Source organism: Arthrobacter sp. SE2 (genome assembly GCF_058244265.1).
Map to the genome: position 1 here is coordinate 111177 of NZ_JBZAYA010000011.1, position 56381 is coordinate 167557.

54 protein-coding genes and 1 tRNA gene (2 of these 55 cut by a window edge) are annotated in these 56381 nt (G+C 64.6%); 21 read left to right on the plus strand and 34 right to left on the minus strand.

All coding sequences use genetic code 11. The annotated features are described in order from the left end of the window. The 3 genes from AC4CS3_RS15965 to AC4CS3_RS15975 form a co-directional block, all read right to left on the minus strand. Window positions 1-95: the beginning of an acyltransferase family protein gene (locus AC4CS3_RS15965; protein ID WP_490784294.1), read on the minus strand. Its footprint begins 1252 nt before the window's first position; only the first 95 of its 1347 coding nucleotides appear in the window; the start codon lies at window positions 93-95; its stop codon lies off the left edge, out of view. Between the two features lie 143 nt (window positions 96-238). Further along, complete coding sequence (locus AC4CS3_RS15970; protein ID WP_490784295.1) at window positions 239-1450, minus strand: amidohydrolase; 1212 nt, start codon at window positions 1448-1450, stop codon at window positions 239-241. Further along, on the minus strand, window positions 1447-2877 hold the full coding sequence (locus tag AC4CS3_RS15975; protein WP_490784296.1) for an MFS transporter: 1431 nt from the start codon (window positions 2875-2877) through the stop codon (window positions 1447-1449). Before AC4CS3_RS15975 ends, AC4CS3_RS15970 begins: the two co-directional genes overlap by 4 nt. Before the next feature lie 147 nt (window positions 2878-3024). Here AC4CS3_RS15975 and AC4CS3_RS15980 point away from each other — a divergent pair, with 147 nt between their 5' ends. Continuing rightward, the gene (locus AC4CS3_RS15980) at window positions 3025-4026 is read left to right on the plus strand and encodes an Lrp/AsnC family transcriptional regulator (RefSeq protein WP_490784297.1); all 1002 of its coding nucleotides are present in this window, start codon (window positions 3025-3027) and stop codon (window positions 4024-4026) included. 263 nt (window positions 4027-4289) lie between these two features. Beyond that, entirely contained in the window at window positions 4290-7088 is a 2799-nt protein-coding gene (locus AC4CS3_RS15985) for an aminotransferase class I/II-fold pyridoxal phosphate-dependent enzyme (RefSeq protein WP_490784338.1), read from the plus strand. 50 nt (window positions 7089-7138) lie between these two features. Here AC4CS3_RS15985 and AC4CS3_RS15990 read toward each other — a convergent pair whose 3' ends face one another. The 5 genes from AC4CS3_RS15990 to AC4CS3_RS16010 all read right to left on the minus strand — a co-directional run bounded on the left by AC4CS3_RS15990 (window position 7139) and on the right by AC4CS3_RS16010 (window position 12440). Beyond that, a complete protein-coding gene (locus AC4CS3_RS15990) occupies window positions 7139-7531 on the minus strand; it encodes a DUF1304 domain-containing protein (protein ID WP_490784298.1) in 393 nt (130 codons plus the stop codon). Window positions 7532-7577: 46 nt separating this feature from the next. Further along, window positions 7578-8438, minus strand: a complete 861-nt coding sequence (locus tag AC4CS3_RS15995; RefSeq protein ID WP_490784299.1) for a class II fructose-bisphosphate aldolase — start codon at window positions 8436-8438, stop codon at window positions 7578-7580. Then, on the minus strand, window positions 8438-9904 hold the full coding sequence (locus tag AC4CS3_RS16000) for a GntP family transporter (RefSeq protein WP_490784300.1): 1467 nt from the start codon (window positions 9902-9904) through the stop codon (window positions 8438-8440). Before AC4CS3_RS16000 ends, AC4CS3_RS15995 begins: the two co-directional genes overlap by 1 nt. A gap of 101 nt (window positions 9905-10005) precedes the next feature. Then, window positions 10006-10905, minus strand: a complete 900-nt coding sequence (locus tag AC4CS3_RS16005; protein ID WP_490784301.1) for an NAD(P)-dependent oxidoreductase — start codon at window positions 10903-10905, stop codon at window positions 10006-10008. 32 nt (window positions 10906-10937) lie between these two features. Then, window positions 10938-12440: a four-carbon acid sugar kinase family protein gene (locus tag AC4CS3_RS16010; protein ID WP_490784302.1), complete on the minus strand. Its 1503-nt coding sequence runs from the start codon at window positions 12438-12440 to the stop codon at window positions 10938-10940. A 119-nt stretch (window positions 12441-12559) separates the two neighbouring features. On the opposite strand from AC4CS3_RS16010, the gene AC4CS3_RS16015 reads away from it, so the two are divergent. The 3 genes from AC4CS3_RS16015 (at window position 12560) to AC4CS3_RS16025 (ending at window position 14569) form a co-directional block, all read left to right on the plus strand. After that, window positions 12560-13384: an alpha/beta fold hydrolase gene (locus AC4CS3_RS16015; protein WP_490784303.1), complete on the plus strand. Its 825-nt coding sequence runs from the start codon at window positions 12560-12562 to the stop codon at window positions 13382-13384. Between the two features lie 28 nt (window positions 13385-13412). Next, complete coding sequence (locus AC4CS3_RS16020) at window positions 13413-14114, plus strand: FadR/GntR family transcriptional regulator (RefSeq protein WP_441414720.1); 702 nt, start codon at window positions 13413-13415, stop codon at window positions 14112-14114. A gap of 245 nt (window positions 14115-14359) precedes the next feature. Continuing rightward, window positions 14360-14569, plus strand: a complete 210-nt coding sequence (locus AC4CS3_RS16025) for a dodecin (RefSeq protein WP_059388369.1) — start codon at window positions 14360-14362, stop codon at window positions 14567-14569. A gap of 202 nt (window positions 14570-14771) precedes the next feature. Here AC4CS3_RS16025 and AC4CS3_RS16030 read toward each other — a convergent pair whose 3' ends face one another. From AC4CS3_RS16030 to AC4CS3_RS16045, 4 genes are all read right to left on the minus strand, one after another. Beyond that, window positions 14772-16193, minus strand: coding sequence for an FAD-binding oxidoreductase (locus AC4CS3_RS16030; RefSeq protein ID WP_490784304.1), 1422 nt, complete (start codon window positions 16191-16193; stop codon window positions 14772-14774). A gap of 171 nt (window positions 16194-16364) precedes the next feature. After that, window positions 16365-16637, minus strand: a complete 273-nt coding sequence (locus tag AC4CS3_RS16035; RefSeq protein WP_490784305.1) for a hypothetical protein — start codon at window positions 16635-16637, stop codon at window positions 16365-16367. Beyond that, the gene (locus AC4CS3_RS16040; RefSeq protein WP_490784306.1) at window positions 16634-16840 is read right to left on the minus strand and encodes a hypothetical protein; all 207 of its coding nucleotides are present in this window, start codon (window positions 16838-16840) and stop codon (window positions 16634-16636) included. The genes AC4CS3_RS16035 and AC4CS3_RS16040 overlap by 4 nt, the downstream gene beginning before the upstream one ends. A gap of 145 nt (window positions 16841-16985) precedes the next feature. Further along, window positions 16986-17942, minus strand: coding sequence for a helix-turn-helix transcriptional regulator (locus AC4CS3_RS16045; protein WP_490784307.1), 957 nt, complete (start codon window positions 17940-17942; stop codon window positions 16986-16988). A 164-nt stretch (window positions 17943-18106) separates the two neighbouring features. Here AC4CS3_RS16045 and AC4CS3_RS16050 point away from each other — a divergent pair, with 164 nt between their 5' ends. The 5 genes from AC4CS3_RS16050 to AC4CS3_RS16070 are packed head-to-tail and all read left to right on the plus strand — an operon-like array spanning window position 18107 to window position 22910. Further along, entirely contained in the window at window positions 18107-18952 is an 846-nt protein-coding gene (locus tag AC4CS3_RS16050) for an aldo/keto reductase (RefSeq protein WP_490784308.1), read from the plus strand. 32 nt (window positions 18953-18984) lie between these two features. Then, on the plus strand, window positions 18985-19956 hold the full coding sequence (locus AC4CS3_RS16055) for an aldo/keto reductase (RefSeq protein ID WP_490784309.1): 972 nt from the start codon (window positions 18985-18987) through the stop codon (window positions 19954-19956). After that, window positions 19950-20957: an NAD-dependent epimerase/dehydratase family protein gene (locus AC4CS3_RS16060; protein ID WP_490784310.1), complete on the plus strand. Its 1008-nt coding sequence runs from the start codon at window positions 19950-19952 to the stop codon at window positions 20955-20957. The genes AC4CS3_RS16055 and AC4CS3_RS16060 overlap by 7 nt, the downstream gene beginning before the upstream one ends. Window positions 20958-20976: 19 nt before the next feature. After that, window positions 20977-21807 (plus strand): aldo/keto reductase, encoded by an 831-nt coding sequence (locus AC4CS3_RS16065; protein WP_490784311.1) that lies wholly within the window; start codon window positions 20977-20979, stop codon window positions 21805-21807. Between the two features lie 32 nt (window positions 21808-21839). Further along, a complete protein-coding gene (locus AC4CS3_RS16070) occupies window positions 21840-22910 on the plus strand; it encodes a lactonase family protein (protein ID WP_490784312.1) in 1071 nt (356 codons plus the stop codon). 75 nt (window positions 22911-22985) lie between these two features. On the opposite strand, the gene malQ is transcribed toward AC4CS3_RS16070, so the two are convergent. Continuing rightward, window positions 22986-25178, minus strand: a complete 2193-nt coding sequence (malQ, locus tag AC4CS3_RS16075) for a 4-alpha-glucanotransferase (protein ID WP_490784313.1) — start codon at window positions 25176-25178, stop codon at window positions 22986-22988. 324 nt (window positions 25179-25502) lie between these two features. Here malQ and AC4CS3_RS16080 point away from each other — a divergent pair, with 324 nt between their 5' ends. Beyond that, window positions 25503-26531 carry a PHP domain-containing protein gene (locus AC4CS3_RS16080; protein ID WP_490784314.1) on the plus strand — a complete coding sequence of 343 codons (1029 nt, stop codon included), beginning with the start codon at window positions 25503-25505 and terminating at the stop codon, window positions 26529-26531. A gap of 206 nt (window positions 26532-26737) precedes the next feature. On the opposite strand, the gene AC4CS3_RS16085 is transcribed toward AC4CS3_RS16080, so the two are convergent. From AC4CS3_RS16085 to AC4CS3_RS16125, 9 genes are all read right to left on the minus strand, one after another. Then, window positions 26738-27781 (minus strand): HoxN/HupN/NixA family nickel/cobalt transporter, encoded by a 1044-nt coding sequence (locus tag AC4CS3_RS16085; protein WP_490784315.1) that lies wholly within the window; start codon window positions 27779-27781, stop codon window positions 26738-26740. After that, entirely contained in the window at window positions 27781-28602 is an 822-nt protein-coding gene (locus AC4CS3_RS16090) for an urease accessory protein UreD (RefSeq protein ID WP_490784339.1), read from the minus strand. The genes AC4CS3_RS16085 and AC4CS3_RS16090 overlap by 1 nt, the downstream gene beginning before the upstream one ends. Window positions 28603-28766: 164 nt before the next feature. After that, entirely contained in the window at window positions 28767-29384 is a 618-nt protein-coding gene (gene ureG / locus AC4CS3_RS16095) for an urease accessory protein UreG (protein WP_078106937.1), read from the minus strand. A gap of 16 nt (window positions 29385-29400) precedes the next feature. Continuing rightward, the gene (locus AC4CS3_RS16100; RefSeq protein ID WP_490784316.1) at window positions 29401-30072 is read right to left on the minus strand and encodes an urease accessory protein UreF; all 672 of its coding nucleotides are present in this window, start codon (window positions 30070-30072) and stop codon (window positions 29401-29403) included. A gap of 213 nt (window positions 30073-30285) precedes the next feature. Continuing rightward, window positions 30286-30765, minus strand: coding sequence for an urease accessory protein UreE (gene ureE, locus AC4CS3_RS16105; RefSeq protein WP_490784317.1), 480 nt, complete (start codon window positions 30763-30765; stop codon window positions 30286-30288). A gap of 19 nt (window positions 30766-30784) precedes the next feature. Continuing rightward, window positions 30785-32530 carry an urease subunit alpha gene (ureC, locus tag AC4CS3_RS16110; RefSeq protein ID WP_490784318.1) on the minus strand — a complete coding sequence of 582 codons (1746 nt, stop codon included), beginning with the start codon at window positions 32528-32530 and terminating at the stop codon, window positions 30785-30787. After that, on the minus strand, window positions 32527-32967 hold the full coding sequence (locus tag AC4CS3_RS16115; RefSeq protein WP_490784319.1) for an urease subunit beta: 441 nt from the start codon (window positions 32965-32967) through the stop codon (window positions 32527-32529). The genes ureC and AC4CS3_RS16115 overlap by 4 nt, the downstream gene beginning before the upstream one ends. A gap of 9 nt (window positions 32968-32976) precedes the next feature. Then, window positions 32977-33279 carry an urease subunit gamma gene (locus tag AC4CS3_RS16120; protein ID WP_078106942.1) on the minus strand — a complete coding sequence of 101 codons (303 nt, stop codon included), beginning with the start codon at window positions 33277-33279 and terminating at the stop codon, window positions 32977-32979. A gap of 204 nt (window positions 33280-33483) precedes the next feature. Next, the gene (locus AC4CS3_RS16125; protein ID WP_490784320.1) at window positions 33484-34092 is read right to left on the minus strand and encodes a DedA family protein; all 609 of its coding nucleotides are present in this window, start codon (window positions 34090-34092) and stop codon (window positions 33484-33486) included. A 96-nt stretch (window positions 34093-34188) separates the two neighbouring features. Here AC4CS3_RS16125 and AC4CS3_RS16130 point away from each other — a divergent pair, with 96 nt between their 5' ends. Further along, window positions 34189-35580, plus strand: a complete 1392-nt coding sequence (locus AC4CS3_RS16130; protein WP_490784321.1) for a CoA transferase — start codon at window positions 34189-34191, stop codon at window positions 35578-35580. Between the two features lie 55 nt (window positions 35581-35635). On the opposite strand, the gene AC4CS3_RS16135 is transcribed toward AC4CS3_RS16130, so the two are convergent. After that, window positions 35636-35708 (minus strand) — tRNA-Lys (locus tag AC4CS3_RS16135). Between the two features lie 231 nt (window positions 35709-35939). Between AC4CS3_RS16135 and AC4CS3_RS16140 the strand changes: the two genes are divergently transcribed. The 3 genes from AC4CS3_RS16140 (at window position 35940) to AC4CS3_RS16150 (ending at window position 38470) form a co-directional block, all read left to right on the plus strand. Continuing rightward, window positions 35940-36599, plus strand: coding sequence for a hypothetical protein (locus tag AC4CS3_RS16140; protein ID WP_078106945.1), 660 nt, complete (start codon window positions 35940-35942; stop codon window positions 36597-36599). Window positions 36600-36837: 238 nt separating this feature from the next. Further along, entirely contained in the window at window positions 36838-37455 is a 618-nt protein-coding gene (locus AC4CS3_RS16145; RefSeq protein ID WP_490784322.1) for a DUF47 domain-containing protein, read from the plus strand. A gap of 1 nt (window position 37456) precedes the next feature. Continuing rightward, the gene (locus AC4CS3_RS16150) at window positions 37457-38470 is read left to right on the plus strand and encodes an inorganic phosphate transporter (protein ID WP_437772058.1); all 1014 of its coding nucleotides are present in this window, start codon (window positions 37457-37459) and stop codon (window positions 38468-38470) included. 210 nt (window positions 38471-38680) lie between these two features. Here the strand turns inward: AC4CS3_RS16150 and pstB are convergent, their stop codons facing one another. The 4 genes from pstB to pstS form a co-directional block, all read right to left on the minus strand. Beyond that, on the minus strand, window positions 38681-39460 hold the full coding sequence (pstB, locus tag AC4CS3_RS16155; RefSeq protein ID WP_441415308.1) for a phosphate ABC transporter ATP-binding protein PstB: 780 nt from the start codon (window positions 39458-39460) through the stop codon (window positions 38681-38683). 48 nt (window positions 39461-39508) lie between these two features. Then, window positions 39509-40618, minus strand: coding sequence for a phosphate ABC transporter permease PstA (gene pstA / locus AC4CS3_RS16160; protein WP_490784323.1), 1110 nt, complete (start codon window positions 40616-40618; stop codon window positions 39509-39511). Beyond that, window positions 40618-41550 carry a phosphate ABC transporter permease subunit PstC gene (gene pstC, locus AC4CS3_RS16165; protein WP_490784324.1) on the minus strand — a complete coding sequence of 311 codons (933 nt, stop codon included), beginning with the start codon at window positions 41548-41550 and terminating at the stop codon, window positions 40618-40620. The genes pstA and pstC overlap by 1 nt, the downstream gene beginning before the upstream one ends. 140 nt (window positions 41551-41690) lie before the next feature. Continuing rightward, window positions 41691-42812: a phosphate ABC transporter substrate-binding protein PstS gene (gene pstS, locus AC4CS3_RS16170; protein ID WP_490784325.1), complete on the minus strand. Its 1122-nt coding sequence runs from the start codon at window positions 42810-42812 to the stop codon at window positions 41691-41693. A 281-nt stretch (window positions 42813-43093) separates the two neighbouring features. On the opposite strand from pstS, the gene AC4CS3_RS16175 reads away from it, so the two are divergent. From AC4CS3_RS16175 to AC4CS3_RS16185, 3 genes are all read left to right on the plus strand, one after another. Further along, window positions 43094-44224, plus strand: coding sequence for an FUSC family protein (locus AC4CS3_RS16175; RefSeq protein WP_490784326.1), 1131 nt, complete (start codon window positions 43094-43096; stop codon window positions 44222-44224). A gap of 41 nt (window positions 44225-44265) precedes the next feature. Continuing rightward, entirely contained in the window at window positions 44266-45639 is a 1374-nt protein-coding gene (gene radA / locus AC4CS3_RS16180) for a DNA repair protein RadA (RefSeq protein WP_490784327.1), read from the plus strand. Between the two features lie 64 nt (window positions 45640-45703). Further along, the gene (locus AC4CS3_RS16185; RefSeq protein ID WP_490784328.1) at window positions 45704-46327 is read left to right on the plus strand and encodes a Pr6Pr family membrane protein; all 624 of its coding nucleotides are present in this window, start codon (window positions 45704-45706) and stop codon (window positions 46325-46327) included. A gap of 116 nt (window positions 46328-46443) precedes the next feature. Here AC4CS3_RS16185 and AC4CS3_RS16190 read toward each other — a convergent pair whose 3' ends face one another. After that, window positions 46444-48057: a peptide chain release factor 3 gene (locus tag AC4CS3_RS16190; RefSeq protein ID WP_490784329.1), complete on the minus strand. Its 1614-nt coding sequence runs from the start codon at window positions 48055-48057 to the stop codon at window positions 46444-46446. 829 nt (window positions 48058-48886) lie between these two features. On the opposite strand from AC4CS3_RS16190, the gene disA reads away from it, so the two are divergent. Next, on the plus strand, window positions 48887-49963 hold the full coding sequence (gene disA / locus AC4CS3_RS16195; protein WP_059388344.1) for a DNA integrity scanning diadenylate cyclase DisA: 1077 nt from the start codon (window positions 48887-48889) through the stop codon (window positions 49961-49963). A gap of 150 nt (window positions 49964-50113) precedes the next feature. On the opposite strand, the gene AC4CS3_RS16200 is transcribed toward disA, so the two are convergent. Then, complete coding sequence (locus tag AC4CS3_RS16200; protein ID WP_490784330.1) at window positions 50114-50833, minus strand: hypothetical protein; 720 nt, start codon at window positions 50831-50833, stop codon at window positions 50114-50116. Between the two features lie 162 nt (window positions 50834-50995). Here AC4CS3_RS16200 and AC4CS3_RS16205 point away from each other — a divergent pair, with 162 nt between their 5' ends. Continuing rightward, entirely contained in the window at window positions 50996-51964 is a 969-nt protein-coding gene (locus tag AC4CS3_RS16205) for an HhH-GPD family protein (RefSeq protein ID WP_490784331.1), read from the plus strand. A gap of 35 nt (window positions 51965-51999) precedes the next feature. On the opposite strand, the gene AC4CS3_RS16210 is transcribed toward AC4CS3_RS16205, so the two are convergent. Beyond that, on the minus strand, window positions 52000-52668 hold the full coding sequence (locus AC4CS3_RS16210; RefSeq protein ID WP_490784332.1) for a class I SAM-dependent methyltransferase: 669 nt from the start codon (window positions 52666-52668) through the stop codon (window positions 52000-52002). 487 nt (window positions 52669-53155) lie between these two features. Here AC4CS3_RS16210 and AC4CS3_RS16215 point away from each other — a divergent pair, with 487 nt between their 5' ends. After that, window positions 53156-53338 (plus strand): hypothetical protein, encoded by a 183-nt coding sequence (locus AC4CS3_RS16215; protein ID WP_490784333.1) that lies wholly within the window; start codon window positions 53156-53158, stop codon window positions 53336-53338. A gap of 66 nt (window positions 53339-53404) precedes the next feature. Here the strand turns inward: AC4CS3_RS16215 and dhaM are convergent, their stop codons facing one another. The 4 genes from dhaM to AC4CS3_RS16235 form a co-directional block, all read right to left on the minus strand. After that, window positions 53405-54100: a dihydroxyacetone kinase phosphoryl donor subunit DhaM gene (dhaM, locus tag AC4CS3_RS16220; protein WP_490784334.1), complete on the minus strand. Its 696-nt coding sequence runs from the start codon at window positions 54098-54100 to the stop codon at window positions 53405-53407. Next, a complete protein-coding gene (dhaL, locus tag AC4CS3_RS16225) occupies window positions 54097-54747 on the minus strand; it encodes a dihydroxyacetone kinase subunit DhaL (protein WP_234753990.1) in 651 nt (216 codons plus the stop codon). The genes dhaM and dhaL overlap by 4 nt, the downstream gene beginning before the upstream one ends. Before the next feature lie 2 nt (window positions 54748-54749). Then, window positions 54750-55751 (minus strand): dihydroxyacetone kinase subunit DhaK, encoded by a 1002-nt coding sequence (dhaK, locus tag AC4CS3_RS16230; protein ID WP_490784335.1) that lies wholly within the window; start codon window positions 55749-55751, stop codon window positions 54750-54752. A gap of 503 nt (window positions 55752-56254) precedes the next feature. Further along, window positions 56255-56381, minus strand: partial view of an amino-acid N-acetyltransferase gene (locus tag AC4CS3_RS16235; RefSeq protein WP_059388339.1) — the 3' portion only. The gene runs 383 nt beyond the window's last position; the window shows 127 of its 510 coding nt (coding positions 384-510); its start codon lies off the right edge, out of view; the stop codon is at window positions 56255-56257.

Below are 56381 nucleotides of genomic sequence, written 5' to 3' on the forward strand. Positions count from 1 at the left end.
AGGCAGAAGAACCGGGCGAGATCGATCACGGGATCACGAGAGCGGCCAAATGCGGCCATGCCCGCCGACGTCTTTTGTTGCCTCGATAATCCCATTGCACTCCTTCGCGAACTGCTGAGACCATTGTCCGCCCGCTCGACGGTGGGAACCAGAGCGTGCGACGGCGTGAATTCGTGGGCGCGGCCCACGAGCTGCGTTCCGGAACGCAGCTGTGGAACCGCACCCACGGTCGCGGCGTTTAGCGACGGACGTTTAGCAGCCGTTCCCGTTGCCGCGGATCCCTGGCCGCCGCGCACGCCGCCAGGGCCAGACCGAAGGCCCCGTCCAGGACCGCCCGGTCCGCGGAGGCGGAGGAGCCGTGGGCTGCAAACTCGGCGGTGTGGTGGGCGGCCCCGCCGACGTCGTAGCCGAGCAGCGGATGGATGCTTGGGACCAGTTGCGAGACGTTGCCCATGTCTGTGGAAGCCACTGGATCTTCGTTTAACGCAACAGCCCTCCCTCGGGCGGACATCGCTTCCCGGTAGGCCTCGGAAAGGTACCGGTCCTGCCTGAGCTCAGCGTAGGCATTGCCCGTGGGCGTGACCTTGAGTGTGCTCCCGCTTGCAAGGGCGCCCGCTTCCAGGCAGCGCCTCACGCGGTCCTGTATGGTTCGCAGGTTCTTGAGGCTCGGTGAACGCATTTCCACGCTCGCCCGGGCCCGCTCCGGTATGACGTTGACGGCGCTCCCGCCTTCCGTCACGATCAACGAAACAACCGAGCCGGGCGGAAGCTGCTGCCGCGCCAACGCAATGGCGGTCTGTGCAATCACGAGCGCGTCGAGGGCATTGACCCCCTCAGATGGAGCGGCCGCGGCATGCGCGGGGCGCCCTTCGTAAAGCACGTCCCACATACCCATGGCCAGGGATGAGCCACCGATGACGTCTTCGGCGCCGGCATGGGCCATCATCGCCAGGGATACATCCTCGAAGAAACCCTCGCCAATGAGATCGACCTTGCCCCCGCTTGTCTCTTCCGCGGGAGTGCCAAGAACTTTGACCGTGATCCCGAGCTCGTCGGCGACAGAAGCGAGCGCGAGTGCCGCCCCCACAGCGCAAGCCGCGTTCACGTTATGTCCGCAGGCATGCCCGATGGTCGGCAATGCGTCGTACTCAACGCACAGCGCGGCCACCAGCTCACCCGTCCCGAACCTCGCGCTGAAGGAAGCAGGGAGCAGCGGCTGCGGACCGTCAAAGCTGAAGCCCGCGCTCCGGAGCAGCCGGCTAACCCGCTTTGCGGCCCGGAACTCCTGCCCGCTGAGCTCGGGATCGGCGTGGATCGCGTGACTCAGTCCAAGGATTTCCGGCTCCCAGCGCTCCAGAGCGGCTGAGACGGAGCGCTCGACGGCGGTCGAAGAGGTCGTAGCGGGCGTTGCGGTTTCCAGGGAAGCGGCTTTCGCGGCAGCAGCTTTCATGCGGCGACCCCTGCGGCTGTCGCCGCTGGGTGGCGCTTCGGGTAACGGGCGGCTGCTGCCGCAGCAATCAGGGCCGCGATCGCCAGGACAATCCAGATGGAAAGGAGCCCGCCCTCGCTGATGTGCCCGGCCTGGACTGATGACGAGGAGATGAGCTTCACGACGGCGGCGCCCACCGCGATGCCAACGGACAGTGCCAGTTCGTTGAGGCCGGCCGCCGTCGAAGTTTCCTCGAGCGGAACGCCCTCCACGGACAATGACCGGGTCCCCGCCTGATACATGCCAAGGCTCAGGTTGAACATGGCGAATCCGGTGCAGTAGCCGGCCAGGGAGCCGTGCGCAGCTGCCATGACCAGGAAGCCGCCCGCCAGCAGGAGACCGGCGAAAACCAGGGTGGCCCGTTCGCCGAACAGGTTGAGAGCCTTCGAGGTCAGAAGTGAAGAGAGCAGGGAGAGCACCGATGCGGAAGCCAGGACAATAGCGATCATGAGCGGACTCAGCGCGAAGCCGTACCCGGTCTTGCCCGGGTTTGAATACAGGAAGATCCCGTTGGTGCCGAAGTAGCTGATGGAGGCAAAACCGAAGAAGAAGGTGGCCAACGAGACCGTCCGGATGCGCGGGATGGCAAGCATCCGCAGGTCCATGAAGCGCTTCCCGTTGACGTTGCGAGAGTCCAGGACCACCCAGTAGGCCAACAGCGCGAGGCCGATGATTCCGGATCCAAGGGTCTTTGCATCAAGCCAACCCCAGTCCGGGGCCATCGAAAGAGCCACCACGAAGCCGATCAGTCCGAGGGAACATGCCAGGAGCGGCATCAAGGCGAGTCCTTCGCGGGTGTGGGTCCCGGCGTCGGGCAGGACGAAGGAACAAAGCAGCCCCACAACCGCGAACGGCACCGCTACCCAGAAACCGAGGGTGGGATCGTCGACGCCGATGATCCCGGCAAGCAGGCCGCCTGCGCCAACCATGATCATGAGCATCCCGATCATCACGCTGACTCCGGTGCGGGTCTGCGCCGGGCTGCTCACCCGCAGGATGCCCATCATCAGCGGGATGAAGCCGACCACGCACGTGAGCATGACGACGCCGATTGTCACCGTCCACAGCGACGGCCAGAACGCCATCATGAGGACGCCGACCGCGACTACCGCCGTCGACCAGCGGAGTACGAGCCTGTAGCCATAGCTGTCGCCGAGCCGCGAGATGATCGGCGTGAGCACGGCAAAGCTCACGTTTGAGATCAAGAAGATGCCGTTGATGGTGGGGTCGTCGATCGAAAAGGCCGGCCCCAAGGCAGGGAGGATGGGGTTCAGGTAACCCTGGGTGACTCCACTGAGAGATTCGATCAGGGCCATCGCCACGATCATTCCGGTGATGGTCCGGCGGGCGACGGCCGCCGTCGCCGGAGGTGCTGTCTTGCTTGCCATGTGCTTCCTTTGAGTGTTGGGGGCGTCGTTGCCTGGGTCTTCGGATGCGAGCGGGTGATGCGAGTCACAACGTTAGATCCGCCGTCTACACTGGCTAGAAATTTGTTTGAAACCATCTGAGAATCGTGAATTTTGAAGGAATCAGCCATGATCTCCGAAACTGACCTCGAAATCGTCAATGCCCTGCAGATCAATCCACGTGCCGATTGGAGCCGCGTCGGGGATGTCCTGGGCTTGTCCGGGCCTACTGTCGCGCGCCGCTGGAACTCCCTTGCCGAGCAGGGACTGGCGTGGATCACCCCGGCTCCGGGTCCGCGCTACCTGAGTGCGGGCTGGTCGGCGTTCATCAGTCTTTCGTCACTGCCGAGCGAGAACGAAGCCCTGGTCCGCAAGCTGTGCGCGGAGCCGGCCTTCGGCACCGTTTCGCTGGTGTCCGGCTCGCACGATCTCTTCATCGACTGCTTCGCCTCAAGCCACGAAGAGCTCATGGAGATCATTACCGGCTCCTTCGCAGGCCTCCCCGGAGTGACCCACCGGGAGGTCGTTTTCGTCACCAAGCTGTACCGGCAGGCCTCCGACTGGCGCAGCGGCACCCTCGAACCCGCGCGGGCCCGGCTCATGTCGGCGGAACCCCTGCCCGCCCCGGCGGCCTACGCTCCCGACCGGCTCGACGCGTTCCTCTTGGGGGAACTGGCAAAGGACGGGCGGGCCAGTTGGGCGGAACTGGGAGCCGCCTGCGGCGTCTCTCCCCAAACGGCACGACGGCGTGTGGAGCGGTTCCTCGCGTCCGGCTACATGACGCTGAGGTGCGATACGTCCGTTTCCGCCCAACAAGGACTAAGGGAAGTGAGCCTGATCCTCAACGTGCCCACCCACCACGTTGACGCCGTCGGGCGCTACTTCGCTGCCCTGCCGAACTGCAGGCTCAGCGCCCAGGTTCTGGGTGCCCAGAACCTCCTCGTGACACTTTGGGTCCGCGATTACCTGGAGGTCCAGGGCCACGAGCGCGGAGTGGCGGAGCGCGCGCCAGGGAGCGCCGTGATCTCCCGGCAAGCCGTGGTCCGCAACTACAAACGCCTCGGGCACGTGTTGGACCCGTCCGGACGCAGCCGGAGCGTCGTCCCCTTGCCGCTGTGGCGTGAAGGGTAGCCTCCAACCCTCGCTCACCTATGACGGTAATTTCTCCAACGCTCGCTCACCTATGACCGGAAAGGCCGCATCCCATCTGGACACCCAGACGGCAACACGAACATTTGCCGTGCGCCGAGACGAGCCGCGGCGTTTAGTAGAGAGTGCTATCAATCCATGACAAAGGAGTCATCGTGGCACGCGCCGATTTCGCGACAGTGCAGTCAGCCCCAATTCCTCTCGCTCCGGCTGCCCTTGCCGGCGGCGCATCGCTTGGCCTCGGTTTGGCGGCAAGGCCAAACCCCGACGACGATTCCGGGTCCGGCGGCGAGGTTCCCAGCAGCGCCTGGCGGGTGCGCGCCGACGCCTGGGAATTCCTTGGCTACGCCGTCAAACAGCTCTCTGCCGCCGCCCGGCCCCTCGCGGGCGCCCGCCAGCCGCGGGAACTGCCGCGGGATGTCCGAAGGCTACTGCCGCTGCTGGAATCCCTCGAAATGTATTGGGCGTCTCCTGGGCAGCAATTTGTCATGGAATTGCGGCGAATCCTGGAAGCCGGAGAATACCTTGAGGCGCTGAGCCTCATCGAACCGGTCGCGCGACGCGTTGCCGGCCACAACCAACACGCCCAGGAACCCGCACAGGATCCCGAACGCGAAGCCGACCGGGTTGAAGAACCCCCCGAATCGCGCAAGCGTTTCGAGGTCCTCGTGATCGATGACGTCTCCAGCGCCGACCGTGAAGCACTTCAAACGGAACTGCTCAGCCAGCGCCGCCCCGCCGACGCCTTCAACTACGAGCTCGTGTTCGTGCCGAGCTTCGAGGACGCCGTCGTGGCCATCCTGCTCAACCCCGACATCCAGGCGTGTGTGTTGCGGCCGGGATTCGTCCCCAAGAGCAAGCAGCGCCTGAGCCGGGATGTGCGCAGCTTCCTAGACCGGTTCTTGGGAAAGTCGCTCCCCCAGCGCCCCTTGGACCGCATTCTGAGCTTGGCGGAGAAACTGGGCGAACTCCGCCCCGAACTTGATCTCTACCTTGTGGCGGGAGTGGGAATCGAAGAACTCGCCGGTTCCTTGACTCGCCGATTCCGACGGATATTCCGCCGGCAGGATGGGCTGGAGCTCCATTTGTCCTTGCTGGCCGGCATCGCGGAACGATATGAGGCGCCGTTCTTCCACGCGGTCCAGCAATACAGCCGCAAGCCCGCCGGCGTTTTCCATGCCCTGCCGGTGTCCCGGGGCGGATCGGTCATCCATTCCAAGTGGATCAACGATCTTGGCGAGTTCTACGGCCTCAACCTGCTCCTTGCTGAAACCTCCGCCACATCCGGCGGGCTCGATTCGCTCCTGGATCCGCATGGCTCCCTCAAGCAGGCACAGAAGCTGGCGGCCAGGGCATTCGGTGCCCAGAAATCGCTCTTTGTCACCAACGGAACGTCAACTGCCAACAAGATCGTTCACCAATCGATCTTGGCACCCGGCGATGTGGTCCTGGTGGACCGGAACTGCCACAAATCGCACCACTACGCCCTCATGCTGGCCGGCGCGCAGGTCTCATATTTGGACGCGTACCCCTTGAACGATTTCTCCTTCTATGGCGCGGTTCCCTTGGAGAGCATCAAACGGATGCTCCTGGATTACCGCAGGGCAGGCAGGCTCCACGAGGTCAAGATGCTTGCCCTCACCAACTGCACATTCGACGGCATCGTGTACGACGTCGAACGGGTGATGGAGGAGTGCCTCGCCATCAAACCTGACCTGGTTTTCCTGTGGGACGAGGCCTGGTTCGCGTTCGCGAGCTTCCACCACATCTATCGCCGTCGCACGGCCATGGCTTCGGCCCGGTCACTCGAGGCAAAGTTCGCGGATCCAGCTTATGCGGCCCGCTACGCCGAGCAATTGCGGGACCTTGCTTCGGCGGGCGGGGCGGCCGAGGGCGCGGCGGGCGGCGGCGAGCCCGACGACGGCGGCCCGGGTTCCGGCGTCGGGCCCGTCAGCGATGAGCTGCTCCTGAAGACGCGGCTGCTGCCCGATCCGGCGAAGGCCCGCGTGAGGGTCTACTCAACGCAGTCGACCCACAAGACCCTGACGTCGCTCCGGCAGGGGTCCATGATCCACATCCACGACCAGGACTTCGGCCAGTTGAACGAGGAGAGCTTCCGGGAGGCGTACATGACGCATACCTCCACGTCGCCCAACTACCAGATCCTGGCTTCCTTGGACATGGGACGGCGGCAGGTCGAGTTCGAAGGCTACGAGCTCGTGCAACGGCAGGCAGATCTCGCGGTCAGCATCGCCCACGCGGTGGCGAGGCATCCCTTGCTGAGGAAGTACTTCCGCGTCCTCGGCACCCGGGACCTTATTCCTGAGCAGTACCGCGAAACGAGCCGGCAAATGCCGCTCCGCGACGGGCTGGCGGCCATGTCGGAAGCCTGGGAGCGCGACGAATTCGTTGTTGATCCGAGCCGTTTGACCCTGCACATCGGCCTCACCGGCGTGGACGGCGATACCTTCAAGCACGACTACCTGATGGACAAGTACGGGATCCAGGTCAACAAGACGTCAAGGAACAGCGTTCTCTTCATGACCAACATCGGCACCTCGCGGAGCGCCGTTGCCTACCTCGTCGAGGTCCTGGTCAAGCTGGCCGAGACCTTCGAAGACGAGCAATCCGGCCTGAGCGGCCTTGGCCAGCGGGCACGCCGTGCGCGCGTCGCGGCGCTGACCAGCACGCCGCCGCCCTTGCCGGACTTCAGCCGCTTCGCCGAACGATTCCGCAAGGACGCGGAAACCCCTGACGGCAACATGCGCGCGGCCTACTTCGAGAGCTACAAAGCCGGTTCCTGCGAATACTTCAGCGCGGCCGAACTCGCACGAAGGGTCGCCGCGGGCGAGGAAATGGTGTCTGCATCCTTCGTCACCCCTTACCCGCCGGGCTTCCCTGTCTTGGTTCCCGGGCAGGTGATCACGGAGGAAATCCTGGCCTTCATGTCGGCTCTGGACACACGGGAAATCCACGGCTTCAACCCGGAACTGGGGTTCAGGGTGTTGACGGGTGAGCTAGCGTCGCCCCAAAAGCCCGCATAAGTGAGCGAGCGACGGGCTTGGAGGGCCCATACGTGAGCGAGGGTTCCGCTTTAGCCGAGCGTGACGGCCAGGATGCCGAGCACCACGGCGAGTAGCGGCGTCGTGCCCTGAAGAACCGCGGGGCGGAGGTACTTTTTGCCGCTCAAGGCAAGCACGATTGCCGCCAGCAGCATGGAGCCGCACGAACTGAAGACGAGGGTCCAGCCCACCTGCGGATGACCAAGCGCGAAGAAGACGATCCCGGCGAGCGCCCCGATGGCAAGGAAGAGGTTGTAGAAACCCTGGTTGTACGCGAGGGGCTTGGTGGTTTCGGCGTCGGACTGGGAAGCGACGCTGAAGCGCTTCCACGTGGCCGGGCGGGTCCAGGTGATGGACTCCATGCTGAAGATGTAAACGTGCAACAAGCCGGCAAGGAGGGCGAAAATCAGGGAGGCTACGATCATGTGCTGATCGTAGCCTCCCTGCGTTACGTGGGTTCGCCAGCCGCCCCTAATTACTGAGCATGTCCAGCGTTGCTCCGGCGAACGTCGAGGCGGAGGAACTCCAGCGCCCCAGCAGCCCCTGGAGGTTCTCGCCATCGGCCCGGTGCGTGGCGGTCTCGGCTTCGAGGGTGGCAAGAATGCCGGTGCGGAGTTCGGTGTTGAAGTTCACCTTGCCCACGCGCATGGACGTCGCCTTGACCAGGTCCGCAGCGGGGATGCCCGACGCGCCGTGGAGCACGAGCGGAAGCTCCGTGCGCGAGGCAATGTCCTCCAGCACGTCCCAGTGCAGCTTGGGCTCGCCGGCGTAGCGGCCGTGCGCATTTCCGACCGCCACGGCCAGGAGCTGGGCGCCTATGCGGGAGACGAATTCCTGCACTTGGCCGGGATCGGTCAGGCCTGCGTGATGGACTCCCGCCGAGGCACCGAAAGCCTTGTCTTCGTCACCGGCAAGTCCGCCAAGTTCGGCCTCAATCACGACGTCGGAGGCGCCTTGAGCGTCCAGCGCGGCACGGACTTCGCGGACCAGGGCGATGTTCTCCTCGAACGGGAGGGACGACCCGTCGGCCAGGACGGCGTCGGCGCCGGCAGCTACGGAGTCACGGATGACGCCAAGGTCCGAGGCGTGGTCCAACTGCACCGAGACCGGAACGCTGGCGTCGTCGGCCAGGGCGCGCAGCGCCGTGATCAGCCGCAGTCCGCTCAGAGTGCCGGCCGTTTTCGGCGCGACCAGCAGGATGATCCCGCGGCCTGACTCCTCAGCTGCTGCCACCACGGCCAGCGCAGTGGTGAAGTCGTAGCAGGTGAAGGCCGGGACCGCTGCCCCTCGCTCCAGTGCCGAGCCTACAAGATCGTCAAGGCGTACACGCATCAGTGGGCCAAGCCTCCCACCAGGATCCAGGCGACATAGCTGAGCAGGAAGCCGGCGATGCCCAGGATGGTCGTGAGCACGGTCCAGGTCTTGAGCCCGTCGGACACCGTGAGGCCGTAGTAGCGCACCACCACCCAGAAGCCGGCGTCGGTCACGTGGGACAGGCCCAGTCCGCCGAAGCCGATCGCGATCACGATCACGGCGATCTGCGCCGGCGTGTAACCGCCGTGCGCCACGGCAGCCGAGAGCAGGCCAGTGGTGGTGACGATCGCAACCGTGGCCGAACCCTGTGCGGCACGCAATGCCAGGGAAATGATGAAGCCGAGCAGGATGATCGGCACGCCCAGGGAGTCCAGCGTCTGCGACAGGGCCGCGCCGATGCCGGAGACCTGCAGGACACCGCCGAACACGCCGCCGGCGGCCACAACCATGAGGATCGAGGCGATGGGAGGAAGTGCGCCTTCAAAGATCTCGCCGGTTTCCTTGAGCGACCATTGGCGGCGGACTGCCAGCAGGAAGAAAGCGAGCGCAACGGCCACCAGCAAGGCGAAGAAGGGATTGCCCACGAAGGAGGCGACGCCGTACCAGTAGTCCTTTTTGTTGATCAGGAGGGTACCGGCCGTGCCAAGCAGGATCTGGACGATCGGGGCGGCGATGAGGAACATGATCAGGCCCGGACGCGGCGGGGCGACTGCGCTGGCACCGGGACCGTCGTGGCCGACGCGCACTAGGGAATCGGAGCCGAATTCTTCAATCTGGTCACGGACGCCCGGAAGGAGCTCGTAGTCCTTGCGGTTCATGATGCTGGCGACCCAGTAGGACAGGAAACCCAGCGGCACGCAGATAATCAGCGAAATCATCGCGATGAGTCCGATGTCGGCACCCATGACGCCTGCCCCGGCAACAATGCCCGGGTGGGGAGGAACCGCGACGTGGATGGAGAGCATGATGCCGGCCATGGGAAGGCCGAACTTGATGGGGTGCAGCTTGGCGATCTTCGCAAAGGCGTAGACGATCGGCACCAGGACGATGATCCCCACTTCGAAGAACACGGGAATCGCAACGAGGAAGCCGACGGCGGTTAGCGCCATGGCGACTCGCTTGGCACCGAGCTTCGCTGTGAAGTGGTTGGCAAGCGACTGTACGCCACCGGACACTTCGATCATCCGGCCCAGCACGGCGCCGAGGGCAATCAGCAGTGCGACCTTGCCCATGGTTCCGCCCACGCCGTTGGCCACAACAGTGAAGACGTCCGCCAAGGGGATCTGCGCGGCGACGGCAACCAGGATGCTCACGGCCAGCAATGCCACGAAGGCCTGGATCTTGAAGCGGATGATCATCAGCAGCAAGAGTGCGACGCCGGCAACGGCGATGGTCAGCAGCAGCGGGGTCCCAAGGTCCACGGCCGGCTTGATGGCAGGGGCATCAGCTGCCCGGACCGCCAAGGCATTGATGAGGGGATTCATCGGGGGTGTCTCCTTTGACAGAGCCGGCCTCGACTCGAGGCCGACAAGAGAGGCGACGACGGCGGAGGGGGGACCGCCGTCGTCGCACGTTGTGCGAGGGGTTAGTTGGTACGCCTGGTGGGCGCGACGACCTTGATGACGGCGGAGTCGTCGGCGGCGGCGAGGCCCTGGGCCTGGCCGAGGAGGTAGAGCTGTTCGGCAGCAGCGGCAACCGGTGCGGCCAGGCCGGCGGCGCGCGTGGCCTTGCCGACGATGCCCATGTCCTTGACGAAGATGTCCAAACGGCTCAGGACCTCGGCGCCTTCCTCGTTGTATGCCTCGAGGATTCGGGGGCCGCGGTTGGACAGCATGAACGAGCCGGCGGCACCTGCCTCCAGGGCCGCGAGGGTCTTCGCCTGGTCGAGTCCGAGGGCGTCCGCGAGTGCCATGGCCTCGGCGGCAGCGGCGATGTGCACGCCGCACAGCAGCTGGTTGACAGTCTTGAGTGCCTGGCCGTCGCCGGGCTTGTCGCCCACGATGCTTAGCGTGGAGGCCAGCAGTTCCAGGGCGGGTCGGGCCTTTTCCTGGGCAGCCGGCGTCGCGCCCACCACGATCAGAAGATCGCCTTCGCCGGCACGCTTGGGGCCTCCGGAAAGGGGTGCGTCCACGAGTTCGACGCCGTACTCGGCCAGGTGCGCCACGGTGGCCGGAATGGCTTCGGTACCGACCGTGCTGCCGAGGATCACGACGGCGCCCGCCTTGAGTACCGAGGCAACACCGTTCTCGCCGAAGAGGACCTCGTCGAGCTGTTCGCCGTTGCGCACGGCAAGGAGCAGGGCGTCGGCGCCTTCGGAGGCTTCACGCGCCGAAGCGAAGGTGCGAATCCCGGCGTCGGCAGCGAGCTTCAGCCGCGGTTCGGCGATGTCGAAGCCGTGGACGGTGAGCTGGGTTGCCAAGCGGGTGGCCATCGGCAGGCCCATGGCGCCCAGGCCGAGGACGGCGACGGTGTAGTTGCTGGTCATGGTGTTCTCCGTTGAATTCAGTGCGGGGTCGGCTAGAAAGTGTTGCTGAGCTTGCGCGTGACTTGCGCCAGGGATTCGTCGTCACCCACGTTGCCGGCGAAGACGATGTACGGGATGCCCTTCGCAGGTCCGTCCACCGGCTCCCACAGCGAGACGATGCCGGGCAGCATCGGGCCGCGGACGATCGCGTGGCGGATTTCCAGGCCGTGCGCGGCCACGTCCGAGGACGTGATGCCGCCCTTGGCGATGACGAAGCGCGGCGGGAAGGTCTTGAGCGTCCGGTTCACGACCGCGACGACGGCGGCAGAGACGGTGCGGGCAATCTTCAGGCTCGCCGCGGCGTCGTCGGTCTTGATGAGCAGGCGGCTCGTGTGGACGATGACGTCTCCGTTGTGGAGGGCGTCGACGACGGCGGCGACCACTTCGTCGAGGTAGGCCTCCGCGCCGCTAGCGAGAAGCTTCTCGACGTCGATCTCGATGATGCGGGCAGCGCTGTGCTGCGCGGTCAGGACGTTGAGCTGGCGCGTGGTGAGGCCGACGTGCGAGCCAACGACGATCAAGCCACCGGCTGTCGAGGGAGTGTTGCCTTCGTAGGCCTCCTCGCCGCTAAGTGCCTCGCGGATTTCCTGGCCGATGCGGCCGCGGACGAACGGCGGGCCCACGCGGTAGAGCAGCTTCTTGCCGCGGCGTTCGGCTTCTTCCAGGCCGAGGGCCAGCGCGCGGAGGTCGTTCTCGGTGACGATGTCCGCGACGATGGGCGTGGAGTTCGTCGCAGGTTCGATGGCATCGGCGATGGCCTTGGCTGAGAGCTCGGAGTCCCCGGCGGATCCGTTGGCAGCAGCCGCGCCGGCGCGGATAATGTTCAGGTCGAGGAGGATCACGTCGCTGGCCGGGAAGCGGCCCTGCGACTTCTCGTCTACATATTTGGCCAGCTCGGAATTGGCGAAGCCGAAGCTCGCATCCTTGGCGAACTCGGTCTCGGCAACCGGGGTGAGCTTGCCGGCGTCGTCCCCGGTACCGCGCATGTAGTGCACGCCGCCGATGGTGACGCGACCGGCGTCGGGAAACGCCGGGACCATCACGACGCCGTCTGTCGCTTCGCCGGTCACGTCGGCAATCGTGGCTGCAATGACGTCCGGTTCCAGCGGGTAGTGGCCGCGGAGGGTGGAGTCGGAGCGGCTGACGAATCCCAGGCGTAGCTTGGAGCCGGCGGCGGCGAGCGCGTTCCGCACGATTTCCTCGTTACGGGCGGCGGCCTCAACCGGGTCGAGGCTGCGCGTGTTGGTCAGCACGTAGACCGCGGGCTGGGACTGGCTTTCTGCGATGTGGGCGAAGGCCCATGTGAAATCGGCGACCTCCCAGCGGGTGAGCACCGGCAGGTTGGCGACTGATTGGGTGCCCGTGGGGTCGTCGTCGAGGACTACCAGGACGCGGGGCGAGGCTGCGGAAGACGCCGCTACGGCGTCGGCAACCAGCTGAGCGGGGATCTGGACTTCAGCCGGGAAGGCGGCCAGAACATCGGCTTCAAGGGTCACTTTGCACTCCATCGTGGTTTTGAAAGTAAATGTAAGATGTCAGACATCTAATATTTGAGTGCTAGTGTGACACACCTGCTTTCGGCTGTGCAAGTGTCAGTCGTCACTATGCTTGGCGCATGCTTCAAGAGCCTCCCGCCGTCGCGGCATTACACGTGGACATGCGCCTTCCAACGGCTGCCGCAAGCACGACGCCGGGACAAACGTCCCAGCCTCCCGTCCTGTTGCTGCACGGTTGGGCCTCGACATCCGCCTATTGGGAGCCACTCGCCACCGAATTGCTCGACGCCGGACGAACCGTCTGGATCGTCGATTTGCCTGGGTATCACCGCCGGGATGTATTGCCTCCGGACTTCCACTGGACCCTGGAGTCAGCGGCCGATTCCGTCGCTGCTGTTGCTGCCCGGAACGCAGCACCGGTCCACATTGCGGGCCACTCGATGGGCGGCAGCGTCGCGCTGACACTGGCCGCGCGGCATCCGGGGCTCGTGGCCAGCGTGGCCTTGATCGGCATGGTTCCGGCTCCGCCGAACGAAGGCTTCAAATCGATGCTCGAATCCCAGCTGCGGCAAGGCTTCGTTGACGACGCGACGCGCGCCAAGTGTATGAAGGCCTGGTTCGGGGCGTTGACTGTGGAAGACGAACGGCTCCTCAACCAGGGCTTTGAACTGCCTTTCGAGGTTCTTGGCCCCAGCGGCCTCGCAGCCATGGCGGGGGTAACGGCGGATGTCCCCGAAAAGGTGACGGCACCGACGCTGGTGATTGCCGGCGTCGGGGACCGACTACGTTCGCCGGAGCAGGCGCAAGCCTTCGTGGCAGCCAGTCCGCTGCGGAGGCTCGTGGCAATCCCCGACGCCGGGCATAGCGTCCATTGGGAGCAACCACATGCTTGCGCCCTCGCGCTCGGCGCGTTTTGGAACGAAAGCCGGCAACCGCCAGCGTAAGATGTCAGACATCTAAGAACGGAGCACCATGGCACGCAAGTCGCTGGTCGGCGTCGTCGCTGACGAGCTGCTGGACCGCATCGTCGCGGGCGAATTTCCGCCTGGCACAGTGGTTCCCGGCGAACTCGAGTTGAGCGCAAAGCACGAAGTCAGCCGCATGACCGTCCGCGAGGCCATGAAGACCCTCGAGGCTCAGCGAATCCTCAGCGTGGAGCGCGGCCGGGGAACGTTCGTCAACCCTCTGAACCGCTGGGCATCCCTCGAAGCTGTGTTGCGTGCGGCTTCCGAAGGAAAGAACGACGCAGCAGCGTCCGTCCAACTCATCGAGCTGCGCCGCATGCTCGAGACCGGCGCCTGCGAACTCGCCGCTTCACGGATCTCCCCCGAAGAAATCGACCAGCTTCAGGTTCATGTGTCCGCCATGCAGAAGGCCCACGATTCGAATGATGTGGGTGCGTTCGTCGAGGCGGACCTGGGCTTCCACGATGTCATCCTGCATGCCTCCGGCAACGTCTTCGTCGCCGTGCTCTTCGAACCCCTGCACCGCGTCCTGGAAACCCGGCGCACCCAGACCTCGAAAATCCCCGATATCCAGCGGCACGCGATCGGACATCACCGGGCCATCCTGAAAGCCCTCGAAGCCGGCGACTCCCCCCGTGCCCGCGAGGCCATGGACGCACACATGCAGCAGACCCTCGACGATCTCAGGACGTACGTCCTGGAGGCCTAGGTCGGCGCTCTCCCCCGGACGCCCGCTCACATATACGGGCCATTTCCCGGACGCCCGCTCACATATGTGGGCCAATTCCCGGACGCCCGCTCATCGCGCGCGAGCGTTCCGCCATTTGGCCTCATAGGTGAGCGGGCGTCGGCACGGACCAGACCCCTAGTCCGCCGGCCCTGCGTCGGCTAGTCTGCTTTCACGGCCTGCCAGGCCCGCAGTTCAGGCATCAAGGACGATCATGAGGAGCAAGAATGGCTGACCACACATATAGCGTTTCCGAAATTGTTGGAACCTCGTCCGAGGGCGTCGACGCCGCCATCAGGAACGGGATTGCGGCTGCGAGCCAGACCCTCCGGAACCTCGACTGGTTCGAGGTCAAGGAAATCCGCGGCCATCTCAGCGAGGGCGCCGTTGCCGACTGGCAGGTAACCATCAAGCTTGGCTTCCGCCTGGAGCGTTAGAAAAGACGACTGGCAGACAGCCTGCAGCTACGCCTCTGGAGGAATTTAATCTTCCAACGCCTTGGAGCAGCGAGAGTCCCATCGGCTACGGCCTTTGGGACTCTCTTGTTTCTTAGGCTCGGAATCCGGGGGTGTTGTCCGGGGATTTTGGGCATGAAGACGCACAGCAGGACGCCGCTGCGCGCGGGGTGGGCAATGGTTCTTAAGCCTCCGGGGCTCCGGCTGTCCCAGGGTCCGGGACGATGTTGGCATTCCGGTGGAATACGTTGCCGGGGTCCCATTCGGCCTTGATCCGGGCGAGCCGATCGTATTTTTCCGCCCCGTAGGAGGCCCTGACCCGGTCGCCGTCGCCGTCGGATAGGAAATTCACATACGTCCCCACCCCGTTTGAATGGGGCCGCATCGCCGCCCAGAAATCCCTGACCCAAGCCCGCTCCGCGTCAAACATCTCGGGCGTGGGGCACGCTGCGGAGATGTTGAAAACCCACCTGGTTCCCCGGCTGCCGCCAAAAGCAGTGTCCGCATCCGCGATTCGGGCGAACGCGCCGCTCAAGGGGAAAACCGGGACGAACGACAACGGGGATGCCTTGCGGGGCAGGAAGTCGGCGAAGACGTCGATGGCATCGTCGCTCAGATCGTCCAGGTACAGGGCCTTTTCATAGGCCTGGATGCCCCACGGGGCACTATCGTTGAACATTTGCTGCAGTTGGACGTAAGCGATCGGAGTGAGCATCTGCCACTGGGGCTGCGGCGTCATCTGCCGGACCGGCTGCAGGGCGAGTTCGTGCTCCTCCGCGGTGCCCCATCCGGCGACCGCCAGCACAAAACCAGGGTGTCCCTGGAACTCCTGGGGAACGAACGGAGCGGGTGGTGCGCTCATGCCGGCGATCAGGGAGCCCATGTTGTCGGGCAGAGTCGCTAGGAAATCGCGGCTGAACCGCAGGCCTTCCTTGCCGTGCTCGGGATCCCAGAAGAACAGGGCCAGCTGTGCCAGCGGGGGAACGTCATGAAGGGCAAATTCAAAGCTGGTGACCACCCCGAAGTTGCCCCCTCCGCCCCGCAGGGCCCAGAAGAGATCCGGATTCTCCTCTGCCGAGGCGGTGACAATGCGTCCGTCTGCGGCCACCAACTCCGCGGCGACAAGGCTGTCGCAGCTCAACCCGGCCCGGGCTGTTAGCCAACCCATTCCGCCGCCCAAGGTCAAGCCCGCCACTCCTGTATGGCTGATGAATCCGCCGGTCATTCCGAGCCCGTGCTCCTGGGTCGCCGCGTCAAGCTCCAGCCAGGTGGTACCGCCGCCGCAACGGGCCCGGCGGGACTGCGGGTCAACGCTCACAGCGTTCATGGCGCTAAGATCGACCATCAGCCCGTCGTCGCAGACAGAGTGGCCCGCGTAACTGTGCCCGCCGCCCCGGACAGACAGTTCGACCCCTTCCGTCCGCGCATAGCCGATCGCTGCTGCCACGTGTGAAGCGTTCGTCGGCCGGACGATCAGCGCCGGGCGTCGGTCAATTTCGCCGTTCCACACAGAGCGGGCCGCGTCATAGCCGTCCTCCCCGGGAGTCAGGACTTCACCCCCGAAGGAGTCTCGAAACGCGGCCAATGATTGCTCCGAAATAGGCATTGTTTTCTCCCGGTTCGACGACGGTACCGGGATCGTACACCCGGGCGTCCCGTCCGAAACAGAGGTTGCGCAGCTAGCGGGTATTGAAGATTCTTTGGCAGTGCGCGCAAACGACGATGGCCGCCAGCCCTTCTGTGGAAAGGCTGGCGGCCATCAGTTGCGAGGCTGGACTCACCCGCGGGTCCAGACTTGGACGGGGTCACCGCCACAGAGGAGTCGCCGGCCACGGCCGGCAAAATCGATCCACAGGAATTCGTGGTCGGAAGAAACTTCGTCCACAAGGCCGGCGTCGAAACCCCATTTTTCCTCGTGGATCCAGACGGATTCGCCGCGGCTGAGTTCCGACCATTTCGACGGCGGCAGGCGAAGTGCTGCGCCAGCGGGCCGTTGCGCCGACGTCGTGAAGTGGCGTGGGCCCCAAGCGCCCAAGGTTTCGGGGCTCATCGGGACTCGGCGAGCAGGTACTGACGGTGCCAGACGGTTGCCGCACCGTTGTGGGTCGGGAAGACGTGGCCTTCGAAGAACGTGTGAACCACGTGGGGTTCGCCTTCAGGGCTCCACTGACCGGATGCCGGGCAATGCGAGCCCGTGGATCCCGCGGACCCGGCGGTGGTTGCCCGCTCCCTCAGCAGCGCGATGCGTTTCATCGTTGAATTCCATCCTTGATATGCGAAAAGGTCTGGATTCAGCGTAAACGCGATTCAAAAGCCGCCCAATGGGCACATAGACAAACTCACGCCGATTCACTATGCAGCAGCACAGTGACGTGGAGCACTTTTGGCTGAAACTGGTTCAGCTTTCGCCCATTGCATGACGCTCGGACAGCTCCGGGTCCGTCGTCGTTCCCGCACCAAACGCCGCTCCCGCACCAAACGCCGTCCCCGCACCAAACGCCGTCCCCGCACCAAACGCCGTCCCCGCACCAAAGCTGCCCAGCAACTTCAGGGCATCGTCCGACGGCGAACCCGCCTTCGCGGAATAGACCCGCAAGACCTGGTCCGGGTCCTCCGGCAGGGACAGGTTCTCGAAGTTCAGTTCCACGTCCCCCACCGTGGGGTGGTGCAGGCGGACAGTGCCGGCTGAACGCGCTGCCACTCGATGCCCTGCCCACCACTGGCGGAAATGTTCGCTGTTCACGGCGAGTTCGCCCACGAGCTGGTTGGCTTGGGGATCGTCGGGGTGCCGCCCGGTATCCGCACGCAGGGAGCCGGCGGCTTCCGCGGCAACCGTCTTCCAGTCCCGGAACAGTTCGCGTGCCTGGGGGTCCAGGATCAGCCAGCGCGTGAGGTTTCGCTCGGCGGGAGGCATGGCCGGGAAGTCGGCGAACAGCAGGACCGCCATCCGATTGGCTCCCAGCACGTCGCTGCGCCGGCCAAGCAGGAGCGCCGGAACGTCGCCTACAGCGTCCAGAAGTTGGCGCAAGGCCGGCCGCACCCGTGGTGCGGGAGTCGGCGCCTTGGCGCTCGACGCGCAGTGCTCAAGCAGGTCCATCATGTGGGTGTGCTCGCTTGAGTCCAGGCGAAGCGCCCTCGACACCGATTCAAGGACTGCCCGGGACGGATGGATATGGCGGCCCTGTTCGAGGCGCGTGTAGTAGTCCGTGCTGACATCGGCCAAACGGGCAATCTCTTCCCTGCGCAGCCCCGGAACCCGGCGCGCGCCGGACGCGTCCGGCAACCCTGCATCCTCCGGCGACATCCGGGCACGCATGGCTTTGAGGAATTTTCCGAACTCGGCGCTTTGACCCATGTCCCCATTCTTCCTTTCCTGGGGGCTTGTTTCTACGGCCAAGGTAGGACTGCGAGTCCTAGGAAAAACAGGGGGCGTCAAAACTACTGCTTGTTGTGCCGAAAGTGCATAGGCTCGAAAAAGCCAGTCAGGCAATCCACCCACCAGCGACGAAAGGGCCGGACATGTCCAACGCTCAGAATTCAACCGTTCCCGGGCTCGTCCTGAACAACTCGGTCACCATCCCCCAGCTCGGCTTCGGCGTCTTCCAGGTCCCGCCTGCCGAGACCCAGAAAGCCGTCGAGGACGCACTTGAAGCCGGGTACCGTCACATCGACACCGCCGCGGCGTACCGGAACGAGTCCGGCGTCGGCGCCGCAATCAAGGCTTCCGGCATCGCCCGGGAGGAACTCTTCATCACCACCAAACTCCGCAACGGCGAACAGGGCCGGGCCGCGGCGGCATTCAACCACAGCCGCCGCAAACTCGGCCTCGACGTCATCGATCTCTACCTGATCCACTGGCCCGTGCCGTCCCAGGGCCTGTTCGTGGATGCGTGGAAGGCCCTGGAAAAGATCCATGCCGACGGCGGCGCCCGGGCAATCGGCGTCTCCAACTTCTTGCCCGAACACCTCGACACGCTCCTGGAGTTCGCCGACGTCGTTCCCGCGGTCAACCAGATCGAACTGCACCCGACCTTCCAACAGCGGGAACTGGCGGCGAAGAGCCGCTCGCACGGGATCGCCGTCGAGGCCTACAGCCCGCTGGGGCAGGGAGCGGACCTGGGGTCGGCAACGGTCACCGAGCTTGCCGAGACGCACGATGCCACCCCGGCGCAGATCGTGCTGGCCTGGCACCTCGGAACCGGCAACATCGTCATCCCCAAGTCCATCCACCCTGAGCGGATCCGCCAAAACCTCGCGGCGGCGTCGTTGCAGCTCGTCCCGGAGGAACTGGCAGCCATCAGCGCGCTCGACGCCGGCGCCCGCCTCGGCGCCGACCCCGCCGTCGCGTCCTTCAGCCAGATGTAGAAACCCCACCACAGCGTAAGGAAACCGAAACCATGCAGTACACCCACTTGGGCCGCTCAGGCCTCAGCGTCTCCCGCTTGTGCCTCGGAACCATGAACTTCGGACCGCAGACGGAGGAATCCGCAGCGCACTCCATCATGGATTCCGCGCTGGACTCCGGCATCAACTTTTTCGACACCGCCAACGTCTATGGCGGCACGCAGCACCGGGGATGGACCGAGGAAATCCTGGGCCGCTGGTTCGCCAAGGGCGGCGAGCGCCGCGAACGCGTCGTCCTCGCCACCAAGCTCTACGGAACCATGACGGACCGCCCCAACGAGTCCAAGCTCTCCGTCCTCAACATCCGGCGCGCCTTGGACGCCAGCCTCAAGCGACTGCAGACCGACTACATCGACGTCTACCAGTTCCACCACGTGGATCGGAACACGCCGTGGGACGAGATCTGGCAGGCCATCGAGGTAGCGGTCCAGCAGGGCAAGATCCTGTATTCCGGAAGCAGCAACTTCGCCGGCTGGCACATCGCCCAAGCCCAGGAGGCGGCGGCGCGGCGCAGCTACAACGGTCTCGTGAGCGAGCAGTCCATCTACAACCTGCTCACCCGCAACGTCGAATTGGAAGTCATCCCGTCGGCCCAGCAGTACGGCCTCGGGCTCATCCCGTGGTCGCCGCTTCACGGCGGGCTTCTGGGCGGGGTGCTCAAGAAAGAGCGCGACGGCGTCCGTCGCCTTGAGGGCCGCGCGGCCGAGACCCTGAAGAAGCACGAAGACCAGATCCGCCAGTACGAGGACCTCGCCGACGACCTTGGCCACGAGCCCGGCGACGTGGGCTTGGCCTGGTTGCTGCACCAGCCGGCCGTGACCGCACCGATCGTGGGTCCGCGCACGCAGGAGCAGTTGGACGCTGCCATCAGGGCTTTGGATGTCACTCTCGACGCCGATGCCCTCAAGCGGCTCGACGATATCTTCCCGGGCCACAGGACCGCGCCGGAGGACTACGCGTGGTGACGTCGGCACCTCTGCGCCTGCTGTTCATCGGCGGGACCGGTACCATCAGCGCGGCGGCGGCCGAGCGCGCCGTCGCGCTGGGTCACCGGCTCACCATGCTCAATCGCGGACTGAGCTCGGAAAGGCCGGTCCCTCCGGGCACGGAACTGCTCCAGGCAGATATCCGCAACCCCGCCGAGGTGGCGGAGGTACTGAACGGCCGCGAGTTCGACGCCGTCGCGGACTTCATCTCTTTCACGCCGGAGCACGTTTCCGCCGCCGTGAAGTTGTTCCGCGGCCGGACCGGTCAGTACGTGTTCATCAGCTCGGCTTCGGCCTACCAGAAGCCGCCCGCACACTTGCCGATCCTCGAGTCGACGCCGTTAAGGAACCCGTTCTGGAAGTACTCGCAGGACAAGATCGCGTGCGAAGACCTTCTCGTCCGGGCCTACCGCGACGAGGGATTCCCCGTGACCATCGTTCGGCCTTCGCACACCTATGACCGCACGCGGATCGCCCTTCTGGGCGGTTGGACGGACATCCATCGGATGCGGGAAGGCCTGCCTGTGGTAGTCCACGGCGACGGTACCTCGCTGTGGACGCTCACCCATACGGATGACTTTGCGGTGGCCTTCGTCGGCCTCCTCAGCCGGCCGCAGGCCGTTGGTGAAAGCTACACCATCACCTCTGACGAAGCGCTCCCGTGGGACCAGGTCTACCGGCTCTTCGCGACGGCCGCAGGGGCCCCGGAACCCGAACTGGTGCACATCGCCTCGGAAACCATTGCCGCGCACTCTCCGGAGCTTGGTCCCGGGCTTCTCGGGGACAGATCCCACTCCGTGGTCTTCGACAACACCAAAATCAAGACTCTGGTGCCCTGGTATCGGGCAGAAATTCCGTTCGCGGCAGGCGCACGGGAGATCGTCCGGTGGCATGATGAACATCCGGGCATCAAGCACGTGGACCAGGTCTTCATGAAACTCAGCGATCAACTGGTCCAATGGGCACGGAGGCCGATCTAGCAACCGAAAGGACAGGACCATGGCACTTGCTCCGACCGTCAGGCTCAATGACGGTAATGCCATTCCGCAGATCGGCCTTGGAACCTGGCCGCTCGACGACGCCCAGGTCGCCACGGCGGTAGTGTCCGCCGTCGAGCTCGGCTACCGGCACGTCGACACGGCCTACCGCTACGGTAACGAGGCCGGCGTCGGGCAAGGCGTGCGGGACTGCGGGATCCCGCGCGAGGAACTGTTCATCACCACCAAACTGGACGGCACGCACCAAGGCCGCGATCGCGCCGTCGACGGGCTCGAGGGCTCCCTCAGACGTCTCGGGCTGGACTACGTGGACCTCTTGTTGATCCATTGGCCTCTCCCCCAACGGAATGAATTCGTGTCCACTTGGGAGACTTTCGAGCGACTCCAAGCTGAGGGGAAGGTGCGCTCAATCGGCGTGTCCAACTTCAAGCCATCGCACCTTGAACGGCTTCTGGAGGAAACCTCGGTGGTGCCGGCCGTCAACCAAATCCAGATCTCGCCGTCCATCACGCGGATCGATGAGCGTGCCTTCAACGGCAACCATGGCATCGCCACGGAATCGTATAGTCCGTTGGGGGCTGGTCGCGATCTCCTGAACGCCCCGGTGTTGGCCGCGATCGGGAAGAAACACGGAAAGACTCCGGGTCAGATTGTGCTGCGCTGGCACGTCCAGGAGGGGCTCGTGGCCATCCCGAAGTCCGCCAATCCGTTGCGCATGAAGGAAAACCTGGACGTCTTCGACTTCGCTTTGGACCACGACGATCTGTCCGCGATCGCCACTTTGGACGCGGGTGCCGACGCCGGGGTCGACTCGGATGTACAGGGCCACTGAGGCCGCACTCCATCACCAACACTAAGGACGGCATGGCGGAGAACATCGACGGAACGCTCATCTGGGCAGGCGCTTACACCGCGGACAGCGACGGGAACGGAACGGGCATTGGGGCAGTTTCCGCCCGTGAAGATGGCAGCCTCAGTTGGCTGGGCACGGCTGTCGAAGCGCCCTCGCCGTCGTTCCTTGCCGTGCACCCGACGCTTCCGGTGGTCTACGCGGTAGCCGAGGCCGCCCAGACGGTCCGGGCGTACCGACGGACCGGGCCGTTCGGCCTTGAACCTTTGGGGGAGGTCTGGCCGGCTGGAGCTGCGGCCTGCCACGTCGCCGTCGACCCTTCCGGCCGCTTCATCGTGGTCAACTGTTGGGGCGACGGCAATGTGCTGCTCTACGGGCTCGACGACGACGGCGGCATCACATCGCGCTTTGCGGCGCCGCCGGCGAAGGATCCGCACGCCGGCGTCGACGGCGGGATCGACATCGCCACGGGCGGCGCCCGGGTGAGCCGCGCCCACGCAAGCATCATGCTCGAGGACGGCCGGATCATGACCACCGACCTCGGCTTCGACCTCGTGCGGGTCTGGAACTATTTCCCCGACACCGGCCTGCTTCCTGACCACCAAGTCGCACTCCCGATGGGCAGCGGTCCGCGGCACTTGGTCCAGCACCCCTCCGCCGATGCCGTCTTCGTCGTGACCGAATATTCGATCGCAGTGGTGGTGCTCCTGCCCGGCGCCGACGGCCGATTTGTGCTCCACCGTCGCGGTCCCGCGACGGCAGGTGGGGCCGCCGACGGCGACGCAGCCGCCGAAATCGCGCTGTCTCCGGACAATCGCTTCGTGTACACGGGCATCCGCGGCTCCAACCGGATCTCGGTACTGGCCGTCGAAGGCAGCGGAACCCGGCTCCGACCCGTCGCTGACGTGCCCAGCGGAGGAGACTGGCCGCGCCACCACCTGGTCCGCGACGGCTGGCTCCACGTGGCCCACGAGCGTTCCAACCAAGTCACCACGTTCGCATTGGACCCTTCCACCGGCATCCCGGGCGAAGTCCTCGACCAGCTGAACGCGGGCTCCCCCACGGCCTTGGTCGTAGCTCCCTGAGCCGTTGATCGAGGCGTGAGATCTCGCCCCTTTCGCGACCCGAAAGAGGTGAGATCTCACGTCTCGATGCGGCGCCTAACCCCGTACGGCCTCGTCAACCGCCGCCAGCAGGGAGTTGAACCGCGGGTTCGCGTCGAGGTCATCAATGAGGACTGCCCTTCCTCGTTCGTCGGCTAGTGGCACTTGCCAGTTGGGGTAGACCTCCGACGTCGTTCCGGGCTGGTTCTGCACCCTCCGCTCCCCCACGGCATCGACTAGGGCAACACCGAGCAGGACCGACGGAGCAAGGGCCAGCAAGCGATGGAGCGCCTCAATGACTTGCTCCTCGCCGAGCGCTTTTCCGTTGACCGGCAGCAGGCCCCGTTCCCGGAGCAACCCCATCATCTTGTCCAAGCTGGCCTCGTGCTCGGCCCGTTCCTCGGCCACGCTTCGTTCGAGCAAGCCCAGTTGGCTCCGGAGTTCCACGTGATCGCCGGCAAGGTACCCGGCAGTCGGCGGGAGGTCGTGGGTGTTGACGCTGGCGAGGGCCTGCACTCGGTAACGTTCGGGCGGGAGGGGCGAGTCGCCGTCGTACTCAAACCAGAGGATCGACGTGCCAAGGATGCCGCGGGCCGCAAGGTAGTCCCGCACCCAAGGCTCGAAGACGCCCAGGTCTTCGCCGATGACCACCGCGCCCGCGCGGTGCGCTTCCAAGGCGAGGATGCCGATGAGGGCCTCGTGGTCGTACCGGACGTAGGCGCCGTCGCGGGCGGAATTCCCGGCGGGCACCCACCACAAGCGGAACAGCCCCAAGATGTGGTCCACGCGGATTCCGCCGGCATGGCGAAGGACGGTGGAGAGCATCGCCCGCAACGGCGCGTAGCCTGCCTCGGCCAAACGGACCGGGTGCCACGGCGGCTGGTTCCAGTTCTGGCCAAGCTGGTTGTACATGTCCGGTGGTGCGCCCACGCTGACACCTGGCGCGAAGCTGCTGCGCAGGGTCCAGGCGTCGGCGCTGCTCAAGTCCGCCCCGACCGCGAGATCGTGCACTACTCCCAGCCGCATGCCGGATCGCCTTGCCGCGGCCTGGGCCGACTCGAGCTGCTCATCGCAGATCCACTGAAGCCAACGGTGGAAACCGATCCGGTCGGCCAATGCCTGGCGCATCGACTCAACCTTGGGCGAACCGAGGGTGGCCGCGGGGTCCTGCCAGAAGGGGTCGTCCGGCGAGCGGTCCTCGCGGATGGCGCACCAAAGGGCGAAATCGTCCAGGCCCGGGCCGGACTCGCGGCAGAATTCCTCGAAGGCACGTTGCCGGGCCGGAGAAAGCTTCACTGTATGAAGGAGTTCCAGGGCAGCAAGCTTGGCGGCGAAGATCTGGTCCCGGTCCAGCCGTTCCGCGTCCTTGTTGAGGGCATGGACATGATCCAACAGCCGGTCCACCGTGGCGCGCTTCCGCGGCTTCACATATGCCAATTCGGGAATGGATTCGACCCGGATATAGAGGGGGTTGAAGAATCGCCTGGTGGACGGAGAATACGGCGACGCTTGAACCGGAGGCACAGGATCTGCGGCATGCAAGGGGTTGACCAGGACGTAGTCTGCACCGCGTGCGCCGGCCAACGCCGCCAAATCGGCCAAGTCCGCGAAATCCCCGATACCCCATGAGCGCTTCGAGCGTACCGAATACAGCTGCGTTGCGAGTCCCCACCCGCGCCGTTCCTCCAGCTGCGCTGCCGTCTGCAATTTGGCTGGAACCACGGCGAGCACCGCGGTGGCTGTCACGCCGTCGGACTCGGCCGTGAGCGAGTGCCAGCCGAGGGGCAAACCGGCCGGCACCTCAAAGGTGCCACGGCCTGTGGGCACTCCATCCACGTCGCGCGGCGGCGCCCAGTCTTCCTGTTGGGTGGCGGCGAGTTCCGTTCCGTCCTCGAGCAAGATCGTCAGGCGGGCCGGCGAACCGTCGCGGACGTGGACGTGCACAGCCGCCGTCGTTCCCTCTTGGACGACGACGGCGGGTGGCAGCATCCGCCGCCACGGCGCCACTTCCGCGTCAGCCAGGGCCGCTTCGATCTGCTCGTTGGAATGGGCGGGGACTCCCAGTGCGTCCAGCACTTGGATCAGCGTGGTGGGTAAAACATCGTGTTGCAACCCATCCCAGCCGTGGAACGACGTCCCGACGCCATGAGCGTCCGCGAGCCGGTGAAGCAGATCCTCGTCGATGGCGATGTTCGGGGCGGGTGGCATCGCCGTGGTGTCGGTGTCCTGCTGGATGGGAGTGTTGGTCATGTCCGCCTCGTCTGCGATGTGATTCGTCCGAAGGTGCATACCGCCCCGCGTGCAACTCGAGCGAGGCAACTGGTTCCGATTATTGCAGGGCGGTGGGGGCCGTCCCAGTTATTCCGACAGCATGACGCCCCCAACCCGAAACCCTCGCTCACAAACAACCGCCCAACCGGAAACGCTCGCTCACATGAGGTGAGCGAGGGTCGGTCGTAGAACCCACATATCCGAGCGAGCGTCGGAAAACCCGAAGCCTCGCTCACATATAAGCCCCAAACCGGAAACCCTCGCTCACATACGCCTGGGCGCGGCGTGGTACATGATTGAGCTATGGACGCCGTGGATGCGCTCAACGAAACCGCCTTCTGGCTGGAACGGGAACTCGCGGACAGCTTCAAGGTCCAGGCGTTCCGCCGTGCTGCGGGCATCATCGCCGGACTCAGCCAAGAGGAACTGACTGCGCGGCTCAAGGATGGCCGCCTCAAGCGGACCAAGGGAATCGGCAGCCGTACCTTCGAAGTGATCAGCCAGGCCTTGAGCGGCGCTGTTCCGGACTACCTTGAAAACCTCCGCCGTCGCGGCGCCGAACCCTTGGTCAACGGCGGTCACAAGCTGCACGCCAAGCTCCGGGGCGATCTGCACAGCCACAGCAACTGGTCGGACGGCGGCTCACCGATCGAGGTCATGGTCACCGCTGCGAATATTCTCGGACGGGAATATCTCGCTTTGACTGACCACTCCCCCAACCTCACCATCGCCAACGGGCTGAGCCCGGAGCGGTTAATGGAGCAGCTCATGATTGTGGATGGGATCAACGAGCGAAACGGCCAGGAGCCCGGCTTGCGTCTGTTGGCCGGCATCGAAGTGGACATTCTTGAAAACGGCGGGTTGGACCAATCCGCGGAGCTGCTGAGCCAACTCGACGTCGTGGTGGCCAGTGTCCACTCGAAGCTCCGATCCGACAAACGGTCCATGACCCGGCGCATGCTCGCGGCCATCGAAAACCCGCACACGAACGTCCTCGGCCATTGCACCGGCCGCCTAGTCAAGGGATCACGAGGAACAAGGCCCCCATCGGAGTTCGACGCCGAGAAGGTGTTCGCGTCGTGCACGGAACACTCAGTCGCCGTCGAAATCAATTCGAGGCCTGAACGCCAAGATCCGCCGGACGAATTGATTCGGATTGCCCTCGACGCCGGCTGTCTTTTCAGCATCGACAGTGACGCCCATGCCCCCGGCCAGCTCGACTTCCTGCAATACGGAGCGGAGCGGGCAGAAGACAACGGTGTACCCGCCGATCGGATCATCACGACGTGGCAATTGGATCGCCTACTGGAGTGGCTCCAGCCCAAGCAATAGTCCGCCGTCGTCGCCAACTGTTTAATGCCCGACGGCGACTTCCGCACCAAATGCCGACCCCAGCCGTCGAATACTGGCGATGCAACCGCAGGAGGGTTCGCCGAAATCGCTTCAAAACTGAGCGAGCGTCGCCGATTTTCGCGATTTAGGTGAGCGAGCGTCGCCGATTTTCCCGGCATAAGTGAGCGAGGGTCGTCAGGGCTTCCCTAGCGGCGCCGCGCCACCCGCAACCGCACGGCCGCACCCACCCATACGACGGCGAATAGCGCAATCAGCACCAGCCCGGCGTCGCCGAGGTCTACTTCACCCAGCCAGCTGGTGACTGGATCGCTCAGGCCGAAGGCCACGTTGAGGAAACCGCCCAGCGTGATGACCGGGGTGAAGAGCGCCGAGAAGGCCGAGATACCGGTGATGATGGCGTTGAATCCAAGCTTGCGACGGGGATCATGGATGGCGGACTTGTACATGCGCATCATGGCCACGCCGTTGACGGAATCGCAGAGCGTCATCGCCGCAGTGAAGGCCAGCGGCAACGCCAGGAGGGCGAGAACAGACACGCCCGCAAGCGACGCCGCCGTCGTGAGCACCAGCAGCCCGATGGTGGTGGCGGTGTCGAAGCCGAGCCCGAACAAGAACCCGATCACGTAGATATTTCGCGGACGCTGGACCTTGGATAGCGGCTTAGCCAAAAGCCGCGAGATGAGCCCTTTGGTTTCGAGGTCGTCGACGGCGATCGCACCACCAGCCTGGGCGGCGCGGTACAGCTGCATCGTGCGGAGGAACGCAGACCCGTTGAAGACGCCCATGGCCAGGAGGAAGAGGCTGGAAACGCCGCTGCCGATCAGCCCCAGCACTAGGTGTCCGGTGGTGCCGTCCTCCATGAGCTGGCCAACCAGGCTGGCGCCGCCGATCACCATGACACCGGCCAGGATTACCACGGAGCTGTGGCCCAGGCTGAAGGCGAATCCGACGCTCACGGGGTCCTTGCGCTGTGCCACGAATTTTCGTGTGGAATTGTCGATCGCGGCGATGTGGTCCCAGTCGTAGCTGTGCTTGATGCCGGCCACATAGGCCGTCAGCACCAGGCCCAGCGCCAGGGGCTGCCCGCCACCGGCGCCACCCACCAGCAGGAGTACGACGGCGGCGAGGTGCAAGAGGACGACGGAACCGAACATGAACGCGAGGCGCGACCTCATCGGGAGATGCTCGCGCCGGCGGTACATCGAGGCGAACTCCGCGAGTGAGGTCATCAGTACTTCCTTAGGTTCAGCGGCGCCCGGCCGTACCAGCGTTCGCGCAAAAGGCCGGTGCAGGCACCAAGCAATCGATTCAGTTCCTCGGTGCTGTTCGAGAGGGACCGCAGGACCAGGCCCGTTGTGCCCGCAAGGGTTCGGGTCAGCGACAAGCCCGAGTACGCGTCATACCCCGCCGTCAGCCGGTGCAGTTCATCGGCGAGCGCCTGGTTAACCCGAGAATCCACAACAATGAGCGAACCCAAGTGGCTGTAGCCCTCCATGAAGCCCATTCCGGTTACATCGCCCAGGGGCGGCCGGATCAGGAGGTTGTCGAGCGCGAGCAGCGCTGCGCCGTCGTCGCCCTCCACCTGGATCTCGTTCCGGAGCCGCAGTTCCCGGTACTGGAAGGAGGCGCCGTCCGGCGACCAGCCGGGAGTGATGACTTCCGCCATGATGAGGCTCGACGTCGGATGCACAGTGATATGCGTATTCTGCCGATAGCTGGCCTCCCGGTAGGCGATGAGCTGGTCGGGAGCCAACTCCAGTTCCGCCCCCTCCCCCAGGCGGATGGTCATCCGCTGCTCCGCAAACGACCCCGGAGTCCGATAGATCTTCGTAGCCGACTGCGTCGTCAAAAGCAACGAAGCCCCGGCCTCGACTTCCACGTCCACAACATAGAGATCCGCCCCCAAATACGCCCCGCCCGGATTGACCACGACATAACAAACCTGCCCGGACCCATCCAAGTAGTGCGGCCTCAAAACCCGCAAGGCACCCTGATGAAACTGCTGCACGGCCACGGAACGCTGAGCACGCACGGCGACAACAAGGTCCAGGCGACCCCGCTCGGGCCGATCAGCGGACGCGCCGGGTCCGTCGGCTCCGCCGGATTTGGGGCCGTGCCCGCTCCGCGGTGCCCGCCACGCCGCGGCCCCCAAATCCGGCTTCGCCGCCTCAGCCGTCAGGTCACCGACCGGACTCCCCTGGACCGCCGTCGTGCTCATTGCGCCAGGTCGAGCATCAGGACGTCGTGCCGCATCCATGCGATGACCTTGTCCAGCCCTTCGTCGGTTTTGAGGTTCGTGAAGCAGAAGGGCTTGTCGCCACGGAATTCCTTGGAGTCCCGCTCCATCACTGACAGGTCTGCGCCGACGAACGGGGCGAGGTCGGTCTTGTTGATGATGAAGAGGTCCGACTTGATCATGCCTTGGCCGGCTTTGCGGGGGATTTTCTCTCCTTGGGCGACGTCGATGATGTAGATCGAGAAGTCCACGAGTTCCGGGCTGAACGTGGCCGAGAGGTTGTCGCCGCCGGATTCCACGAAGATGACCTGCAGGTCGGGGTGCCGTTTCTTGAGTTCCTCGATGGCCGCCGTGTTCATGGAGGTGTCTTCGCGGATGGCGGTGTGCGGGCAGCCGCCGGTTTCGACGCCGATGATGCGGTCCTCGGGCAGGATGCCGTTGGCCGCGAGGATTTTGGCGTCTTCGATCGTGTAGATGTCGTTGGTGATGGCGGCCATGGAGATTTCCCGGCTCATGTGGCGGGTCAGGCGCTCCACAAGCTGCGTTTTGCCGGCACCTACCGGGCCGCCGATGCCGATCTTGATGGGTTCAGACATGTGTCCTCCTATGGTTCTAGCTCATAAACATGCGCGCGCGTTGCCATTCGTGCCGCATCTGCGAAATTTCCAGCCCGGGGCTGACGGCTCCGAAGTCGTCCCAGCTGAGGTGCCGGACATGTTCGACGGCGGCAGCGACGTCGTCGTGCGCTTTGCGCAGCAGCCGCTGCCCGGAGTTCTGGCCGAGCGGGATGGCGCGCACGGCGTTCTGCGTCAGGGAGGTGACCGCCGCGAAAAGGTACCCGGCCAGCGCTTCTTCGAACGGCACGCCTAGCGAGCGCGCGACGACGGCGAACGCCAGCGGCTGGTGGCCGGCAGCCCGGCCCGTGGTCACGAGAGTCCGGTACGCCTCCAGCTCGGCCGACGGAAAAACCTCGATCCCGATCTCGATCAACCGCCCGCCCATTTTGGTACTGGCCTCCCGCAATTGCCGAGGCAAGAGTTGAGCACTGAGATGCTCATCCAACTCCCCGACAGACACTCCCTCGTAAAGGAACCGAATGCCCAAGCCATCGGAATAGGTCAACTGCTGCCCGACAAACGCCGACAACCAAGTGCCGAATGACGCTTCATCGTGAACCAACCCGCGCTCAATGTACGTCTCAAACCCCAAAGAATGAGCAAACGCCCCTGTAGGTAACGCGGAGTCAGTGAGCTGCTGCAGCGCCAGCTGATACGCCGCGCTCATGAGGTGCCTCGCAAGGTGACGTACAAGGCGAAGGCGGGTGATAGGGGCCGCGGTGTGGAGGGCACCGCGGGGGGCCCACTGCCGCGAGGGCCCCGACCCGAGCTTGCGAGGGTTGGGAGCGGCTGGGGACGGGCACGGCCCCTATCACCCGCCGAAGCTGCGGCGACCGAAGGGCTGGAGCCCCAACCCGACCGCCCGCCGCGGCCAACGAGCCTAGTGCGTGTGTTCAGCATGGCGGAAAGGCACCGGCATTACGCGTTCCTGGCGGTCGTAAGGCACACCGACGTGTTTGAGGTAGTCCTCGACCGTGTGGTCGTACTGGCACACCATGACTTCGGCCCCGTACTCGGACGCAGCGTCGAAGAACTGCGCCTGTAGGTGCCGGTTGCCGAGGGAGTGCGCCACGACACCCATTTCGTAGATGCTTCGGGCGGCGATGACCAGGACGTCGCTCGGCAGCACGGACACCACGATCAGGTTCGCATTCTCGACGGCGAGGATGTCGCCGTCGCGCAGGTCTCCGGAGCCGGCCGGGAGGCGGATGCCGAGTTCCTTCCCGTGGTCCGTGGTGACGCGCTGGATGCGTTTGACCAGTTGAGCGCTGGGCAGCACGACTTTCTCCTTGTGGAGGCCGGCGTATTGTTCGGGATCGGGCAGTTCGTGCAGGTTGCCGAGAATCTTTTCGATGATCATGTGGTTCTCCTCCGGCGGTCTAGAAAAGGAAGTAGCGCTGGGCCATGGGCAGCACGTCGGAAGGCTCACAAGTGACGTCTTCGCCGTCGACCGTCACCCTGTAGGTTTCGGGGTCGACGGCGATATCGGGCGTTTCGCCGTTGAACTTGAGGTCCGCCTTGCTCAGGTTCCGGATGCCGGACACCGGCCGGATGACGCGTTCCAGGCCAAGCTCTTCCGGGACACCCGCGTCGATGGCTGCCTTGGACAGGAAGGTGATGGAGGACTGCTGCAACGCCTTTCCGTGGGTGGCGAACATCGGGCGCATGGTGCGTGGTTGCGGGGTGGGGATGGAGCCGTTGGAATCGCCCATGAGTGCGTAGGCAATCTGGCCGCCCTTGAGGACCAGTTCCGGCTTCACACCGAAGAAGGCCGGATTCCAGAGGACGAGGTCGGCGAATTTGCCCACTTCAACCGAGCCGATGGAGTCCGCCATGCCCTGCGCGATCGCCGGGTTGATGGTGTATTTGGAGATGTAGCGCTTGATCCTGAAGTTATCGCTTTCCGCGCCCAAGCCGTTCGGAGCGCCGTGGCTCGCACCTGACGCGTCCTTGAGGACGCCTCGCTGCCGCTTCATGGCGTCGGCCACTTGCCAGGTGCGGATGACAACTTCGCCCACACGGCCCATGGCCTGGGAATCCGAGGAGGTCATGGAGAAGATGCCCAGGTCCTGGAGCACGTCTTCGGCCGCGATGGTTTCGGCCCGGATGCGGGAATCTGCGAACGCCACGTCTTCCGGGATGTCGGGGTTGAGGTGGTGGCACACCATGAGCATGTCCAGGTGCTCTTCGATGGTGTTCCGCGTGTACGGGAGCGTCGGATTGGTGGATGCCGGGAGCACATTGGGCAATCCGGCGATCTTGATGATGTCCGGAGCGTGCCCGCCGCCGGCGCCTTCGGTATGGAAGGTGTGGATCACGCGGCCATCGATGGCCTTGATGGTGTCCTCCACGAATCCGCACTCGTTGAGGGTGTCCGTGTGGATGGCTACCTGCACGTCGTATTCATCGGCTACGCGAAGGGACATGTCGATGGAAGACGTCGTGGCGCCCCAGTCTTCATGGACTTTGAGGCCGACCGCTCCTGCGCGGATCTGTTCGGCGAGCGGCTCGAGGGCAGAGGCGTGGCCTTTGCCGAGGAGGCCGATATTGATCGGGAGCCCCTCCGCCGCTTGGAGCATCCGCGAAATGTGCCATTTGCCGGGGGTGATGGTGGTGGCCTTGGTACCTTCGGCCGGTCCCGTGCCACCGCCGACCATGGTGGTGATGCCGCTGCACAGGGCCGTGGGGACTTGGTCCGGGGAAATGTAGTGGATGTGGGTGTCGACGCCGCCTGCGGTGAGGATCTTGCCCTCCCCGGCAATCATCTCGGTGCTGGCCCCGATCACGATGTCCACGCCGTCAGCGATCTGCGGGTTTCCGGCCTTGCCGATCTTGAAGATGTGGCCGTCTTTGAGCGCCACATCGGCCTTGTAAATTCCGGTGTAGTCGAGGACCAGCACGTTTGAAATGACGGTGTCCGGGACGCCCTCATCCCGGATCACTTGGCCGTTCTGCCCCATGCCGTCGCGGACCACCTTGCCGCCGCCGAACATGACCTCTTCGCCGTAGACCGTGTAGTCCTTCTCGATCTCAAGGAAAAGTTCAGTGTCCGCCAAGCGGATCGAGTCGCCCGTCGTCGGGCCGTAGAGGTCTGCGTATTCTTTGCGCGAAATTTCAAAGCTCACTGGGCTGTCCCTTCCTTGCCTGCTCCGGGCCATTCGGTGGCTCCGGGCCATTCGGTGGCTCCGGGCCCTTCGGTGGCTCCGGGCCCTTCGGTGGCAGCGGCAGCGCCGCCGTCGTGCTTTCCGGCGTCAACATCAAGGGGCCCGTTGACGCCGTTCCGTAGGCCGTAGACTTCGCGGCTGCCTGCAAGCGCAATGAGCTTGACGGTCTTGGAATCGCCGGGTTCGAAGCGCGCGGCCGTTCCGGCAGGGATGTCGAGGCGGCGGCCGTAAGCGGCTTCGCGGTCGAAATCGAGCGCGGGATTCGATTCGGCAAAGTGGTAATGCGAGCCCACCTGGACCGGGCGGTCGCCACGGTTGACGACGTCGACGGCGATTGCCTCGCGTCCGGTGTTGCAGGCAATGGGCTCTGTTTGGAGACGGTATTCACCGGGAATCATGTTGGCCTCCTAGCGGATCGGGTCGTGGACGGTGACGAGCTTGGTCCCGTCGGGGAATGTGGCCTCGATCTGAACGTCGTGGATCATCTCGGGCACGCCTTCCATGACATCCTCACGGCGAAGCAGGGTGGTCCCGTAGCTCATGAGTTCAGCGACGGTTTTCCCGTCACGGGCCCCCTCAATCAGTTCGTAGCTGATGATCGCCACGGCTTCGGGGAAGTTGAGCTTCAGACCGCGGGATTGCCGACGGCGGGCGAGGTCGGCCGCGACCACGATCATGAGCTTTTCCTGCTCACGGGGCAAAAGATGCATCGGTTCTCCTTAAAGTTCTGTGCTGCAGAAAGCGGACATCAGATCACTCGAGGCTCAGATTAGCCGAGGACGTCGGGGCAGCTACTACGGTTATAACGCCAAACATCAGACATATCCAGTTCGACCCTTCACCGCCCCTCCCGAACGAATTGTGACCAGCCTAAAGCCTTAAGGTTTCCGCCGGATTTCCGTGCTCCCTCGGCATCAGGCCTTCTTGGCGCGGTGCTTCCTGACCTGCCACACGAGCACAATCGCCACCACAATTACTGCCACCAGAGCCGCTGCCCCCCGACCCACCAGGCGGGCCACTTCTTCGTACGAATTTCCGGCCACAAAACCGAGCGTCACGAACAGGGACCCCCAGATAATGCCGCCGCTGAAATTCCAGAACGCGAAGCGCCGGTAAGGCATGCGGCTGAGTCCGGCGAGCGCGGGCATGACGGCACGAAAGAAGGCCGTAAACCGGCCCAAGAGTACCGCGACGCCGCCTTTGTCTTTGAGGAAGTCTTCGGCCTTCTGCAATTGGGCGCGCCTTTTGTCCAGGATTTTCAAGGCCATCACCCGTGGGCCGAAATGCTTGCCTATTTCGTAGCCCACGGTGTCTCCCGTGATCGCAGCAATCACCACAATGGCGATCATGACCCACAATTCGAAGAGCCCGCGGCTCGCAATCACCCCGCCGACCACCGCTGCCGTTTCACCGGGAATCACAAACCCCACAAAGATCGCATCCTCAGCGAACACCAGGGCGAAAACGATGCACGCGATCACGAGCGGGCTGGTATTCAGGAGTCCGTCCAAAAGCGCATGCATGAGGAACAGTCTGTCAGGAGAAGCTGCACTTGGGCAGGAGGCGTTAGATCCCGCTACCGTTGCTCGTTCAGTGCAGGCCCGTTGAGAATGGTGAGTGTGAACAACAGCTTCGCTGATGCGACCTCCCGCGTATGGCACGCAATCGGCGCCGATGATGCGGATTTGGCGGCCGCTCAGCTAACGATGACCGGGCCACGGGCGGTCCTCCCTGCCGCTTTCGACGTGACAGGACTTGCGACCGGGGCGGTCGCCGCCGCAACGGTGGCCGCAGCGCAGTTTCTCGCAGCCCGCCGCCAGTCACGGCAGCCAGCCGTGACGGTAGACAGCCTGCAGTCGTGCGCCGCGTTCGCGTCAGAGAGGCTGTTCACCCCGGTTGGCTGGAACCGGCCACCGCTCTGGGACCCCATCGCCGGCAATTATCGTGCGGCCGACGCCTGGATCAGGCTGCACACCAATTACGCCAGCCACCGCGCCGCCGTCGAGCGGGTGGTTGGAGCCCATGACCGCGAAACAGTTCAGGCCGCAGTGGCCGGGTTGCGTGCCGAGGAATTGGAGACGGCCATCGTGGAGGCGGGCGGATGCGCCGCCGTCATGCACAACCGCGTCCAGTGGCTGGCCTCGGCCGCAGGGGCGGCGACCGCGGACGCGCCGCCCCTGACCGTCGTCGAGCGCCGCTCATCCGGTGCCCGCACGCCGGACGCCGTCGGGAAACTGCCCTTCGACGGCGTGCGCGTGCTCGACCTGACTCGGGTAATTGCTGGACCGGTCTGCACCAAGTTCCTTGCCGGCTACGGTGCGGAGGTGCTACGGATCGATCCGCCCGGCTTTGACGAGGTGCCGTCGCTACTGCCTGAGACGACGCTCGGCAAACGTACCGCCGCTTTGGATCTCACTGCCTCAAGCGACCGCGCGATTTTCGAGGCACTGCTCGCGGGTGCCGATGTGCTCGTGTCGGGACTGCGAGGCGACGCGCTGAAACGCCTGGGTTACGACGACGAGGCCCTGACCGCCGTGAACCCTGGCCTGATCATCGCGAGCCTGGACGCCTACGGCTGGGATGGCCCTTGGCGCAACCGCCGCGGGTTCGACAGCCTGGTCCAGATGAGCTGCGGGATCGCCGACGACGGCGCTACCGCCGCGGGCCAAGCGGAGCCGGCCCCGCTTCCTGTTCAAGCCCTCGACCACGCGACCGGCTGGCTATTGGCCGCGGCCGTCGCCCGTGCCTTGACCCGGAGCCTCACCAACTCGGTGACGGCCCGCATCCAGGGCTCACTCATCGGGACGGCCAACCTGCTGTACTCGATGACCCCGCCGAACGACCACTTATCCGTAGCTGCACCGAAAGACTTCACTCTCGTGGAAACCACCACCGACTGGGGGCCGGCGCGACGCGTGCCTCTTCCCGGGCGAATCGACGGGGTCCAAGCGCATTGGTCGCAGCAAGCCGGACCGCTCGGCCGCCACCCGGCCGTGTGGGCCACGGCCTAGTTTTCGCTTGGCACAAGTAAACCCCCGGAACCGTGCGGTTCCGGGGGTTTTAGAGTGGGCCCTGTGGGGATCGAACCCACGACCCACGGATTAAAAGTCCGATGCTCTACCAACTGAGCTAAAGGCCCCTTCCGACTGTAGAAACAGCCATAGATACTGTACCTCAAGCTCAGGGCCGTTTTGACACGCGGACCACCCGCGCCGTCCTGACCTCCTTTGGGCCCAACCGCGACGACGACGCGCGGCAACAACGGCGTGTCGGGGTCCCGGCGGAATCAAACAAGGTCAGGAAGGGAACGCGCCCGCACCAGGCCCCAGTCAAGAGTGCACGAGCGAAAACACAGGAGTAGCGTTGGGGCATGAGCGAACAATCGGGACCTCCTGTGTACGGCGGAGCAAATAGGCACCACAAGCCGAAACCCTTTGCGCCGGTTGACTTCGAGCCGTTTGCCGGCGGGGCGGACCCCGCGCGCGTGTCCGAAGCCGCGCACCTTGCCGCTCAGGCCCTCGTGCGGCGAGGTCGAGATAGCGATGATCCCAAGATCACCAGGCGCCTCGTGAAGCTCGCTGATGAGCAAGGCCTGGAGGCCATCGCCGAAATGTGGGCCGAGAGCCCCGCCCGGTCCTTGCCGGGTGCCTTGTGGCGGCTCTATGCATTGCGCGCGGCCACCATGCAGAACTCGGAGCGTATCTCCGTGTACTTCAAGGCCGGCCGGGACACCGCCCAGGTTTCCCACGTTGTGGCGGGCGCTGCCGAGCCGCCGGGAGCCGACGAAATGAAGCAAATGGCCGACGCCATTCTTTCGGGAGCGTTCGACGGCGATTTCGACGTCGCGCTGGAACGCTCAGCCGCGTTTTGCCGCGTCGTCGCGCTGGGCCAAGCCACCCTGGCGGACAGTGCGGAGCATTCCAACGAAGGCCACGCAAGCAAGCTGACCCGGAACTCTCACCAGCTCGTAAAGACCGCGGAAGATCTCGAGCACGCGGCCAATGCGTGGCGCCTGGGAGAGCTGGACTGACATGAAATATAGGGGCGAGGGGCAGTCACAACCACCCCGGGCGCCAGCTGTCAAGATTGACTTAGCTCGGGCGACGTAGAAAACTGAAACTGGTGTCGAACCGCGAAACCCCCGGGCTTCAACTTATAGCCGCTTCGAGCGGCCTACCGCCGAGAGGCGTATCCGGTTCGGCACCATTTTTATGCCCCTCGGCGAAGACGCCGCCCCACCCCTATCCCTCCCGCCTACCGGAAGCCAAATGAAGCTGCGTCTCTTCCCCCAAGAACCCGCCGGGTTGCAATTGTTGTCGCAAATGGCCCGCCAGATTCTTGAGGCAACCGGGACGCTTTCTGAGATCTTCGGAGCTCCTGTCACGGAGCACGAACGGCTTGTGGAGGAGATGCACGAACACGAGGCGAAATCCACGGATCTGCATTTCGCCCTCCTGACCCACATGCGCACGAGCTTCGTGAACCCGCTCCCCCGCGAGGACATGTACGCCCTCTCCCGTTTCCTCAACGAGGCGATGGAAAAGCTGGATGCCGCAGGTGAGCTCGTTGCCCTCTACAAACTGGACCGGGTGCCCAAGCGCGCGGCGGACCAGTTGGAGATCATCAGCCGCCAGGCGGAACTCACGGTTGATGCAATGCGCCAGCTCGACGATCTAGACGAACTCGAGGATTACTGGATCGAGGTCTTGCGGCTGGCCAAGCGTGCGGAGCGCAGCCATCGGACTTGGGTGGCCGAGATGCTCCGCGACATGAAGTCCACCCAATTTTCGCGGAACCGCGACGTAGCCAATCAACTAGTGGACGCTACCAAGGACATGCGCCGCGTCGCCACCCAGGTAGGCAGCATCATCGTCAAGGAAGCATGAGGTGGCGGTCGCGTTCTTCGCCCTTGTGGTGGTGCTGGCGGCTGGCTTCGCATTCCTGAACGGCTTCCGCGACGTCTCCACCGCCGTCGCACTCTCTGTGCGGACCCGTGCCCTGACTCCGTCGGTTGCCGTCGTGTTGGCGGCCGTCTTCAACTTTGCCGGCGTGCTGCTCAGCGGCGGTTTCGCACTGGTCTTCAGCCAGTCGTGGGTGGTTCTCCCCTCGGGAATGAACGGGCTTACAATACTCGCCGCGGGGTTGTGCAGCGCCATCCTTTGGGGAATCTACGCTTGGTGGCGCGGTGTGCCGCTCTCGTCAACCCATGCCTTGGTGGGAGGCCTCGTTGGCGCCGGAGCCGCAAGCGCGTTGATGGGAGGCAGCTCGATCAGCGGGGTGGACAGTATTTTGCTGGCGCAAGTAGTCCTGCCGTTGCTGCTGTCCCCCCTGATTGCCTTCCTTGGCGCCTATCTGCTCGTGTGGCCTGTCACGTGGGCGGCCCGCTACACCCAGCCCGATGTTGTGCATGGCCGCTTCCGCCACGCGCAGTCTGTCTCGGCCGCTGCCGTCGCGTTCGGCCACGGCCTGCAGGACGGGCAGAGATCCGTAGCGGTGATCCTGTTGGGAGCCGTAGCGGCCGGGGTGTCCGACTCCAACGACCTCCCGTTCTGGGTCATCCTGCTGACTGCTGTCATGCTCACAGCGGGAACGCTTTGTGGTGGTTGGCGCATCTCGTACACCCTGGGTTACAAACTGACGCGGGTAGACCCGATGCGGGGATTCATCGCCCAAAGCCTGACCTCGCTGATGTTGTTCGTCGGTGCCATTGGCTTCCACTTGCCGCTTTCCACCACGCACACTGTGACGTCGGCAGTGCTCGGCGCAGGAACCAACCAGAACTTTTCCGTCACCAACCGTCGGATGGTGCTGCGGATCCTGGGGTTCTGGGTCGCGACGCCGATCGTTACCGCCGCAGTGGCGTTCGTCCTTGGGCTGGCACTCTCGCCGCTATCGCACTGAGCGGAGCGAGTCCCGCTGAGTTCAGCGGGACTCGCCAGGCACGCAAAAGCCCGACGCCGGCAGTCACCGGAAGGTGACCGTCGCCGTCGGGCTTTTCGCGGGGGCCTAGGGTGGCGGTGACTGGGCCCACGCCGCCAGGGTTCCCTGGCCGGGGGCCCACACCGGCGAGGGCCCCGGCCTGAGCTTGCGAAGGCTGGGAGCCGGTGGGGACTATCCGAACCGGCCGGAGACGTAGTCTTCCGTGGCCTTCTGGGACGGGTTGTTGAAGATCGTGGTGGTGTCCGCGAACTCGATGAGCTTGCCCGGCTTGCCAGTGCCGGCGATGTTGAAGAACGCGGTCTTGTCGGAAACGCGTGCGGCCTGCTGCATGTTGTGGGTCACGATCACCACGGTGTATTCGTCCTTGAGCTCATTGATGAGGTCTTCGACGGCCAAAGTAGAGATGGGGTCCAGCGCGGAGCAGGGCTCGTCCATGAGGATGACCTGCGGTTCCACAGCAATGGCACGGGCAATGCAAAGCCGCTGCTGCTGGCCGCCGGAGAGTCCGGAGCCGGGCTTCTCAAGGCGGTCCTTGACCTCGTTCCACAGGTTGGCGCCGCGCAGGGACTTCTCCACAAGCGCGTCGGCCGCACCCTTGCTGATCCGCTTGTTGTTCAGCTTCACGCCGGCAAGCACGTTGTCTCGGATGGACATCGTGGGGAACGGGTTGGGCCGCTGGAAGACCATGCCAATCTGGCTGCGGACAGTCACCGGGTCCACGCCCACACCGTAAAGGTTGTCGCCGTCGAGCAGGACTTCGCCTTCGACGCGCGCCCCGGGAAGCACTTCGTGCATGCGGTTCAAGGTGCGCAGGAAGGTGGACTTGCCACAACCGGACGGGCCGATGAACGCCGTGACCGATTTGGCTTCAATATTGATGTTGACGCCTTCAACGGCCAGGAAGCTGCCGTAGTAGACGTTCAGATCCTTGACGTCGATCCGCTTAGACATGGTGTTCCTTCGGTGCTGTGGTTGAAAGTTTGCGCGTGGCCTGGCGGCTCAACGGCCGGCCTTGGGGGCGAAGATCCGGGCGATCAGCCTGGCGCCGAGGTTCAGGAGCATCACCAGGACGATCAGGACCAGCGCGGCGCCCCATGCCCGCTGGCTCGACGGGTCCGGGTTGGACGGCGAGGTCGGGTTCAGGATCTGCGTGTAGATGAACGTGGGCAGCGAGGCCATCCAGCCGCCGAACACGTTGTTGTTGATGGTTGTGGCGAAACCTGCGGTGACCAGGATCGGAGCCGTCTCGCCAATCACGCGGGCAATCGCCAGGGTGACGCCGGACGCGATGCCGGAAATCGCCGTCGGGATGACCACCTTGAGGATGGTGCGCCACTTCCGGACACCCAGCGCGTAAGCCGCCTCGCGGAGCTCGTTCGGGACGATCTTGAGCATTTCCTCGCTGGAGCGAACCACCACCGGAATCATCAGGACTGAAAGCGCGACGGCGGCGACCGCACCGGTCTTGGTGCCCGGGCCGACCACGGCGAAGAAGAAGGCTGCGGAAAAGAGACCTGCCACGATCGACGGGATGCCGGTCATGACGTCGACGAAGAACGTGATGGCACGGGCAAGGGCCCGGTCATTGCCGTACTCCACGAGGTAAATCGCGGTCAGCAGCCCCACCGGAACCGAGATGACAGTGGCGAGCAAGGTGATCTGCACGGTGCCCAGGAGCGCGTGGTAGATACCGCCAAGGACCTTAGTGCCTTCATCTACACTCTTGTTGTCAAGGGAACCTGTGACGCCGTTCATGGAAGTCGTCAGGAAGCCGGGGGTGACGATGCCAGGGATGCCGTTCACCAGGACGGTCCAGATCACCGAAATCAGGGGCAGCAGCGCCACGAGGAACGAGCCGACGATCAGGCAGGTGGCAAGCTTGTCGCTCGCCTTCCGGCCGCCTTCGACAACTACGCTCCAGCCGACCAGGCCGATCGCGAAGAGGATGGCGGACACGAGGCCCCAGCCGAAGGCGTTGAAGCCGATCAGCGCCAAGATCGCCGCGCCGAGCACCAGGGCGACGGCAAGGACGACGTACGGTGCGAAAGCGGGCAACTGGCCCTTGGTCAGTGCGGAGCGTTTGCGCGCCACAGGGGCTGTGACAGTCATTAGTTGGCTCCTGAGAATTCTTTGTGCCTGGAGATGATCCAGCGTGCAATCATGTTGACACCCAGGGTGATGACGAACAACACCAAGCCGGCCGCGATCAACGTGCTGACCTTGAGTCCGCTGGCTTCAGGGAAGTTCAAGGCGATTTCCGCGGCGATGGTCTGGTTGCCGGACTGGATCAGGCTCGCGGTCAAAACGCCGGAGGACAGCACTAGCGCGACGGCCATGGTCTCGCCAAGTGCGCGGCCGAGGCCAAGCATGATGGCGCTCACGATACCCGGGCGGCCGAACGGCAAGACAGCCATCTTGATCATTTCCCAGCGGGTCGCCCCGAGGGCCAGAGCGGCTTCCTCGTGGAGCTTCGGGGTCTGCAGGAAGATTTCACGCGAAAGGGAAGTGATGATCGGCAGGACCATGACGGAAAGGACGATGCTCGCGGTCAGGATGGTCTTGCCGGTAGCGGAAGCCGGGCCTTGGAAAATCGGCAGCCAGCCCATGTTGCTGGCCAGCCAGCCGTAGGCGGGCGAAATCTGGGGGGCAAGGAATGCCGCGCCCCATGCGCCGTAGACCACGGAAGGAATGGCAGCGAGGAGGTCCACCACATAGCCAAGGCCCGAGGCAAGCCTGCGGGGCGCGTAGTGGGAGATAAACAGCGCGACGCCGATGGCAACGGGAGTTGCAATCACAAGGGCGATGACGGCGGCAATCAGGGTTCCCACCACGATCGGACCGATGTAGGCGAAGAAGCCGTGGCCGCCTTGGATGTCCGCGGGTGGAGCCACAAGGGCCGGAATGGCCTGGATGACAAGGAAAAGTGCGACGCCGAAGAGAACCGCGAGGATCAGGCATCCCGCGGCCAAGGTGGCTCCGGAGAAGACCTTGTCCCCGGCGCGTCCGGCACCTTGGGAAGTGGTCAAGGAGTTGGTGGTCACTTCACGATCCTTCAGATTCACTCAAAAATGGCCAAGTTCCCCGCCCCGTCCGGTGATGTTTCACCAGCGCGGGACGGGGAACGTTGATATTCAAGGGTAGTGGTAACGCGGTCCGCGGCACCACTACTCCATTGTGGTCCTTAGGCCTTGGCCTTGATGGAGTCAACAGCGGCCTTCGCCTTGTCCTGCAGCGCCTTGGAGAGCGGAGCGGACTTGGCGGAGCCGGCAGCAGCCTGCTGGCCGGCGTCGGAGACTACGTAGCTCTCGAATGCCTTGACCAGGTCAGCGGTTTCCTTCTTGTCGTAGGTGGTGCAGACGACGTGGTAAGAAACGAGGACCACCGGGTAGGCCGAGGAATCCGTCGTGGTGCGGTCGAGCTTGATGGAAAGGTCGCCGGTCGGGCGGCCTGCAACGGGCTTGCCCAGTTCAACAGCCTTGGCGGCAGCGGCAGCGGAGATCTTGACGAAGTCCGAGCCAACCTTGATCTGCGCGGTGCCGAGCTTGCCGGAAACTGCGGAATCGTCAGCGTAAGTCACGGCACCCGGGGTGTCGGTGACGGTCTTGACGACGCCGGAGGTGCCCTTGGCGTTCTCGCCCTTCAGGGACGCCGGCCAAACGCCAGCAGCCTTGTCGGTCCAGACCGAGGGAGCAGCAGCAGCCAGGTAGTCGGTGAAGTTCTGGGTGGTGCCGGAGTCGTCAGAGCGGTTGACCGGGGTGACCTTCAGGTCCGGAAGCGTGACGCCGGCGTTCAGGGCGGCGATAGCGGGATCGTTCCAGTTGGTGATCTGGCCGCGGAACATCTTCGCAACGGTGTCGGCGTCGAGCTTCAAGTCCTTGACGTTGGGAATGTTGAAGGCAACGGCGATCGGGGAGACGTAGACCGGAATGTTGATGGCGCCATCGGTGCCGCACTTGGTCTTGGAGGTGGTCAACTCAGCGTCGCTCAGGTACGCGTCGGAACCGGCGAACTGGGCCGAACCGTCGAGGATGGCCTTGCGGCCTGCGCCGGAACCATCCGGGGAGTACTGGACCGTGGCACCCGGGTTGGCGGAAGCGAATGCGGCCTTCCAAGCGTCCATGGCCGCGCCGGTCGAGGAGGCGCCGATGCCGGTCAGCGTGCCGGTGACCTTGACGGCTGCGGCGCTCGGGGTGGCTGCCGGTGTGGCGCCGGTTGCGTTGTCTGAACCACAAGCGGTCAGCGCAAGGGCGCCGACTGCGAGGACCGCGATTGCCGCATTGCGGCCGAAGCGAGTTGCCTTCACTGGGATGTACCCCTTCCAGGGATTCTCTGATGCGTACCGAGGGAGAAAGTCGGCATACGAAAGATTTGCGTACGTGTTTGTACCTTTATTGACGGTAGGAGCCGCAGGTAACGGGATCGGCCGTCCAAAGTGAACAGAAGATGAACGGCTGTGGACCATTGGCTTACATATACAGCGTCGCCCTTGCGCTTGGCGTGTCATGGGGGATTGGTGACGCCCCTCACTTTGGGGTTCCCTCGGCGATCCGCACTCCATAAGCCCCTCCTGAATAGACTTGAGCCATGACCGCCCCCCAAGGACTTTCAGCAAGCAAGAAATTCCTGCGGGCACGGCTGCGCACCGGCCTCGTCCGCAGCCGGAACTCGTTGGTTCCGGCCGTCCAGATGACCGTGTGCGCGGTGGGCGCCTACGCGTTCGCTGAATACATCCTGGGGCACTCAGGACCCCTTTTCGCCGCGACTTCGTCACTGATCGCACTCGGCTTCTCGCGGGATCCCCGGCTTCGCCGGGTAGTGGAAGTCGGGTTTGGCTGCACCCTCGGGATCGTCGTCGGTGATCTCCTGCTCCACTGGTTGGGTTCGGGGATCTGGCAAGCCGCTGTCGTCCTTCTTTTCTCCATCCTGTTGGCACGTTTCCTGGACGGTGGCTCCATTTTCACCACCCAACTGGGCCTGCAATCGCTTCTCGTGGTCTTGCTGCCCGCGCCGGCAGGGGGACCTTTCACCCGGAGCATCGACGCTTTAGTAGGCGGGGTTTTCGCGCTGCTGGTCACCATGCTGGTCCCGAAAGACCCGCGCCGGGAACCGCGCCAGGACGTCCGCAAACTCCTGCACGAACTCTCGGAGGTCCTCCGTGAATGTGCAGACGCCTTGATCAGCAGCGACTCCACCCAGGCCTGGCACGCCCTCATCCGGGGGCGGAACTGCCAGCCCCTCGTGGACCGGATGCGCCAATCCCTCAAGGCCTCTGGTGAAGTGGCCACGCTTGCCCCGGCGTATCGTCGGCACCGCGACGAGCTGACCATGCTGGAGGAGTCGCTGGATTCCATCGACCTTGCCCTCCGCAACAGCCGGGTGTTCGCGCGGCGGCTCACGAGCGCCATTAACCATGCAGCGTTGACGGACGAGGCGACGGACAGCATTTCGGAGGTCCTGCAGGACACTTCCGCCGCCGTCGAGGAGCTCTCGCTCGGTCTCGCTGAAGTGCACGACGGCGCCCGCCGCGCCCACCTGCGCGGTGCGCGGCAGGACTTGGCCGACATTGCCACCCGGCTGCACCCCAAAATGCTGCACGTCCAGAAGCTTGAGGGTGAAACAGTGGTGATGCTCTTCCGCCCGCTCATGGTGGACCTGCTCGAAGCCGCGGGCATGGACCCCAGGGAAGCCCGGGACGTTCTTCCTCCCTTGCAGTGAGGCGCACTTGACTGTCCTACCCCTCCATTAGCCTTGTACGCATGGCTTCCAAGACCTCACGCACCTCCAAGACTCCCGCGTACAAATGTGCCGAATGCGGGTGGACCACGGTCAAGTGGGTGGGGCGCTGCGGTGAGTGCCAGGCGTGGGGCACCGTGGAGGAAACAGGCGTCGCGGTTGCGCGTACGACGGCGGCCACAACAGTTTTGGAGCCGGCCCGCCGGATTGCCGAGGTAGACGGCACCACGGCCGCATTCCTGCCCACCGGCGTCGACGAGCTGGACCGTGTCCTGGGCGGAGGCCTTGTTCCCGGTGCGGTGATCCTGCTCGCCGGGGAACCCGGCGTCGGGAAATCCACCCTCCTCCTGGATGTCGCCGCGAAGTTCGCCCGCACGGGCCAGGACGTCCTGTACGTCACGGGCGAGGAATCTGCTGCCCAGGTCAAGCTCCGTGCGGAGCGGATCGACGCGGTCGCGCACACCCTCTATCTCTCGGCGGAAACGGACCTCGGGCAGGCGCTGGGGCAAGTGGAGAAGCTTGAGCCGAAGCTGCTGATTGTGGACTCCGTACAGACCCTCAGCAGCGCCGATGTCGAAGGCAGCGCTGGCGGAGTCTCACAGGTCCGGGAAGTCGCGGCGTCCATCATCGCCGCCGCAAAGCGCCGCAACATGACCACCTTGCTGGTTGGCCACGTGACGAAGGACGGCTCCATTGCCGGTCCGCGTCTCCTGGAGCACTTGGTGGACGTTGTGTGCCAGTTCGAAGGCGAGCGCCATTCGCGCTTGCGCTTGTTGCGCGCGGTCAAGAACCGCTACGGTGCCACGGACGACGTCGGCTGCTTCGACCTCAATGAGGCCGGCATCGAAGGCCTAGCCGATCCCAGCGGGCTTTTTGTATCGCGGACACGCGAGCCGGTGTCCGGCACTTGCATCACGGTGACCATGGAAGGCCGACGCCCGCTGCTGGCCGAGGTGCAGTCGCTTCTGGCCGAAAGTACCAGCTCACAACCCCGCAGGGCCACGAGCGGCCTGGACAGCTCGCGCGTGGCCATGCTCCTGGCCGTGCTCCAACAGCGGGCTGGCTGCATCCTGCACAAGGACGACTCCTACGTGGCCACTGTCGGAGGAGTGAAATTGAGCGAACCGGCCACCGACCTGGCTGTGGCGCTTGCCGTGGCCTCGGCAAAGGCGCGCAAGGCACTGCCGCAGCGGCTCATTGCCTTCGGCGAGGTTGGCCTGGCCGGCGAGGTCCGTCCGGTTCCCGGGATCAACCAGCGTATCCACGAGGCGCAGCGGCTTGGGTTCACCCACGCCGTGGTGCCGGCGAGTCCCAACGGACCAGGCCCCGTCCCGGAGGGTTTCTCGGTCCGCGAAGTGGCACACCTGGCGGAGGCCTTGGAGTTGCTGATCACCTAGCGGCCGGCTTGGCTTCGGAGTGTCGGGTGCATGGGTTGGCCTCGTCCACCAGAAGATTGTCCCCATGACAAAAAGAAATGTGCTCATTGGGGGACGCCTCTTCTTTGGCCTCTTGACCCTTGTTGCGGTGGGGACGCAGCTCACCGTCCACGTCGGTCTGGGCTTCGATCCGTGGAACTTCTTCAGTTACTTCACCAACCTGTCCAACATCTTCGCGTCGGTGGTGCTGCTGATCAGCGGCTACCGCGTGCTGGTTGGCAAGCGGCCCAGCGAGCTCGACGACGCCACCCGGGGCACTGCGACGATCGCCATGGCCGTCGTGGGACTCGTCTTCGGCGCACTCCTGGCGGGGCAGGATCTCGGCTCCCTGCTCCCCTGGGTCAACTTCGTGGTCCACTACCTGATGCCGGTTGTCATGGTTGCCGATTGGCTGTTCCAGCCTCCGCGCTCCAGGCTGACCATCAAGCACCTCTGGTACTGGCTGCTCTACCCGGTTGCCTATCTCGTCTACAGCCTGATCCGCGGCTCTTTCGTCAACTGGTACGCCTACTGGTTCATCGACCCTATGCGCGCAGGCGGTTGGGGCGCAGTGGCGGTCTTCGCAGTGGCGATCTCCATAGGATTCCTCGTGGTGAGCCTCGCCATGCTGGGACTGGGAAACAAGCTCGAACGCCAAGTGAGCTACTGACCACTCCCCCAAGCCCACGTCCCCCACGGGACATGCTCCCTGTTCGAACCAGGGGCTGGACATAACAGCAATATGTCCAGCCCTCAGCTCATACGAGGGGCATGTCCAGGGAAATACTATTTTGCCGGGTTGTGCGTGCCGATCGGGACCAGCGTGAGTTTCGGGTGGTTCTTCTCGATCCGGCGCAGTGCCCAGACGTCGTTGAACAACGCGAGGTATTCGCCGTCGGACCTCAGCAGCACCTCTGCGCCAGGGACGTTGGCGAGCGCCGGCATGGCCTCCGCCGTCGAGATTCTTGCCATCGAGTACGGAAGGCGCTCCAGGCGCATCGGGGCGTTGAAGTCGTGGGCCATGCGGTCTTCCACAACCTCGAACTGCATGGGACCGACAGCCGCGAGCACGGGTGCCTGGTCGCCCCGGACGTCGGAGCGGAGCACCTGGATGACGCCTTCGTGCTCAAGCTGCTCAATGCCGCGGCGGAACTGCTTGAACCGGCTGGGGTCCTGGGACCGGGCTACTTGGAAATGCTCGGGGGCAAAGAGCGGAATGGCGGGGAATTCCACGGGCTCGCCGAGGAACAGGCTGTCCCCTACGCGCAGCGAGGACGCGTTGACCAGGCCAACGACGTCGCCGGGATAGGCCTCGTCGATGACTTCGCGTTCGCGCCCGAACACCTGCTGGGCGTACTTCGTGGCGAAGGACTTTCCGGTGCGTGTCTGCGTGACCACCATGCCGCGCTCGAAGACGCCGGAGCACACACGGATGAACGCGACGTGGTCGCGGTGGGCCTTGTTCATGCCTGCCTGGACCTTGAAGACGAACCCCGCGAAGGGAGCGTCTACCGAACGGGGCTCGCCGTCGACGTCGGGGCGGGGCGCGGCCGGAGGCGCGAAGTCCACCAGGGCGTCAAGGATTTCCTTGACCCCGAAGTTCAGGGCCGCCGAACTGAAGAGGATAGGTGTTGCCGTTCCGGCGTGGAAGCTCTCAATGTTGAACTCGAGGTTCGATTCGATCACGAGTCCGGCTTCGTCGACGGCGTCGCTCCAGTTGTTGCCCTGGGTTTCAGCTGCTTCCTCCGGAGTGAAGTACTCGGTGATGGCGATGTTGGCACCGGCATTGTTGCGCGCGAACCGTGCGAAGCGGTCATTTCGCAGGTCCCAGACTCCACGGAAGTCGCCGGAAATGCCCACGGCCCACGTCAAGGGCATGGGCTGGAGTCCGGTGCGTTCCGTGATCTCGTCCATCAGCGCGAGGGCGTCGAGGCCCGGGCGGTCCCATTTGTTGATGACCGTGATGATGGGAAGGTTCCGCTGCTTGCAGACCTCGAAGAGTTTCATGGTCTGCGTTTCCAGGCCCTTGGCGGCGTCCACCAGCATCACTGCGCAGTCGACGGCGGCCAGGACGCGGTAGGTGTCCTCGGAGAAGTCGGCGTGGCCCGGGGTGTCCAGCAGGTTGATCACAGTGTCCCGGTAGGAGAACTGCAATGCCGCGGAGCTGATGGAAATACCGCGGTCCTTTTCCATCTGCATCCAGTCGGAAACAGTTTCCTTGCGGTTGGCCTTGCCGCTGGACGCACCGGCGGTGCCGATGACCTTGGCGTGCAGGGCGAGGGCTTCCGTGAGCGTGGACTTGCCGGCGTCAGGATGCGAAATGACCGCGAAAGTCCGACGCCGGGAGGCCTCATGGTGAATTTCCTGGACTCGGGCGGGGCTCAGGACTTCTTGGGACACGGTGCTACTTTCGCTGCGATCTGGGCGTTGCCCGCATTGGAACGACGGGCCAAACGTGGGATGGAGGCTGGATACTGGCCCCGTGCCGGCCGGGGGCCAACTCAGGGAGCGGCACGATTTGCGCGCCAGCCAAGATACCAAGTTTATCGCAGCCCGGGACCATGCCGGAGGCAGGGTCCCGGGCCAGCGCTTAACAGGATCGAAACGAGGTGCACAAACCTCCGAAATCACCTGCCGATAGTTTGAACGCATAGCGGACGCGTCCGGCCCGGATTGGAGCCATCCGCCAGGAAAAACCAGGCAGCCGACGATGGCATGAAAGGAACAGGGCATCAATGAATCCAGGGAATGACTTGTTCTACGATCCCTTCGGCCCCTCCCCCGCGGGGAACCCCGCTGCGAACCAGCAAGGACACAGGCCGAACGCCGGCAGAGGCGGAGTCCACCCTCCTGCGAGGCAAGTGCATCCGGACACGGGAAGGGCTGCCGCCCGGGAAGCGGCGCTGCAGAGCGTGCGACGCGACCTTGAGCGACTCGCGCGCCTTCGGACGGCTCCCTGAGGGTCAAGGGTCACTGAGGTTCCGGGACCGAACTGAGGGTCCAGGGACGAGCTGAAAGTGGCGGTGCGGCGGCCGCCGTCGAACGCGTTTCGAAGGTCCCGCCACATAAGCTAGTTTGGGGCACTTTAAGGCTTACCCGTGCGGTTGTTGCCGGTCTATACCTCTATCATTGAGCTTGCGGGAAACCTGGCATTTTGCTCCCGTCGACTTACTGCTGAAAACCGGCACACTTGCGGGCGCGCCTGCGTGCACCTTTGAAGGGAACACCTATGGCTCGGAGCCCCGAAGATTCGCTCAAGGCGACTCTGGGCAGGGTGGCCCCCGGAACACCGTTGCGCGACGGCCTGGAACGCATCCTCCGTGGGCGCACCGGCGCCCTGATTGTGCTGGGAACGGACCGGACCATCGAATCCATCTGCTCCGGCGGCTTTGAAATCGGTATCGATTTCTCCCCGACGCGGCTGCGTGAACTCGCGAAGATGGACGGTGCCATCATCTGCGACAAGGACGCCGGGAACATCCTTCGTGCCGCGGTACAGCTTGTGCCGGACTCCAGCATCGAGACCCAGGAATCAGGAACGCGTCACAGGACGGCCGAGCGCGTGGCCATCCAGACCGGAGTTCCGGTGATTTCGGTCAGCCAGTCCATGCAGATCATCGCCCTCTACGTCAACGGCCTGCGCCACGTGCTTGAGGGCTCCGAGAAGGTTCTGGCCCGAGCCAACCAGGCTCTCGCAACCCTGGAACGTTACAGCGCCCGCTTGGATCAGGTCACTAGCGCCCTATCGGCCCTCGAAATCGAGGCCATGGTCACCGTCCGGGATGTGGCTGTCACCCTCCAGCGCCAGGAAATGGTCAGGCGTATTGCCGAGGAAATCGCTCAGTATGTCCTGGAGCTGGGTGAGGACGGCAGGTTGCTCTCGCTGCAGTTGGAAGAGCTCACCACCGGCCGCGGCCCGGGCAGTGACGTGATCATCCGCGACTACGCCGGCGCCGACGCCTCGCCCGAGGACATCGACGGTGCGGTGCAGGCCCTTCTGGATCTTGGCCCGGCGGAGCTGATCGATCTGGGCAAGATCGCCGGGATCATCGGTTTCGCCGGTGGCATGGACGTGCTCGACGCCGGTGTGCAGCCGCGCGGCTACCGCCTCTTGTCCGGGCTGAAGTCGGTTCCGAAAGCCGTGGCCGACCGTTTGGTGGAGCATTTCGGCGGACTCCAGTACCTTATGGCCGCCACTATCGACGATCTCATGACCGTGGACGGCATCGGCGACCAGCGCGCCCGGACCGTCCGCGAAGGGCTCAGCCGCATGGCCGAAGCCAGCCTGCTGGACAGGTTCCTCTAGTCCCCACCGCCGCCCTAACCTCGCAAGTCCCCACCGGCTCCCAGCCTTCGCAAGCTCAGGCCGGGGCCCTCGCCGGCGTGGGCCCACGGCCAGGGAACCCGGGCGGCGTGGGCCCAGTCGGTTGTTGAGCAAATGGCTGGACAGGTTCCTCTAGCCAAGTTGGAAGACCGCTTTGGTGCTCGCCTTGTTTCCCAGTACGGCCTTGAAGGTGTAGGTGCCGGTGGCAGGCTTGGCTGAGATTACGCCGCAGCCCTCCGTCGTCCGGTTGCGTTGCCACGGGAAGTTGGCGATCTCGCTCTTGCCCGGATCAATCTGCTTCACGAGGTCATCGCCCTTCGCTTGGCAGTCCTTGGAGGAGAAAATCCGGTCCTCGCCGCTCATCACCAGGAACTCCATCTGGGACGTGCCGACGTTGACCTGGCACGGTGCCGCTCCGCCATTGGTGATCTTCATGCTCAGCACGGGGTTCTGTCCGGCCGCATAGGCCGGCTGGTCCGTGGACGCCGTTACCGTCACCAGATTGAGGTCGCACACCGGCGTGGCCGTGGGCGTTGTGGTGGCCGCGATGGGATCCGTCGTAGGGGCCTGGCTCGCCGGAGCGGCTCCGACCGCTTGGGTCTTGGATGCGCCGGGATCAGCCTTGCCCGCAAGGGATGAACTCATAGCCACGGCCCCGGCCACGAGCATCGCCAGGACCACCAGGAGCGCGCCGAAAACAACCAGCCTCCGACGCCGGTAAACGGCAGGGCTCGTCCGTCGCCTTTGGGGCCGGACCCCGTTCGCCGAACGGTTTGCGCCTCCGGCCCGGGCAGGGCTTTTCGCCGACGGCGACGTGCGCGCCCTCGGCGGTTGCTTGCCCTTGTTGACCATGCTTCTAGGCTAGGCAACGCAAGGCGTGGATGGTGCCGCACCACGCCGCCGGGACCGGATCGGAGCCAGTATGACCTACGTCATTCCCGGCCGGCTCCACTACAGTGGATGGCAGGAATCGGCCGCCAACAGGGCACGCCACGAACCGCAGCAAGGATCTCCATGTCACTGCCAGGCGCCGCTGAACTTGCCGGCACCCATCGCCTCACGGACTTGCACCAGTCCATGGACCGCTGGTTCTCCGAGGTGGCCCGCATATTGCCGTGGAGGTCGCCGGACTGCAGCCCGTGGGGGATCCTGGTCAGCGAGGTCATGCTGCAGCAGACTCCGGTAGTCCGCGTCCTGCCGGTGTGGAGAGACTGGATGGAACGCTGGCCGGAACCCGCGGATCTCGCAAAGCAGCCTTCGGGCGAGGCCGTGCGACATTGGGGAAGGCTCGGTTATCCCCGCCGCGCGCTCAGGCTCCATGCGGCCGCCGTCGCGATCGTGGAAGAGCATGGAGGCAGGGTGCCGGACACGCATCCCTCCCTGTTGAGCCTTCCCGGCGTCGGCGACTATACGGCCGCGGCCGTGGCTGCTTTTGCTTTCGGTCGCCGCGAAACGGTCGTAGACACGAACATCCGGCGCGTGCATGCCCGGCTCGTTTCGGGACTTGCGCTTCCGGCGCCGTCGCTCACCGCGTCGGAGATGCGCCTCGCCGAATCACTCATGCCCGACGACGTCGGGCTCTCCGTCCGCTGGAACGCTTCCGTCATGGAACTCGGAGCGCTCGTGTGCACCGCCCGCTCCCCCAAGTGCCTGGACTGCCCCGTCCGCGATTCCTGCGCGTGGCTTGCCGCAGGCGAACCGCCCCCCACGTACACGCCCAGGGGCCAGGCGTGGCATGGCACGGACCGGCAGTTGCGGGGTGCCGTCATGGCCGTGTTGCGTGAGGCAGAGTCGCCGGTAGCCCCTGAACTCTTCGAACGACCCGCAGCTGACCTCGGTTTCGCCGCCGAGGGCGCGGCCGTCCCGCTGGCGGCCCTGCACCGCTTGAATTCGGCCCCGGAGCAGCTGGAACGGGCACTCGAAGGACTCCTGCGCGACGGCCTGGCCGAGATGCACGACGGCGGGCTGCGGCTTCCGGCCTAGGCTTCCTTTTCGCCGCTTCCGCCACGCTGCTTCCTTCACGCCGTTGCCGGTTTGCGCGCTGGCTTGCGGGCTAGGAGATACGCCTGCGGGGTCTTCTCGTACCTGCCGTCCGGCTCGCGGAGAAGCTGCGCTTCAACAACAAAGCCAGCCTGAAGGAGGAGCTCCATGATGCGCTCAGGCGGCAAGCGGTAGGCGTCGAGGTCGATTTCGTGGCCATACGCGAAGTCAAAATGCCTTGGCTCGTCGCCGGCCTGGAACGCGAGCAGCAGCAAGCCGCCGTCCAGAAGGGTCCGGTGGAACTCCGCGAACACTCCCGGCAAACGGGCCGGCGGCGTATGGATGATCGAATACCAAGCGACGATGCCACCCAGAGTGCCGTCATCCAGCTCCAGGGCCTCCATCGACCCTTCATCGAACTGCAGGCCTGGGTGGTCCTTGCGGGCTACTGTCACCATCTCCGGCGACAGGTCGATGCCTAAAGCCGACAGCCCGAGGGAATCCAGGTACGCCGTGATCCGTCCGGGCCCGCAACCGATGTCGGCAACCGCCCCGCCTCCGGAGGACCGCACGAGCTCGGCGAACGCGCCGAGCATGGCCCGGTCAAAGGGTTTGGTGTCGAGTTCGTTGCGCAGGAGTTCAGCGTAATCGGCGGCTACCGTGTTGTAGGCGGCGCGAGTGGCATGCAGATCCGAGGGTTCAGTCATGCAAAGAACCCTATTCTCTGCGGTCGGCGCATTCCTTGCGCACTGCGGAAAACCCTGCCAAACCCGGCCGGACATGGCCTTGAGGTCGCGGAGCCGCAACGATCCGCAGATGTCGGTAACGATGTGCCTGCCAGTTGCAGGTATCCCGTTCCGGGCCCCGGCTGCGGGATTATTCTCAAGTATGCGCAGGTTGTGGGCCGCCATTGCATTGACCACGACGGCGGCGCTCTGGTCGGGATGCGAACCTCAAGTCACCGTTTGTCCGGCAATTGCGATGGCCCCCGTGGTCTCCCTGACAATCACGGCAGAGTACGCGCCAACGATCAAAACCGTCCATTTGAAGGCATGCCAGGACGGGAAATGCCGCGAGGGTGATTTGGAGCTGCGCCCGGGCAGCGTGTCGCTCCCTCAATCCTGCGGGCCGGAACCTGAAGGGTCATGCTCTGCCGTCACATCACCGGATGGCACCCGCTATGGCTTCCTCAACATGGGAACACTGACGTCCTCGCCTATCGATGCCGAAGTGACTGGCACGGACACAAACGGCGGGACCTTGCCCGTCAGGACACTCAACTTCACCCCGAAAAGCGCCAAACCGTGGGGCGAGCAGTGCCAGACCGCCATCACGGCGAGCCTCGTGCTCGATGCCTACGGCCTGCGGCAGTCCTGAACACCGCGCGCACCACACCCCCGCACCACGGCAAATCCCGGCATGCAGCGACATCTCGGCGCGGCGTCAGATCTCGCCGAATCCCTGTTCCACCAGCCGCCTGACGTAGTCCACGGCTTTCGATGAATCTTTGCCCCAAGCCTCGACCTTGAGCTTGCCGCCCTTGCCCACGGCGAGGCTCATGAGTTCCATAATGGAGGTGCCATCGACGCCATTTACCGTTGCTTCGACATCCAGGCCGGCGAGTCCGCCCGCGATTTTGGCCGCAGGCCTGGCGTGCATTCCCATGGGGTTTACGAGTTCGAATTCGCCGCTTTCCGCCGGTTCGCCCCTGCCTTGGGATTCAGCGGACCGCGCGGCCTCAAAAACGAGCTCCTGACCGAATCGCACCGCCTCGGCGGCGGCCTTCACTGCGGCCATCGGGGCACCACCTTGGGTGGCCACTGCGGCCGCAACGAGGCCCTCAACCAAGGGAGCGTCGGCAAGGAGGACTTGGTCCGGCTCGCTGCAGAACTCCGCGGCTGATTCTGCCGTCATGACCGCGGAACCAAGGTCCGTCAGGACCACCACGCCATCCCCTGAAGCCTCCCCAAGTCCTGCCTCGAATGCGGCGATCGTTTTGTCCAGGTCCGTGCCAATCCGGCCATCATCCGTGCCGCCGACGGCGTAGAACTTCACATCGGGGGCCATCTGCGCCGCCAATTCCACGGCACCTTCCGCGATTTTCCGGCTGTGTGAGACCACCACCAAGCCCACCGTCATTCGGCGGCCCCTTCAGGAAATCCTGCAGCGGTAGCGGCTGCGCGCAATAACAGGGCGGAAGACGCAGCCCCGGGATCTCGGTGACCTGCGCTGCGTTCACCGAGGTAGCTTGCGCGACCCTTGCGGGCTACCAGCGGATCTGTCGTGACGGCACCAACCTCGGCAGCCTCAGCCGCCGCGGCCAACACCGCCACAGCATCTCCACCGGCCACCAGGACCTCGTCCGCCGCTTCCACAGCCGGAGACCAGGCGTCCACCATGGTTTTATCGCCAAGCTCCGCCTTACCGCGGGCAACAATTCCGTCCCGGGCTGCGGTCAGTGCGCCGGCGAGCGCCGCTGCATCAACGTCCGCGCTTTCTCCCAGCGCCGTGGCCGCCCGAAGATACGCGGTTCCATACAGCGGTCCGGCCGCCCCGCCCACCTTTGACATCAGCGCCATCGCGGCCAGCTTCAGGGCTGCGCCAGGTGTCTCGGGCGGAGTCTGGGCAAGTTTCTCCATGACGGCCTGGAATCCCCGGTCCATGTTTTCGCCGTGGTCGGAGTCGCCTATCGCACGGTCCAGCGCAATCAATTCCTCCCGATGCTCGGACATGAGCCGAGCGGAGAGGGTCAACCATTGGACCGCCCATTCGACCCCCAGGCCCACTGTCACATCCCCCAACGCAGGGCCGGAGTATGGACGGGTGCGTCCCACAGGGCGGTCAGTTCGTCATCGAGCCGCAGTACCGAGATGGAGCAGCCTTGCATCTCAAGCGACGTGACATAGTTGCCCACCAGTGAGCGCTCCACCTTGGCTCCTCTTTCCGCGAGGATCTGGGCCGCCCGGCGGTAGACAATGTACAACTCACTGAGGGGCGTACCGCCCATTCCGTTGACGAAGAGCAGCACCTCTTCACCGGCCTTGATCCCGAGGTCCTCCAGGACGGGGACCAATAGGCGGCTGGTGATGGCGTCGGCTCCCTCCATGGCGATCCGGTGCCTGCCCGGTTCGCCGTGAATGCCGATGCCGATTTCGATTTCGTCGTCAGCGAGTTCAAAGCTGGGTATCCCGGCATGCGGCACGGTGCAGCCGGACAAGGCGACGCCCATAGTGCGCACGTTGCGGACGACTCCCTCCGCCACACCCGCGACGGCCTCCAACGAATCCCCACGCTCCGCTGCCGCGCCGGCAATCTTTTCGACCAGCACAGTGCCACCCACGCCGCGACGGCCTGCCGTATACAGGGAATCCTCCACAGCGACGTCGTCGTTGACGAGAACCGAGCGGACGCTGATTCCTTCAGCCTGGGCCATCTCTGCCGCGGTCTCGAAGTTCAGCACGTCACCGGTGTAGTTCTTCACGATGTGTATGACGCCGGCGCCTGAATCGACTGCGGCGGTCGCCGGAATGATCTGGTCAGGAGTGGGCGAGGTGAACACGGCACCCGGCACGGCGGCGTCGAGCATTCCGTGCCCCACAAAGCCGGCATGAAGGGGCTCGTGGCCGCTCCCACCTCCCGACACAAGCGCCACTTTGCCGGCCACGGGCGCTCCTTTTCGAACGACGAAGATGGGGTCCGTATGGACGTCGACGAGATCGGCATGGGCCATGCCGAAACCTTCGACAGACTCGTCCACCACCGAGCGGGGATCGTTGATGAGCTTTTTCATGGCGCGCTCCTGGGGCGTTGCTGGTAGGTGATTTGACCCTACTACCAGCGCCCCGGGCACGGTAGGGGAACGGTCCGTATGTGGGGACGTGCAACACAGAACCCAGCGACGGAAACGCAGAAGGGACAACCCCCAATGGTTGTCCCTTCTGAAAAACCTTCCGGCATCCGCCCGGTCAGTGCGGCGGCCCGCCCACCGTCAAACGACCGATGCTGAAGTCTTGGGGTGTTGCGTCTTTGGCCATCGAGTCGGGCCAAAGATCCGTGCACCCGGACCGCATGCAACCTCCGGTCCCCTGCTTGCGCGACTCGGGTGTGGCGCCGGGACGCGGCATGTCAATTTGGAAACCTGAAAAGTCCGGAAACATAACGTGGTACTTCATTTCTCGCCTCCACAGTATGGTTGGCCCGCCGCAACCGAGCCTCAACTAGTTTATCCATCAAGTTGATATACGTAAAGAGGTCAGGGCTGGCACATACAGGAGCCAAGGAGAAGAAGCGGAGCTAAAGGACCTTGATCATGCGGGTGTTGCCCAGGGTATTGGGCTTCACGCGGGCCAGATCCAGGAACTCGGCCACGCCTTCGTCATGGGAACGCAGCAATTCCGAGTAGACCTGGGGATCGACGGCG

Bases quoted from the DNA above. Each gene is read 5' to 3' on its own strand.
- AC4CS3_RS15970 (WP_490784295.1), bottom strand. From the start codon at position 1,450: ATGAAAGCTGCTGCCGCGAAAGCCGCTTCCCTGGAAACCGCAACGCCC.
- AC4CS3_RS15975 (WP_490784296.1), bottom strand. From the start codon at position 2,877: ATGGCAAGCAAGACAGCACCTCCGGCGACGGCGGCCGTCGCCCGCCGG.
- AC4CS3_RS15980 (WP_490784297.1), top strand. From the start codon at position 3,025: ATGATCTCCGAAACTGACCTCGAAATCGTCAATGCCCTGCAGATCAAT.
- AC4CS3_RS15990 (WP_490784298.1), bottom strand. From the start codon at position 7,531: ATGATCGTAGCCTCCCTGATTTTCGCCCTCCTTGCCGGCTTGTTGCAC.
- AC4CS3_RS15995 (WP_490784299.1), bottom strand. From the start codon at position 8,438: ATGCGTGTACGCCTTGACGATCTTGTAGGCTCGGCACTGGAGCGAGGG.
- AC4CS3_RS16000 (WP_490784300.1), bottom strand. From the start codon at position 9,904: ATGAATCCCCTCATCAATGCCTTGGCGGTCCGGGCAGCTGATGCCCCT.
- AC4CS3_RS16005 (WP_490784301.1), bottom strand. From the start codon at position 10,905: ATGACCAGCAACTACACCGTCGCCGTCCTCGGCCTGGGCGCCATGGGC.
- AC4CS3_RS16015 (WP_490784303.1), top strand. From the start codon at position 12,560: ATGCTTCAAGAGCCTCCCGCCGTCGCGGCATTACACGTGGACATGCGC.
- AC4CS3_RS16020 (WP_441414720.1), top strand. From the start codon at position 13,413: ATGGCACGCAAGTCGCTGGTCGGCGTCGTCGCTGACGAGCTGCTGGAC.
- AC4CS3_RS16025 (WP_059388369.1), top strand. From the start codon at position 14,360: ATGGCTGACCACACATATAGCGTTTCCGAAATTGTTGGAACCTCGTCC.
- AC4CS3_RS16030 (WP_490784304.1), bottom strand. From the start codon at position 16,193: ATGCCTATTTCGGAGCAATCATTGGCCGCGTTTCGAGACTCCTTCGGG.
- AC4CS3_RS16035 (WP_490784305.1), bottom strand. From the start codon at position 16,637: ATGAGCCCCGAAACCTTGGGCGCTTGGGGCCCACGCCACTTCACGACG.
- AC4CS3_RS16040 (WP_490784306.1), bottom strand. From the start codon at position 16,840: ATGAAACGCATCGCGCTGCTGAGGGAGCGGGCAACCACCGCCGGGTCC.
- AC4CS3_RS16045 (WP_490784307.1), bottom strand. From the start codon at position 17,942: ATGGGTCAAAGCGCCGAGTTCGGAAAATTCCTCAAAGCCATGCGTGCC.
- AC4CS3_RS16050 (WP_490784308.1), top strand. From the start codon at position 18,107: ATGTCCAACGCTCAGAATTCAACCGTTCCCGGGCTCGTCCTGAACAAC.
- AC4CS3_RS16055 (WP_490784309.1), top strand. From the start codon at position 18,985: ATGCAGTACACCCACTTGGGCCGCTCAGGCCTCAGCGTCTCCCGCTTG.
- AC4CS3_RS16065 (WP_490784311.1), top strand. From the start codon at position 20,977: ATGGCACTTGCTCCGACCGTCAGGCTCAATGACGGTAATGCCATTCCG.
- AC4CS3_RS16070 (WP_490784312.1), top strand. From the start codon at position 21,840: ATGGCGGAGAACATCGACGGAACGCTCATCTGGGCAGGCGCTTACACC.
- malQ (WP_490784313.1), bottom strand. From the start codon at position 25,178: ATGACCAACACTCCCATCCAGCAGGACACCGACACCACGGCGATGCCA.
- AC4CS3_RS16080 (WP_490784314.1), top strand. From the start codon at position 25,503: ATGGACGCCGTGGATGCGCTCAACGAAACCGCCTTCTGGCTGGAACGG.
- AC4CS3_RS16085 (WP_490784315.1), bottom strand. From the start codon at position 27,781: ATGACCTCACTCGCGGAGTTCGCCTCGATGTACCGCCGGCGCGAGCAT.
- ureG (WP_078106937.1), bottom strand. From the start codon at position 29,384: ATGTCTGAACCCATCAAGATCGGCATCGGCGGCCCGGTAGGTGCCGGC.
- AC4CS3_RS16100 (WP_490784316.1), bottom strand. From the start codon at position 30,072: ATGAGCGCGGCGTATCAGCTGGCGCTGCAGCAGCTCACTGACTCCGCG.
- ureE (WP_490784317.1), bottom strand. From the start codon at position 30,765: ATGATCATCGAAAAGATTCTCGGCAACCTGCACGAACTGCCCGATCCC.
- AC4CS3_RS16115 (WP_490784319.1), bottom strand. From the start codon at position 32,967: ATGATTCCCGGTGAATACCGTCTCCAAACAGAGCCCATTGCCTGCAAC.
- AC4CS3_RS16120 (WP_078106942.1), bottom strand. From the start codon at position 33,279: ATGCATCTTTTGCCCCGTGAGCAGGAAAAGCTCATGATCGTGGTCGCG.
- AC4CS3_RS16125 (WP_490784320.1), bottom strand. From the start codon at position 34,092: ATGCATGCGCTTTTGGACGGACTCCTGAATACCAGCCCGCTCGTGATC.
- AC4CS3_RS16140 (WP_078106945.1), top strand. From the start codon at position 35,940: ATGAGCGAACAATCGGGACCTCCTGTGTACGGCGGAGCAAATAGGCAC.
- AC4CS3_RS16145 (WP_490784322.1), top strand. From the start codon at position 36,838: ATGAAGCTGCGTCTCTTCCCCCAAGAACCCGCCGGGTTGCAATTGTTG.
- pstB (WP_441415308.1), bottom strand. From the start codon at position 39,460: ATGTCTAAGCGGATCGACGTCAAGGATCTGAACGTCTACTACGGCAGC.
- pstA (WP_490784323.1), bottom strand. From the start codon at position 40,618: ATGACTGTCACAGCCCCTGTGGCGCGCAAACGCTCCGCACTGACCAAG.
- AC4CS3_RS16175 (WP_490784326.1), top strand. From the start codon at position 43,094: ATGACCGCCCCCCAAGGACTTTCAGCAAGCAAGAAATTCCTGCGGGCA.
- radA (WP_490784327.1), top strand. From the start codon at position 44,266: ATGGCTTCCAAGACCTCACGCACCTCCAAGACTCCCGCGTACAAATGT.
- AC4CS3_RS16185 (WP_490784328.1), top strand. From the start codon at position 45,704: ATGACAAAAAGAAATGTGCTCATTGGGGGACGCCTCTTCTTTGGCCTC.
- disA (WP_059388344.1), top strand. From the start codon at position 48,887: ATGGCTCGGAGCCCCGAAGATTCGCTCAAGGCGACTCTGGGCAGGGTG.
- AC4CS3_RS16200 (WP_490784330.1), bottom strand. From the start codon at position 50,833: ATGGTCAACAAGGGCAAGCAACCGCCGAGGGCGCGCACGTCGCCGTCG.
- AC4CS3_RS16205 (WP_490784331.1), top strand. From the start codon at position 50,996: ATGTCACTGCCAGGCGCCGCTGAACTTGCCGGCACCCATCGCCTCACG.
- AC4CS3_RS16210 (WP_490784332.1), bottom strand. From the start codon at position 52,668: ATGACTGAACCCTCGGATCTGCATGCCACTCGCGCCGCCTACAACACG.
- AC4CS3_RS16215 (WP_490784333.1), top strand. From the start codon at position 53,156: ATGGGAACACTGACGTCCTCGCCTATCGATGCCGAAGTGACTGGCACG.
- dhaM (WP_490784334.1), bottom strand. From the start codon at position 54,100: ATGACGGTGGGCTTGGTGGTGGTCTCACACAGCCGGAAAATCGCGGAA.
- dhaK (WP_490784335.1), bottom strand. From the start codon at position 55,751: ATGAAAAAGCTCATCAACGATCCCCGCTCGGTGGTGGACGAGTCTGTC.